Here is a 57,671-nt window from a genome sequence, read left to right on the forward strand (position 1 = left end):
TGGCGATGGCAAGATCAATTTTGCGTTTCTTAGCGGCATCAGCATCGGCACTGTTTGGTGCTGCTTCTGTTTTCTGCGAAGCGTCTTGTGGATTGGCCAACGCTTTTTCTAGCTCATCAGCTCGTTGTTGTGCTTCTTGCAACTGCTGGCGAATAGACTCGATTTCTGGTGCTTGAATTTCTTCGGCTTTCTTCAAGGCTTTTTCGACTTTCTTCACTGCGGCTTTGGCAATGGCAGCATCGATTTTTAGCTTTTTCAGTTCATCGCTAATTGCAGCTTTCGGTTCAGGTGTTGCTGCGGTTAAGCTTTGCTGAGTGCTTTCGCTTAGTTTACTCACTGTGGCTTGCGCAGCTTTTAGATCGGTTTCAAAGGCGGTGATCTTGTCTTTCAATTCCTGATCATCAGGCGTATCAGCAAGTTGCTTCTGAAGTTTCTTCAGTTTAACGCCAATCAATGCCACATCAACTTTGGCTTTTTTTAGTTCGTCGTTAGCAGGAGCCGGGCTTGGCTTAGTTGTACTTACTGTCGCTGCCACTGGAGCGGCTACTACCGTTTTAGCCAGTTGCTCTTCAAGAGTTGCCAAGGCTTTTTCTTGATCGGTGACCTGAAGTTGTAAGTTATTGATCTCTTCAATGTGTTCGTTTTCTTGCGCTTCAAGCAGTAGCTTCTGTAGCTTTTTCAGTTTCGATTTGCCAATGGCAATATCTACTTTGAGCTTTTTCGATTCGTCGCTGATAGGTGCAGCAGCAGTTGGAGCTACTTTTGCCGGCGCGGCTTTTTTCGCATCCGTGGCTTTGCTTGATGTCGCTTTTTGACGAGCAAGACGCTTCGCTTCTTTTTCAGCCGCTTCTGCGTCTTGACGCGCTTTACGTGCTTCAAAACGTTGTTTGGCTAAGTCGGATTTTACGTTGGCTTCACGAGCTTCACGGATGCTGCTCTTGCTGTGACGGTAATATTGCACCAATGGAATGCTACTTGGGCAAACGTAAGAGCAGGCGCCACATTCTATGCAGTCGAATAGATTGTGGTGTTCGGCTTTTTCGAACTCTTGGCTTTTGCTGAACCACAGTAATTGCTGCGGTAATAAGCTAGCAGGGCAGGCTTGTTCACACATACCGCAACGGATGCAGGCTTGCTCAGGTGCTGGCGCTGGGAGCTCTTTTTTGCTGGCCGCCAAAATGCAGTTACTGGTTTTGACAATCGGTACAGCGGCAGAATCTAAGGTGTAGCCCATCATTGGGCCGCCCATGATTAAACGGCTGAGTTTTTTCTGTTCAGAGTCGGCGTAATCCAATAAATGCGCAACTGGTGTGCCAAGTAGCACTTCGACATTTTGCGGATTTTTTAATGCGTCACCGGTCAATGTGGTGAAGCGTGAAATCAAAGGCTTACCCAGTGTGATAGCGTCGTGAACCGCAACGCAGGTACCGACGTTTTGACACAAAATACCGATGTCCGCTGGATATTGTCCGCTTGGGACTTCTTTGCCAGTTAATAGTTGGATTAGTTGTTTTTCGCCACCTGAAGGGTATTTAGTCGGCACAACTGCAAGTTGAATCTTGCTGTTGCGCTTGGTGAGTAGCGATTTTAATGCGGCGATGGCAGTCGGTTTATTGTCTTCAATACCAATGACAACGTTATCGGCTTCCACAAGATGTTGAAGTATCTCTATGCCTAACACCAATTCTAGCGTTTTTTCACGAATCAGCATGTCATCTGCGGTGATGTAAGGTTCGCATTCTGCCGCGTTAATAATGAAATGTGTCAGTGGGTTCTTGTGTGCGCCTTGTAACTTAACTTGAGTTGGAAAGCCTGCGCCGCCCATGCCGATGATGCCCATTTCGGAAAGATAAGCCAGCACGTCAGTTTTGCTGATGTCTTGCCAGTTGCTTAATGGCTCAAGTGTGGTCCATGTTTCATTGCCGTCTGGCGTGAGGATAATACAAAGGTCGCTTAAGCCTGATGGGTGGGCGATAAGGCGCTCTTCAATAGCTGCAATAGTGCCAGAGGTTGGTGCATGTAAAAAACTGCTTAAAAAGCCATTGTTAATGGCGATAGTTTCGCCTTTTAGCACCTTGTCGCCCACTTTTACTAGAGGACGAGAGCTCTGACCAATATGTTGTCCGAGCGGCAAAATAAGCTCGCTCGGTAGGCTTGGCCTGCCCAAAGGTAATTGCAAAGATTGGGCTTTGTTTTCCGGTGGATGAATGCCGCCGTGAAAAGAAAAAACGTTTGCTGTTTGCATGTTTACTGCTGGCATTAGTGTGCAACCTCCGCTTGGCGGTCGGTGGCAATAATGTTTAACGAGGTTGCCGCGATACCCTGCGGTTTGTCCCAAGACCAAGTTTTCGCTGTCACGCCTACTTCTACCATATCAATACAATCTACAGGACAAGGTTCGACACAAAGGTCGCAGCCTGTGCATTCATCCGCTATGACGGTGTGCATTTGTTTCGCTGCACCTAAAATTGCGTCTACAGGGCAAGCTTGAATGCATTTGGTGCAACCGATGCATTCATCTTCACGAATAACAGCCACACGCTTTGCGCTTTCTGCGCCGTGATCGCCATCCAAAGGTACAGCTTCCACATCCAGTAAGTCGGCTAAGGCTTGGATGGTTGCTTGACCGCCCGGAGGGCAATGGTTAATGGCTTCGCCGTTGGCAATGGCTTCTGCATAAGGGCGGCAACCTGGGTGACCACATTGGCCACACTGAGTTTGTGGAAGTAAGGCGTCAATTTGGTCAACAATCGGATCGCCTTCTACGTGGAAACGCACATTGGCGTAACCCAAAATTGCGCCAAAAATAAGCGATAAAAGAACTAAGATCCCGATAGCGAGTAAAACAGTAAACATCGTCAGGCTCCTAAATCTGCACGAGGGCGGTGAAGCCCATGAAAGCTAGAGCCATAAGGCCTGCGGTAATCATACCGATGGCAGAACCTTTGAAAACAGTCGGTACATCCGCAACGTTAATTCGTTCACGCATGGCAGAGAACAGAATTAATACAAAGGAGAAACCCACCGCAGCACCAAAGCCATAAAGGATAGATTCAACAAAGCCGTTTTGTTTGCTGATGTTTTGCAGCGCCACACCCAAAACCGCGCAGTTTGTCGTGATCAAGGGTAAGAAAATCCCTAATACACGATAAAGCAGAGGGCTGGTTTTATGGACAACCATTTCGGTGAATTGTACAACCACCGCAATCACCAAGATAAATGAAATGGTTTGCAGGTATTCAAGTCCAAACGGCTGAAGTATGTAGGTATAAGTGAGATAGCTACATAGGCTCGACAATGTCAAAACAAAGGTCGTGGCCATTGCCATACCAATAGAGGTTTCTAGTTTCCCAGACACGCCCATGAAAGGGCATAGGCCCAGAAACTGTACCAATACAAAGTTATTAACCAGAATGGTACTGACCAGAATCAGGAGATATTCAGTCATCTCAAATCCAAAACATGTGGTGAATATTGTGTGATTTTAGATACTTTTAGAGAAAAGCATCTGCGAGCGTAACTATACCAATCTGCTTATAACTAACAAGACTAAAGCTTTTGTATTTCTAGTCCGATTTAGTATATAGATAATAAGTTATGCTTATATAAGTTTGGTTTATGTTTCTTTATTAATGCCAATGCCCACCTTATTAAGAATGTTTCTTATTAACTAAGGTGAGCATTGGTTTGTATCGCATTTTTTAGAACTTTACTGAGAAGCCCTGATGCTTGCTTAATAGTCGCTTACATCACGCGTTGGCCAGGTTTCGCGCCTGCATGAGGTTCTAGTAGGTAAATTTCTTCACCACCAGGACCAGCCGCCAATACCATGCCTTCTGACATGCCAAACTTCATTTTGCGTGGTGCAAGGTTAGCAACCATCACCGTGTGTTTGCCTTCTAAGTCTTCTGGTTTATAAGCAGATTTGATACCAGAGAATACAGTGCGAGTTTCGCCACCGATATCCAAAGTCAGTTTTAGCAACTTATTGGCTTTTTCAACGTGCTCGGCTTTAATGATCAAGGCGATACGCAAATCTACTTTCGCGAAGTCATCAAAATTGATTTCTGCTTCGATTGGTTCTTTGCTTAGTTCGGTTTCTGCTTGGGTCGGTTGCGCAGCTTCTTTTGCTGCCGCTTCTGCCGCTGCCTCTAGCTTGCCTTCTTCGATAATGGCATCGATTTGCGTTTGCTCAATACGACCCATTAGCGGTTTGAAGGTATTCACCGTACGACCAAACAATAATTCGCTGCGATTGTCCCAGGTTAGCTCTTTGCCTAGGAAAGCTTCAGCATCGGCGACCAAGTTTGGCATAACTGGCTTCAAGTATGTCGCCAAAATAGCGAACATGTTTAAGGCAGCAGTACAAACGTCTTGCACTTTCGGTAACGTCGCTTCGTTTTTTGCTAACACCCAAGGTGCTTGCACAGCAATGTACTCGTTTGACACATCAGCAAGACGCATCACTTCACGAATCGCTTTACCGTATTCACGGCTTTCAAAGTGCTCGGCAATCACTTCGCCCGCATCGATGAAAGATTGGATCATCTCTGCTTCGCTCACATCGCTGGCTAATTGACCGTCGAATTTTTTGTTAATGAAGCTCGCTGTACGACTAGCAATGTTAACCACTTTGCCGACTACGTCAGAGTTTACGCGCTGCAAGAAATCACCTAGGTTAAGGTCGATATCATCAACACGAGAATTCAGTTTTGCAGCGTAGTAGTAACGCAAGTATTGCGGGTCCAAATGCTTCAGGTAAGTACGGGCTTTAATAAAAGTACCGCGTGACTTAGACATTTTTTCGCCATCAACGGTGACATAGCCGTGTGCATTGACCGCTGTTGGTGTGCGGTAGCCAGCACAGTCCAACATCGCAGGCCAGAACAAAGCGTGGAAATTGATGATGTCTTTACCTATGAAGTGGTAAAGCTCTGCGTCAGAATCTTTACCCCAGTAATCATCAAATTCTAATCCTTCCGTACGATCACAAAGGTTTTTAAAGCTCGCCATGTAACCAATCGGTGCGTCTAGCCAAACGTAGAAATATTTACCCGGTGCGTCTGGGATTTCAAAACCGAAGTAAGGTGCATCACGGCTAATGTCCCATTCTTTTAAGCCTGAATCCAACCATTCAGATAGCTTGTTAGCCACTTGGTCTTGCAAGGTGCCGCTGCGCGTCCATTTTGTTAGGAAGTCTTGGAAGTCTGGCAATTTAAAGAAATAGTGTTCAGAGTCTTTTTCAATCGGCGTCGCACCAGAGTAAACAGAGCGAGGATTGATCATTTCCATTGGCGTGTAAGTGGCAGAACAGACTTCACAGTTGTCGCCGTATTGATCTTCTGCTTTACACTTAGGACAAGTTCCCTTAATGAAACGATCCGCAAGGAACATCTCTTTTTCAGGGTCGTACGCTTGTACTATAGAACGAACAGCGATTTTGCCATTGTCACGAAGGGCTTTGTAGATGCTGTTTGAGAATTCGCGGTTTTCTTCAGAATGCGTTGAATGGTAATTATCGTAACCAATCAGGAAGTCATTAAAGTCTGCCATGTGCTCTTGGCGAACACCTTCGATCAACTCTTCTGATGTGATGCCATTTTGCGCAGCTTTGATCATAATCGCCGTGCCGTGAGCGTCATCCGCACACACTGCTGTACAAAGATGGCCGCGCATTTTTTGAAAACGCACCCAGATATCTGTTTGGATGTGTTCCAGCATATGCCCCAAATGGATAGAACCATTGGCATAAGGAAGGGCGCTGGTGACTAAAATTTTGCGTTGCGTTTGTGCCATTTTTGATAAGCCTGCTGGATTAAAAAAGGTCGGGTATTCTATCAATAATTAGGCGTAGATGACGAATAAATAAAGCGCCTAAAGGATAGATAGTCTAAGAAAAGCGACATTATAAGACCCAATCTTCCATGTGCAAGGGCTTGTCTTCTTCCATAGCTCTGCTTTTCTGGTTTCTGGGCTTGCTTTTCTGCAATTTGCCCCCAAACTTGGCTCAACATTAAAAGATTTACATTACGCCTTACAAGGATCCCCCTATGTTAACTGATGCCCAACTACAGGCGACTTTAGAAAACCTTATTGATGATAATAGCGGCCAACCTTATGGTGCTGTTTGGAACGTCGTAGCAGATGATAATCGCGTTCATGTCACCTTGATGCTTGGCTACCCAGCGCAAAAACAACAAGCTCAACTAGAAGACAAGATCAAAGAGCTCTTGGACGATTCTCGCAACTTGGTGCTAGACATCGACTTTCAAGTCAAAAGCCAAGCCACACAAGGCAGCATTCCTGGGATGAAAGGCGTGAAAAATATCATCGCCGTGGCGTCTGGCAAAGGTGGCGTGGGGAAATCCACCACCACGGTTAACCTTGCCCTTGCTATGGCAAAAGAGGGCGCTCGCGTTGGTATTCTGGATGCGGATATCTACGGCCCAAGCCAAGGCATGTTGCTCGGCTTCGCCGAAGGTACTCGTCCTCAAGTTCGTGAAGACAAATTCTTTGTGCCGCCAACTGCGTTTGGCGTGCAAGTCATGTCTATGGCGTTTCTGACCACTAAAGACACGCCAGTTGCATGGCGTGGCCCAATGGTAACCGGCGCCTTGATGCAGATCCTAACGCAAACCGATTGGGATGATCTCGATTATTTATTTATCGACATGCCGCCGGGCACAGGCGACATTCAACTTACCCTAGCGCAAAAAGTGCCAGTGGCAGGTTCCGTCATTGTGACAACACCGCAAGACATCGCTTTGCTGGATGCTCGTCGCGGAATCGAAATGTTCAACAAGGTAAAAATTCCCGTATTGGGCGTGGTTGAAAACATGTCGACGCATATTTGTTCCAACTGCGGTCATCACGAAGCCATCTTCGGTGATGAAGGCGGCGCGAGCTTAGCGAAAGAATATAACGTCAATGTGTTGGGCAAACTGCCATTAAGCCTAGCGATCCGCGAACAGAGCGACGCTGGCCGACCAATTGTAGTAAATGCACCAGAAAGTGATACCGCAGGCATTTATCAGTCGATTGCACGCAAGCTTGGTGCTACCCTTGCATCCCAACAAGGCTCTGAACAAGGTGAGCAATTTGCCATGCCGACCATTAGCATGAGCGACGATTAAAAAAACACCGAAATTAGAGTGATTTAATAGAAAATTGAGGAAAAGTAATGCGTTTGTGTGACCGAGATATTATTAAAGCCCTAGACGAAGGTTCTATCGTTATCGAACCTCGCCCCGACAACAGCGTTATCAGCGGTGTATCTGTTGATTTACGATTGGGCAACTCGTTTCGCGTCTTTCAAGGTCACCCAGCGCCTTACCTTGACCTAAGTAGCTCTAAAGCCGACTTAAGCAAAGTCATCGAATCCGTCATGAGCGAAGAAATTCTCGTCGAAGACGGCAAACCTTTCTTCATTCATCCGGGCGAACTTGTACTTGGCGTGACCAAAGAATCTGTCACCTTGCCTGATAACCTAGTCGGCTGGTTAGATGGTCGTTCTTCCCTCGCACGCCTTGGCTTAATGGTTCACGTAACCGCACACCGCATCGACCCAGGTTGGAGCGGCGGCATCGTTTTAGAATTCCTCAACGGCGGCAAACTGCCAATCGCCCTAAGCCCAGGCATGACCATCGGCGCCATCAACTTCGAAACCATGTCGGGGTCTGCGGATCGTCCTTATAACAAGCGTGATAACGCTAAGTATAAAGATCAAACCTCAGCGGTTGGTAGTCGGATCTCAGGTGATAAATCTTAGATCTTTTTTAAGATCGACTAGAAAGAGGCCTCGGCCTCTTTTTTTGTTTTAGTTCTGTAGGTTCCATTCAAACGCTTTGTATTCCCAACCTTTATTCCGCTTTTTAATTCAGGAAAAAGCTGAGCGGGTAACTTTTGTCCGCCGTTTAATTCAGAAAAGTACAAAAGTAACCAAAAAATCTTTTATCGGGCTATCGCCCAAACGTCTCATTCACTTTGTTTAAGATTGGTTTAGCAACACGATTTTTATCGTAAGGCATAGATTGTTTTTGATTATGTTAGAAAAGGTATATTTAACTGACCCTGAAACTCCATAGGGTCGCGCAACTTCGTCGCGTCGAACTGACTTTTTCGTAGCTAATCGTCTGCAAATTTATACCTGATACCGTAATACCTGTCGTAGGTCGGATGAGGGAGGTACGACCGTGATCCGCCGTTGAAAGTGAAGCTTTCATTGTCTGAAACCAACTTTATTTGTGGATGGAGTTTAAAACACAATTCATGGGTGGATATACAGTCTATTTTTGTGATGAACGCTTTATTGCTCGTTTAACCATTTTAAATAAACCGGTTGTGCGCGTTTTGTGCTGGAGGTAAGTAAGAAAGTCCTCTAATATCAATGAATAAGAATCTACAGTGTAGAAATAACGCGCTGTGGATAAAAGGAATAACACGCATGCTCGTTTTTCCTGTTTTAACTTTTGTTGATATCTCTATTTATGGTTTTAGAGTCAGTGACTTATAGTAATATTAAGAAGGTTTCCAATCTGTGTAAAAGCGCATGCGTATTAACAAAATGTTATGTGATAGCGTATAACTGAAAGGTAAGTGGAAATTATTAGTGAAAAATCCAGAAGTAAAATCATTATATAAATATAAACCGATGAATCAGTTTACGTTAGATATCATAGCGGGAAACAGGATTTTTTACCCTCTTCCTGAATCGTTCAATGACCCATTTGATACCCAATGTTCTTTTAAAAAGAACACTGTCATAACACCATCATCAGATGCTAAAAAAATAGCCAAAGCATTTCCTGATGATGAAGGAGTCATGGCTTATGAATTGAAAGATGTTTCATCAAATATTGAGAACTTTCATAACTGTCTGAAGAGCTTCGGTATTGTCTCATTAGCAGAAAGCGCAGCTGATATTCTTATGTGGTCTCATTATGCAGACGATCATAAAGGTATCTGCATTGAGTTAGAAAGACATGAAAACAACGCTCTAGGTAATGTGGATGTCACTAGGAAAGTTGTATACACAAAAAACTACCCATCCCTGAGCTCGAAGTCACTTCTGTCTGACGCAGACATTAGCTCATCCCTTCAAAGGGTGTTGTACACAAAGTCAGAACATTGGGCGTATGAAAATGAATGGCGTACCTTTAAGCCAAGTGGTGGCAAGGTTTACCCGTTACCAGGAAAGATTAAATCAATTACTTTTGGTGTGCGTGCATCCAATATGGACATTGAAATTGTAAGAAAACTTATAAAAGGCTCCGATATTAAGTTATATCAAGCTCAATTAAAGCAAGGTGAATTTGGTATAAAATTTTCCAAAATCACATAACAAGACGCTCAAGAATGACAAAAAACGCTTGGCGTTTTTAGCATCTTAGCTTTGCGTTAGAAGCCTCAAGGAGATAGTGTGCCAAGGAAAAATCCTTCGCCAAAACAACGAAGCCGTATTATTAGTGCCAATGCTAATAGTTGCTGTGTCTGTAAAAGAGATGGGGTTGGCCTACATCTTCATCACATAGATGGAAATAATTCGAATACTGTCGATGAAAACTTGGCTGTCCTATGTGTTGAAGACCATGATAAACACCATCGCCCTAATGAGTATCAGAAGGCTAGGCATACAGAATTATCAGCTGATGAGTTGATAAGTTATAAGGAGTCTTGGGAACGTTTTGTAAGGAATGCACAAAGTGATGACCCAACCGTAATCGCTGTGATAAACGTTTTTGGTGATGAGCAACATATCCACGCTGCAAAAATACTGTTCCAGTGGCCAGATGAAAAGATTGAATATGAAAGGGTATTTCACCTGCTAGAAGGTGACTTTGACTATTGGACCGATGAAATGATTTCAGAAGTTCAAAGTATAGGTGAAAAAGTTAAGCTCACCTTGATCAATGAACCCCTTCCTGTTGAGTATTGTCCTTGCTGTGGTTCAGGGTTTAGTAACACTGTTAAAGAAGCGGTAGTTGTTAAAGCAACCGATCCTGATTGGGACAATCATTCAATAATGTCTATATACATTAACCCTGAAAATCCAAGCTTAGCTATATCCCTCGGAACCCCTAATAAGCACCTATATTCGGCATCGCTACATCTATGTCAAAAAAGATTTCTTCATTTTTCGTCTGACTATTATGATGAGAGAGTTGACATAAAGAAAAGCTCTAGCACTAGATCACAAGCCACCAGAATTGTTGCCAAAGAAATCGAAAATTGGGAGCCTGCCCATGTGATTATCGCTACGGGAGATCACGATAACCCTGAACCAATTAGCGATCTTGTTTTGCCAAGAATTTGGGAGCAAGAAACTTCTAACAAAAAAATGCAGCGGACACAAAAGACGCGCCGCTGATTTAGGCGTTAGCTATCATAAGGAGATCGTGTGCTGATAATGACCCTCGATGAAGTTAAAACCATGCATGACCAGCGGCAGGCTATTCTCAATCCGCCAGAACCAGATAGCTTTATTTGGCGGTATTTCCCACTTGATAAATTTCTAAGTCTTCTCACTTCTAGTCAGCTCTTCTTCGCTAAAGCTAGCAGTTTTGAGGACCCATTCGAAGGCGATTATGGCGAAGCCGCCAAGCAGCACATACGCGATCGTTATGGTGATGGACAATATCTGAGGGACTTCAACACATTCGAATTTTTACGCGAGCACACATATATTTCCTGCTGGCACGAAAACCAACATGAATCCGATGCCATGTGGAAGCTGTACGGAAACGCGATAGCAGTAAAGGCGAAATTCTCAAGCATTCAAAAGCTGTTAAGCTGGTCGGAAACCGAGATTAAACACAGCGGAAGGGTAAACTATATTGACTACGCCACGGAACACGTCAGTGTCGAATCTAGTTATATTCCATATTTTTTTAAACGGTTATCTTTTGCACATGAAAAGGAAGTCAGATTTTTAATTCAAGAGCACCGCTATGACTGGAACGCGTATCCGCCTTCTCTGCCGGGAAAGTCAGCCCAACTAAACATCAATAAAAACTTCGAAGAGATTGTCCTAAGTCCAACTATGGAGCCGTACGTGTCCAGAGCAATTGAGAGAGTAGTTCGGCAAGCAGGTGTTTCAATAACAGTGCGTCAATCTATACTTCTTAATAACCCGGTCTGGTGATGGCTAACAATCAGTAGCAAGGGACAAAACTACGTTCCGTAAATTTATGGTTCGCTACGCTCACTTTACCACAAATTAGCTCCACTCCGGTTTGCCGCTGTGCAAAGCGTTACAAGTAAAGGATAGATATGAGAGGTTATCGGCGAGACGGTTTTCACGCTTTTTCTGAATATGATGGATTCAGTATGTTTGAGAATCAGCGTTCAGCAATAGATCAAGCTGTTAAGCGTCAAAACGATGATTACATCCTTAATGTAAATCGTGAAGAATATATTCAGCACTTAGTTAGTGAATTTTCTATTGAGCCGATCGAAATCCACAAGGATGGTCTGTCGGTTTCTATACACGAAGAAATGATACCTGCTGAAATGCACCCTCTCTCTTACTTTATGGATCGAGGAGGCTCATATCCTAGAGATGTACTCGTTTTCCACCTCCCGTTTACCGGAGATCAGCAATTACTTAAAGTAAGAGCAAGTACATACTCTATGTCTGCACCGCTGATCACTGTGGAGCAAGGTTGTATTTGCTTTAAGATAATTAACTTCAATCTTGAGGCTCAACAAATTAAGCAAGAGTCTGAACGAACAATACAAAGCCTTGAAATCCAAAATGGCTACCTTACTAATGACCTAGAGAAGTTCAATTCATCTATCGAGCAGCATGCATCACGAATATTTGATGCAAGGAAAGAGCAGCTACTTAATAAGAACGATCTAATTGCATCTTTAGGTGTTCCCGTAAGGGAATCTGGAAATAAATCATCTACTTTTTCAGTTCCAGCCAAAAGAACTAAAGCAATAGCTACAAAACCAAAGCCACAAGTTACCGAGAAAGGCTATACCCCTGAACCTACCCTAGATGCAACAATATACGCTCAAATACTCAAAATAATACATGATTTAGGCAAGCAATTTGAACGCTTACCATCTACTTATTCAGGAAAGGGTGAGGAGCATTTACGGGATCATATGCTTCTTATACTTGAGCCCAATTTTGAAGGGTCAGCAACAGGAGAAACTTTTAATAAGTCAGGTAAAACAGACATATTGCTTCGCCATGAAGGAAAGAACGTTTTTATCGCTGAACTCAAGTTCTGGCACGGTAAGAAAGGCTTTTTAGATACTATTAGTCAATTACTTGGTTATCTAACTTGGAGAGACTCTAAGGCAGCCGTTGTGATGTTCGTTAGAAACAAGGATTTTATGGCAGTTTTAGAAACGGCCAAAGAATGCATTTCTGAGCATAATAACTATCTCGGGTTCGTAAATGAGGAAGATGAAGGATGGTACCACTATAGGTTCCATGTCAACGACGATAAGAACAGAGAAGTAAAGCTATCGGTGATGCTGTTTCATATTCCGTAGCAGTATACTTGTAACAAGGCGCTGTTGTCGGACTGTTTTTCCGCTGACGCTCCAAAACAGCCGCAAAGCGTGGCGTTATCCCCCCTTCGACACAATCCCGATTGCGCGACTCTATGGAGTTTCAGGGTCATTAACGGAAAGACTCTCTCGAACAGCAAGATCAATCTATACCTTACGATAAAAATCGTGTTGCTAATCAGGATGTTAAGCAAAGTGAATGAGACGTTTGGGCGATAGCCCGAGAAGAGACCTTTTGGTTACTTTTGTACTTTTCTGAATTAAGCAGAGGACAAAAGTTACCCGCCCAGCAGAGTGGAATAAAGGTCAGGAATCCAAAGAGTTTGAATGGAGTATGAGTTCCGCATCGGGCTAAAGCTGCGATCTACCATACAATGAAAGCTTCGCTTTCAGCGGCACATTACGCTGCGCTTATGATGCCCTACGTTTTAGTTTTACACGAATAGCTACGAAGAAGCCCCCTTCGACGCAATCCCGATTGCGCGACCCTATGGAGTTTCCGAGTCATTAACGGAAAGATTCTCTCCAGCAGCAGAACCAATCTATGCCTTACGATAAAAGCCGTGTGGCTAGACGTGATGTTAAACAATGTGAATGAGACGTTTGGGCGATAGCCCGATAAAGAGACCTTTTGGTTACTTTTACGGATCTGGGTAAAAGTTACCCGCCCAGCGGGGCGGAATAAACTTGTAGCTCAAAGTCATAGAGAAGTAACAAATATATTTGAATATCCAAAGAACAACCCCATCCTCCGCTTTCCCCTTGGAAGACAAAAGGGGAAGGGACTAAGCTCTCGCCCAGCAGGGTTTAATGACTTAACTACAAGTGGTTTTGTGGGCGTTGTGATTGAGCGAGTACAGCCACTACCAAAATAAAACCGTCTTCTTTTGTAAAATAAGCCGTGTGTTTGCCAACAGGAAAGTAAAAACTGTTTGGAAAAATATCATCGCAACTACGGCCTACGTCTGGATTGTCGGCTAGCATTTGAAAACCAGTTAGTAACGTGTGTTTATAGTTTTGCCACTGTGTTTCAGAAAAATTGTGGATGGTATAGGTTTTGATTTTTTGTAAATGGGTCTGAGCCAATTTACTCAGTTTGTATTTTGTCTTTTGCATAATGGGTTACAAGGCGTTTAGGAAATCTTCACCATCAACCACATTGCCTTGCGCCAAGTCTTGTTTAGCTGACTCGAAACAATGTTTAAGGTAGTCCGTTTTCATTGCTTCTAGTTCTTCATAGTCTCTGATAGACATTACCACTACGGCATCTTTGCTGTTTTTGCTAATTTTAACTGGCTCACGTTGGGCGCTTAGCAGAAGTTCACCAAAATTACGCTTAGCATCATTTGCTGTTAATGTGTGCATATTCAATCTCCAAATTTGGAACTAAAGTAATATTATAGTTAGTCGCATGAAATGATCAATCTAATTAAATCGTGCGATTTGTGTGAAAAGTAGACTAGCAAAGCATTTAAGATGGATTCCTAATGCTTGGCATTTTTGTATCGATTGGAAAAAGTTACCCGCTTAGCTTTTCCCTGAATTAAAGTGCGGAATAAAGGTTGTGAATTCAAAGCGTTTGAATTGAGTTTAAATTCCGCGTCGGGCTAAAGCTGCAACCTACCCTAGAACATGAAAGCTTCGCTTTCAACGGCACATTACGCTGCGCTCATGATGCCCTACGTCCTTTGTTTTCCATCACTGCAATCTCGAAGAAGTCAGTTCGACGCGACGAAGTTGCGCGACACCATGGAGTTTCCGAGTCATTAACGGAAGGGCTCTCTCCAGCAGCATAACCAATCTATGCCTTACGATAAAAGTCGTGTTGCTAATCAGGATGTTAAGCAAAGTGAATGAGACGTTTGGGCGATAGCCCGATAAGAGACTTTTTGGTTACTTTTGTACTTTTCTGAATTAAACAGAGGACAAAAGTTACCCGCCCAGCAGGGCGGAATAAAGGTCGGGAATCCAAAGTGTTTGAATGGCACCCAATTTGCTCACTTCCCCACCAATCGTTATTATCCAGCTCATCTAAAATCACTAAGTGTCCCAATCTATGCGTTTACTAAAATCCTCTATCCATCCAAGCCTTGAGTCCCTCGATCAATCTTCTTTTTTACGTCTTGCTGCCCGTGGGATTATTCTAAAAGGCGAGGATATTTTGATGCTGTATACCCAGCGTTACGATGATTACACCTTGCCGGGTGGTGGGATTGATGAAGGCGAGAATCAGGTGGAGGGTTTGATCCGTGAGTTAACGGAGGAGACTGGGGCGCGGAATATTCGCAATGTCGAGGCGTTTGGTTTATATGAAGAGTTTCGGCCTTGGAATAGGGATGGTTTTGAGATCATGCAGATGAAGTCTTACTGTTATACCTGTGAGATTGATGAACAGTTAGGCGAGACGAGTCTGGAAGATTACGAAGTCAAAAACGGTATGAAGCCGGTGTGGATTAATGTCCACGATGCCATTAAGCATAATTTGGATACCATTAAAAACAGCGATAAAAAAGGCATGTCGATTGAGCGGGAAACTTTTTTATTATCTATGATTCGAGATGAGCTGTTGGTTGTTGCAAGCTGTTAGTCTCTGGCTAAAGTTATTAGGATTGAGCATGTTTACTAGAAAACTTTTATACTTATTGGTGTTTATTTTATTGCAGGGGTGTTCAAGCCATATGCCGAATTTAGGTGTTTCTAATGGGAAGTTAGCTGAGTGTCCTCGCTCGCCAAATTGCGTGAGCAGTCAGGCACCGGTCAGTGATAAGCATTACATTGGGCCTATTGTGTTGAAAGGTTCCAATGTGTCTGCCCATGATAAGGTGTTGGCGGTACTGGAGTCTTCGAAACGCACTAAGGTTGTGGTGAATGAAGAGAATTATATCCACGCTGAATTTACATCCTTGGTGTTTCGTTTTGTGGACGATGTGGAGTTTTTGTTTTCGCAAGAGCGAGATGGAGAAGTGAGCATCGATATTCGTTCTGCCTCTCGTGTTGGGCACTCCGACTTTGGCGTGAATCGAAAACGTATGGAAGACATTCGCGGCAAACTTAATAAGTAGTCTGGTCGGTTATTGATTTGAAGGCGCTCTGTATATTCTGTAGAGCGCCTTTTTTATCAGGTCACAGTGTTTGTGAATGTTTCACTTCGTATTCGATGTTTTGACGCAGGTCGTTTGGTAAGTGTAGGGCGTCGCCTAGACGATCTAGGTAGCGGCGTTCTTCGTCGGTATCGATATCGATTGCGAGCATAGAAACGAGGTAAATCTCTGCCGATTGTGCTTCATTTTCAGACAGGCGTGCGATTGCGATTGGGTCGCTGGTTGCTCGTAGTTGCTCTATTAGAAATTTTTGTTCTTCTGCGCTGATACCTAGGTCATTGATTTCTTGTTCGATTCGGGCGCGTTCGGTCGCATCGATATGACCATCGGCTTTGGCGGCGCTGATCATGGCTTTTATTAGAATGATGTATGTATTTTGCGTCTGTTTGCTTGGCTTCTCTTCAGCGAGGTCGAAGATGCTACCTGCGGGCGCTTCGGGTATGGTGGTGGATGAGTCGAAGCTCTGATTAGGCTCAAGGTTAGTTATTTGTGTCGTGGTTTTGTCCTCTTTGTGAGCGCGCCAGGCTTTGTAGGCCATTCCGCCCACAGCTGCCATGCCACCGTATTTGATGGCTTTACCGCCCATTTTACGGGCTTTTTTGTTCGTTAATAACATGGCGGCTAATCCGCCAGCGACTGCACCGCCCATTAGACCACCGGGCATAGAGCCAGATTTTGCTTTGGTGACGGCTTTGCCAATTCCTGAGCCTGTAGAGCCCATAATGCTGCTTAACAATGAGTTGATATTCACGATTGAGGATCTCCTATTAATTTATGAGTTACTTAATCGGACTGAGGATGTGCCATAGAGTTCACCTGTGATTGCTTTGTTCCCTTTCTTTTACTCTTTGATGACGTTATTTAAAGGGATAAAACTATGAAGTTTTGTGTAGAGTTACGCATTGTTTTGGAAGGTTTGTATAAACCTAAATTTGGGTTGGTAGTTCGCTAGATAAAGTGAGTTGAAATGATTTATGTGTTTTCTGTGTATGGCATTTTAAGTTTGATTACGTTTTGTTTTTATGGGGTTGATAAGTCTGCGGCTAAGCATGGAAAGCAGAGAATTCGGGAATCTACTCTGCATCTACTGTCTTTGTTTGGCGGTTGGTTCGGCGCTCTGTTGGGGCAGAAGGTGTTTCGTCATAAGACAAAGAAATGGCATTTTTTGCTAGTGTTTTGGTTGACGGTTGTGGTGAATGTCACGACGATGGGCTACGCAGTTTATTTTTTTCAATTCTCTTAATCTTGGTTAATCTCGTTACGTTATGTAATAACCATGGATTTTTTATTCAAACTCCGTAGATAATTAGTGCTTATATGAGAGCGCTTTGATTAGTTGTCTTCTACAATCGATGAATGACGCTGATTTTTTTATCTTTAGGTGCAATGTTTTATGAAAAACAATGAGCTAGCCATTAGCCTTGCCGATGTAATGGAGCTGATGCTCGATTCTGTTTGTGTTGTTGATCGCAATGGAAGTTTCGTTTTTGTTAGTGCGGCTTTTGAGGATATGTTTGGTTATGCACCCCATGAAGTGATTGGCAAGCCTATGGTAAATATGGTTTATCCGGATGATAGGGAGAAAACGCTAGGTATCGCTGAGTCTGTTGTTAGTGGTCAGATTCTGCCGCGCTTCGAGAACCGTTGGGTACGTAAAGATGGCAAGGTGGTAAATGTGCTGTGGTCGGCTAGGTGGTCGGAAGAGCACCAGGTACGAATCGCGGTTGCTCATGACATTACCGAGCGCAAGGAAATGGAGGCTCAGCTGCTTTACGCTGCGGGTCATGATGATTTAACGGATTTACCGAATCGTACTTTGCTGTTAGATCGTTTGCAGGCGTCGCTAACATTGGCGGAGCGTGAGCAAGTCGGTTTATCGGTTTTGTTTATTGATATTGATGGTTTTAAAGATATTAATGATGGCTATGGCCATGCAGTGGGCGATTTGTTGTTACAACAAATAGCTAAAAGGCTAGGTGCTTGTGTTCGTAAGTCAGACACTGTTGGACGTCTGGGCGGCGATGAGTTTTTAATTATTTTAAATAAAGTGAATAATACGGAAGGTGCCGCCTTGGTTGCTGAAAAAATCCGGGCTGCTTTATCTGAAGTTTTTGTTGTTGACGGCTCTACATTGTCTGTTTCTGCCAGCATTGGTATTGCCAGTTACCCTGAAAACGGTAAAGAGCCGTTGGATTTGGTGCAGTCCGCTGATCATGCTATGTACCAAGCAAAAAATAATGGTGGCGATAAGGTTATTTTGGCGGCTTCTTAGGGATTTTTAGTTTGGGTTATTGAGCCCTTCTTATCGAGAAGGTAATATTCTTGTCACGTCTCATCACTCTTCTGTCAGTCTATTTTCTGGTTTAAATTAGCAAATATACTGGAAATACACATTCTGTTTGATCCGTGGTTTACGATTTGCTTTCTTCGTGCTGGTTTCCGTTTTACTATCGGGGGATTGGGCGAGAAGCAAAGTCTAGAGTCCACATAATATCAGTGTCGATCACTGGTGTTGTTTGTAATCATTTAACTTTATAGGAAACAATAATGGCGGCTTTTGGTAGCGTGTTTATGCCTAAGATGGCGTTGGCAACATTCGAAAATAATCAATGGAGTGATGCAAGCATTGTCGCATCGGACAGCATTCAGTTGCATCCTGGTGCCCACGTATTGCATTACTCAAGTACTTGTTTTGAAGGTTTGAAGGCGTTTCGTCATGCTGATGGCAGTGTACATGTGTTTCGTATGGACCAAAATATTAAGCGTTTAGCTCAAAGTAGCCGTTTATTGTCTTTGCCTACAATTGATGAAGCGCAAGTTTCTAAAATGATTGTTGATGCTGTTGCTGAGTTTGCTACTGATGTGCCTGAGCCACCAGGGTCTATGTACATTCGCCCGACTCACATTGGTACGGAAGCGGCAGTGGGTAAAGCAGCTGCGCCAACAGCTACGTCTATGTTGTATGTTTTGTTGTCTCCTGTAGGTGATTATTTTACTGGCGGCGCTAAAGCACTTCGTCTTTTGTTGGATGAAACAGGTATGCGTTGCGCGCCTCATATGGGCATGATCAAAAGTGGTGGTAACTACGCGAGTGCTTTAGGTCCTATTTCTAGAGCGAAAGCAGAAGTGCAAGCAGACCAAATTTTGTTCTGCCCAAATGGCGACGTACAAGAAACTGGCGCGGCAAACTTCTTGTTGATCGATGGTAATGAAATCATTACTAAAGGCTTAGATTCTTCTTTCCTACATGGCGTGACTCGTTCTTCTATCCTAACGCTTGCTGCAGATTTGGGTATGACGGTAACTGAACGTGATTTGACGGTTGCGGAATTGCTAGAACGTGCCGCTAAGCCTGAAGTGGAAGCTGTTTTGTCTGGTACAGCGGCAGTATTAACGTCTGTTGGTACCTTTATCCATAATGATAAAGAGTACAAAGTAGGTACTGGTGAACCAGGTCCCATCGCGCTAAAACTTCGCCAAGCATTGAATGATATTCAGTGGGGTAAAGCGGAAGACAAGCACAATTGGCTAACCAAAGTTTGCTAAGTTAAAGCTGTTTTAAGCTGTAAAAAAACGGGCTGACATGTTGAGTGTCAGCCCGTTTTTTATGGTGTTTGAATCGGTTTAGAAATTGAGTCTTAGTGATGCAAACATGGCGTTTAGGTCGTTGCCATTGGTTTCTGCGGTGTCGTAGTTAGCTGCCACGGAAAAGTTTGGCGTGACATAGTATCTAAGGGCAGCGGCAAAGCTGGTATCGGTTTGTGAGTAAACATCGTCGTGTTTAATTTTACCTTCTAACTCGACACGGTTTGATAAAGTGGTTCGTACCCCCAAAGAGATTCTAAAACCTGTTTCGTCGTTGTTACCATAGTTCGCTTTTATATATTGCAGTATGCCAAATACATTGGACTGACCTCCAACTGGCGCATAGACACCTGCACCTATAGCCAATACATCGAGTTCGCCGTATTCTGTGCTTTCAAGTGCAACAAAAGGGCCTGCAGATGTTTCAACGGCGCCAGAAAGTGATGAATAGTCATCGGATGATGAAGATGAGTCTGGGTCAATTTTGCCAAATCCGTAATCTATATAATCAAATGGACCTGCTTGAGCACCTGCTGATAAAGCACATGCTGTGGCTGTTAAGCTAGATAGTATTATGTTTTTCATGTTCATATCCTTTGTTTTGATTTATGGGAAATCTGTCACATAAGGCGTTGGAACGATTCTTTCCCCCTTTAGTCTGCGGCGGGTATAGAGATTAGTTTAGTGGAATAGGGCGTTATTTTTGTCAATCTGACGTATTTTACGGTAACTTTACGGTATTTGACGATATTGGTTTTTAGTTATGGGTGAAGGAAGTTGTCTATGAAAGATGTTTTGAGAAAGATCTGTTCTCCAGTATTGGGAATGTTCGAATCTGGCGAGGGGGATTTTGACTATAAGTCATCCCATCGAACGATATTGATCGTGTTGGGCTTACTTTGTTTTTTGATCGGATCTGTTTCTTTGGTGATGACGCTGATGACAGGTGAGGCGGCCGGTATTATACCTATCATGGTGTTTTTTCTAATGGGCTTAGTATGCGAAATTGTAGGCTTGTTAGGTAGTGATCGTGCAGTGGCAAGAATTTGGAAACGTAGCTAATTAGATCGTTTTATAGTGTGCAGAATACGAAAACAGCGACCCTAGCCTAGGGTCGCTGTTTGTTGTCTGCTATCTGTAGTGATAGTTATTTACGATCTTTGCCGTGATGACGAGGCATGTCATCACAATCTTCCATGCGCTCTTTTTGTAGCTCGATGAATTTAGTTTTTTGTTCTGGAGTTAAGATACTGAGCATTTTGTGCTGTTTGCTTAGCATGTCAACTTGACGCTTAACTTGTTTGTCTGACATTTCTTGTGCTAGTTCAGTAGCTTTAGCTGGATCAAATTTATCAGCCATCAGTAGGCTATTTACTTTATCGAAATGAGCCATACGAGCTTTTTCGCCTTGCTCTTTTTTGTCATTGAAGCGCTCTTTCATTTCTTCTTTGTTAGCTTGACGAAGCGTTTTGAATTGCTCTTTCTGGCTGTCTGTTAGATTCAATTCTTTCATCATGCCTCGGTCTAGGCCTGGACGACATTCTTCCTGTGGGCCTTTGTGATCTTTCCCGCCAAATGCAAATGCGCTAGTGCTCAATACTAGTGGTAAAACAACAGAGGCTAGAATAAGTTTTTTTGCCATTTTCATATTTTCTTCCTTATATACTTTAGGGGATCAGATTATTGATAAGTACTGCGTTCTGAACGCATGGGAGTAGAATAGAGGCTGTAAGGTAAAGTGGCGTATTAGCTAGGTAAAGTATCGTAAAGGCTGCACCGCGCTTAGTATTTCGACGTAAAATGTTACTCAAGAGCAAAGGTTTTGTTTGCTAGTTATCAATTATATTCAAATCGTTTTAGGAACTGTTGATGCCACATATTTTAATAATCGATGATGATGTTGAATTGAGTGATTTGCTCAAAGAAGTTTTATCTTTTGAGAATTGTGCTGTTTCTGCTGCCTATGATGGTGAAGCGGGTTTGGCAGCGATGGATGATAGTGTGGATTTGATATTGCTTGATGTCATGATGCCTAAGCTAAACGGTTTTGAAACTCTGAAGCAGTTGCGTGAAAAATGGGATGTGCCTGTTTTGATGTTAACGGCGAAAGGTGAAGAGATTGATCGTGTGGTTGGTCTTGAGCTAGGTGCGGATGATTATTTGCCAAAGCCATTTAGTGAGCGCGAGTTGTTGGCAAGAATTCGTGCCATTTTACGCAGGACTCAGGCAAGCAAAGGTCAGCAACAAAATGATTTTGTGACATATCGAGACATCAAACTTTATCCAGGTCGCCTTGAAGCGTATTGCAATGGTGATTTGTTGGATTTGACCAGTACTGAGTTTGCGCTTTTGCATTATTTTTTACTTCATCCCGGCAACGTTTTAACCAAAGAAGACCTAAGTTTAGATGTGTTAGGTAAACGTTTGGCGGCTTTTGATCGAGCGATTGATATGCATGTCTCGAATTTACGTAAAAAACTGCCAGACTGGCCGAATGGCAAGCCTCGTATTAAAACCTTGCGTGGACGCGGTTATTTGCTGGTGGAGGGCGACTGATGCGTTTACCAAAGATCACTAGTTTGTACGGTCGTATTTTCGCTATTTTTTGGTTTACCATGTTTTTGGTGATTTTGGCTGTGTTGGCTTTGCCGCATTTTGATCCTCGTAAACCACGGGATATTCCTCCTCCTCATTATGATCGGATGCTGCAAATACGTGACCAAGTTGAGCGGACTTTTGCTTCTGCTCCGGATTTAGCTCAGGTTCTACATAATCTAGAAGGTTGGTCTCGCCATGGACCAGACGATAATAAACTGCGCCTTTTTATTACTGACCTTGATGGTAATGTGATTACTACTGATCGCCGCCCTGATTTTAGTTATAAGGCATTGCGCAATTTTGTGACTTCTATTGATAACCCTCAGGAACCCCAGCAAAAACTGTACGGCAAGACGATGATTTCTGGCCCTCTTCCTATTCGGTTGGCAAAGAACGATTATTTTCTTTATATCGGAACTCGCTGGAGTGAGCCTCCGCATTTTTTATTACAACTCTTTGATCATCCTTTTCGTTTGTTGTTGGCAGTAATGTTGGTTAGTACACCTTTATTATTGTGGTTGGCATGGGCGTTGAGTCAGCCTGCCCGTCGTCTTGAAAGAGCGGCGCAGCGTGTGTCACAAGGCGTGTTTGAAATTGATCCTGAGCTTGAAAAAGGTACCTCAGAGTTTCGCCAAGCGGGCGCCAGTTTTAACCAAATGGTGACGGCCGTAAACTTGATGATTACTCGGCAACAGCGTTTGTTATCGGACATCTCTCATGAGCTACGCTCACCATTGACTCGCCTAAGAATGGCGCAAGCTTTGGCAAAACGAAAGTTAGGCGATAGTACGGATTTAATGCGCATTGATACGGAAGCTCAACGTCTTGAGCAAATGATAGGCAAGTTGCTTGAATTGTCTAGCGTGCAAGTGGATAGTCATTTGAATCGAGAAATTCAACCGCTATCGAGTCTTTTTGATGCTTTGTTAGCTGACAGTCAGTTTGAAGCTGAACACATGGGTAAGACTTTGCTTTTGTCGGCTGTCCCTAATCGAATGATTAACTGTCATCCTCAATTGTTAATGAGTGCTTTAGAAAACATTGTCCGTAATGCCATTCATTATGGTAAAAACCAAATTCAGGTTTCATTGGACGTTGATTCAGATACGTTATCTATCCGAGTGGAAGACGATGGTGATGGTGTGCCTGAGGATGAGTTTGATTCTATTTTTAGGCCTTTTTATCGGGTTTCAACAGCACGTGATCGCCACAGTGGCGGCGCAGGGTTGGGTTTAGCTATCGCCGAAAATGCGGTTCGTCAACATAATGGTATGATCAGAGCTGCTCGAAGTGAACTGGGCGGGTTGCTGGTGGAAGTGACTTTGCCGCTGCAAGAAGAACCATAGTGCTTCTTTAATTTTTTTTTAGGAAAGTATTATCTTTGTTTTTACGAAAGCATTAGTAGACAAAGCGATTAATTCAGCTCATATTAGAACCTCATCGTTCTTATTATGCATTCGGTTAATCGCTTTCCCCAAAAGCTATCCCTAAAAGTACTGAGTAACGCAGAGAGTATTTCTCTCTCGCACCTTGCCTTTTTTATACTTTATTTGAATAAGAAATTTGCTAATAAGCGCCTGGTCTATTTGTTTAGACTCGTTTTTAAAAACAAGAAAAGAGAGAAGCCTTGTCGTTTTTCTCTAAAACCATAGGTAATACATGATAAATACAGCCAAAGAATTTGTACTACAGCGAATTTGCATCTTTGCAAGTCAGACATTCGACCCAAACTCCGACTCGCAAGTGGTTGGATTATTAAAAAGTAAATTCAATATCCGTTTACCGCAGAGACGTTCTATTAATGAGTCTTTATCTTCTTCCGTTAGCGATCATGAAATTATCTCTTTGATTCTAAAGTATCGTTCAATGACAGAATCTTAAGTTCAAACCGTTAAGTCTTATTTATTTTTTGACACACAAAAAGATTGCGTTACCAGATAGCTTCTCCCAAGGTATGATTTTGTCGTGCTCGTGTTCAAAAACATGAACGTCAAAATATGGCATTAACAGCGCTTGTAGTTCATTAAAGCTTAGTGCCACCATAGGGTGCTCGTCTGTCCAGAGCTGAGTGTGTTGCGCACTTGTTTTTTCAATGCTCAGCTTTAGTGTTTGCTTTTCTCCCTCACCACAGTAATACCAAGAAGAACCAAACGAAAACTCGCTGTTATCGTGCATCACACTGTGCTTGGCAGATAGGGTATTATCTATATGGTTTTTATCGACCGAATTGAAGCAAAAAACACCGCCAGTATTGAGAGCTTTGTGCACGCTTTGAATGCAACTTGTTAGGTTTTTAATATCGCCACTGTAATGGACTGAGTATAAAAAACAGGTGATCAAGTCATAAGGCTCAGCTGCATCAAATGCACACATATTACCTAATTCGAAGTAAGCGTTAGGGCATCGTTGTTGTGCTATATCCAGCATTGGTTGATTGATATCCAAGCCGCTTGATTGATAGCCTTCTTGGCTAAGATAGCTGATATGTGGACCAGTACCACAAGCCAAATCCAAATGTTGTTTCCCGCCATTGCCGAAAATCTGATGAAGTCTATGCGCGCTGTTGCTTTGGGCTTGATAATTAATATCGGCACACATTAGATCGTAATAGCCGGATAAGTCCGTATAGAGCGCGTTGTCAGACATGTTTTCTTCACTTGGAGGGGATAAAATTTGATGGCGAATAATATAGTAGATCACACTTTTTTGCGAAGCAAAAAAAACAGGAACAAAGAGCGACTTTGTTCCTGTTTTTTATTGGAGTTTCGTTATCTTAATTAGACAAAGATAAAGAATTTAGCGATAAACAAGGCAGCTAAAAGATATACCGCAATGCCTACTTGCTTGCCTTGACCTGATAATAGCTTGATCACAGCGTAGCTGATGAAGGACAAAGCAATACCATCTGCGATTGAGTAGGTTAGTGGCATGGTGAAAGCTGCTATCAGGACTGGTGCCGCTTCGGTAATATCATCCCAATCTACATGCGCTAGGCTGCTTGTCATTAATACAGCAACGTACATTAACGCGCCAGCTGTTGCATAAGCAGGGATAGATCCAGCCAATGGCGCAAAGAACAGGCTTAGTAAAAATAATAACGCAACAACTACGGCTGTTAAGCCAGTACGTCCACCAGCGGCAACGCCTGAAGCGCTTTCGATATAACTTGTTGTAGAAGATGTTCCTAGTGCAGCACCAACCACAGTAGCGCTAGAGTCTGCTAACAAGGCTTTTTTAAGACGCGGCAGTTTGCCTTCTTTATCTAATAAGCCACCACGTTGGCCAACGCCAATTAACGTGCCTGATGTATCAAATAAATCAACAAAGAAAAATGCGAAAATAACGCTTAGCATACTGATTTGGAAAGCACCTTCTATGTCCATTGCTAAGAAAGTAGGCGCAACGGAAGGAGGCATAGAAACTAATCCGCCGAATTCATTTTGACCAAATAGAATCGACAAAACCGTCACAAAAAGTATGCCGATCATTACTGCGCCTGTGATATTCAAATACGCCAAAGCACAGATAACAAAAAAGCCAAGCAAGCCATAAATCGCAGATGGCGAAGATAGGTCGCCTAAGGACACCATTGTCGCTGGATTTTTTACAATAATGCCTGAGTTTTGCAGTGCAATCATGGCTAAGAAAAGACCGATACCTGCCGCAATCCCCAGCTTCAATGAAGACGGAATGGCATTAATAACCCATTCACGAATTCGAAAAATACTGATGAAAATGAAAAGAATACCGGATAAGAAAACAGCGCCAAGTGCTTGCTCCCATGTGTAGCCCATGCCTAAGACTACACCGTAGGTAAAAAAGGCGTTTAATCCCATGCCCGGTGCTAAAGCGATTGGGTAGTTTGCATACAGACCCATAATCAAGCAACCAATTGCAGCTGCAAGACAGGTTGCTACAAATACAGCACCTTGATCCATTCCTGCTTGAGCAAGAATAGAAGGGTTAACGAAAATGATGTAAGCCATCGTCAAGAAGGTGGTAATACCTCCGATAACTTCATTACGTACTGTGGTGTTGTGCGCTTTAAGTTGAAAATAACGTTCGAGCATGAGGGGGACCTTTTGCTAGTAGACGACGGCGATTATTTTATTGAGAGATTACTTATGCAGATTTGCTCTCAATAAAATATGCCGAGACAAGTTTAGTAACTGATCATTTGGTCAGTAAATAATTTCGGCGGCAAGTATAAAAAATTCGAGATGGTTTGGGGAGATAAATTGTAAGAAATAATCGATGGAATGGGGATAAATAGTAAAAACTCACTAGTTGTGTGAGTTTTTACTGTTTATCCTGTGTTTTCTGACCGTTAAAAGACAGTTAACGGGTATTTATAATTTAGAGACTTGATAACCGCTGGCTTTAAGTTTTGCAAGTAAACTGTCTGGCCCAGCAAGGTGCATTGCTCCAACCATGATGAATTCGACTTCATCGTTCTTTAGCATATTTTCAATTTGCGGTATCCAAAGGTTGTTTCGATCGACTAAAAGCGATTGATATACTTCAGGGTAATCTTGTCTAAAATCTGTTAACTCAATATCTGCCATGGTTTCCATATCGCCTTTTCTCCAGCTTTCCCTTAGGTCATTCATGGTCTTTGGCATGTCTTTAATATCTGACAAGGTATAATTAATCACATCATTACTGTCTTGATCATTGAGATTGCTGAGCATTTCTACTTGGGCTTCAGGCTCTTCAAGCCAGCCTTTGGGCTTTTGATCTTGTTGGGCTTTTTGTGCATAAAACTGATCGACACCTTCACTGGTAAAGCCCAGATGTTTCAGCTCAATCATACTTAGGGAAATCGCGAGCGCGCTGGGCTTTAGGTTTTGAATAGCTGTAAAAGGTATTTGTCTAGCGTTTAAATAGATTTTGAGTGACTGATAGGTTTCCGCTGAGATCACTTGATCTATGGTCGTGCCATCAGAATAAGACAGCTCGGCTTGCATTTGTCGTTTGAATGCTGGGTTACTTAAGGTTTCCATGTTGGTTTCAAAAATAACTTTATCGGCAGCTTGGTAGGCTTTCTCGTAGGCTTTTGGTAAAGGGTAATCTTGTGCAGTGAGTAAGTGAATGGTACCACCAATATAGAGCGTATTGGTGCCTGACGTTACTTTCCAGACAGAAGCTGCTTGGGTTTGAAATGTAGCAGCAGCAAGTAAGGTTAAGCCGAATTTTTTGAGAAGATTCATGAGATACCTGAATGATTTTTTTGATCTATTATGACTTTCAGTTTACCTATCTCAATGATGAGCGGAAGAGGTTGATGAAAGTTGTACTGCTTTTTTCTCATTTTTTGCTACGGAATAAGTAGGTTTTATCCAACTAATACACTCATAAAGAATGGCAAGCATAATGAGTAAAAGTGGTATTATCCTCGTTCTTATTTAATTCGAGTGTGTGAGTTTTCGATGGGAAAAGAGTTTGTCTCTATAGGGTTAACGAACCCTAAAAGCACTTCAAATGTCGGTTCTGTAATGAGGGCTGCAGGGTGTTATCAAGTGGATCAAGTTTTATATTCTGGCAGTCGTTATGATCGTGCAGCTAAGATGTCAACAGACACCAAAAAAGCAACCTCATCCATTCCTTTGATCAATATAGAAAGCCTTGGTGTAGACAATTTGATTGAGGCAGTAGACACCGATACCAAGATTGTGTGCGTCGATTTGATCCAGGGTGCGACACCGTTACCAGCCTTTAATCATCCTGAAAAAGCCTTGTATATTTTTGGGCCAGAAGACGGCACGATAGGCCAAAAAATTGTCGATAGAGCCGATTTTGTTGTCTTTGTTCCTACTGTTGGTTGTATGAATCTAGCCGCATCGGTGAATGTGCTGCTTTATGATCGCTTAGCAAAGTCTGCTCGAGCCTTTGCAGGGGACGAGCTAATTCGCCAAAGTAAAGACGTCAATAATAATGTCAAAGTCCGACCTAATGCTTGCAAGTAAGGCGCCTGAGTGTAAGGGGGTGTTGCTTTCTTATCTATTACTTTGCATATAGTTAGCAGAATTTTGACTGTGATAAGTCTGTATCAATGCAAAAATGTCTCTTAAACCTAATGGCTATATTAGGAAGACGGCAGGTGTTCTGTTTTTTCTGTTTTTGAGTACCATCTTGCTGTCCATTACTTCCTTTTAGCCATCATGGAACCTGTTTGATGAGATAGAAGGAACGCATACAAATGGAGCCTATAAAACGAGTCGTGCTTGCTGCATTAGCTTGTTATGTCCCAGTTATTTATGCTGCTGATACCCCCTTTACTCCTTTAGAGCCCTTGAGCGCTGAATTGGAGTTGGGAGTTATTGCAATTACTGGTAATACAGAGAGTACAGCGGTGAAAGCAAAAGCGACTATTAAACAGGACTTTGAAGCTTGGAAAGCGAAGTATCAGATAGATACACTTTACAAAAGAGGTAAAAATGAGGGCGAAACTGACACAAGAACAACGGCACAAAAATTATTTTTATCCGCACAGAGTGACTATAAATTAAGCAGTGAAAATACTTCTGTATTTATCTATGGTTCCTATACCGACGATCGATTTAGTGGTTATGAATATCAGAATACCGTGTCTGTTGGTTACTCTGCGCGTTTGTTTGCTAGTGATAGCTCTTTTTTAGATTACAGTATTGGCCCTGGTTATTCTTTTACTAAGACGGATAAAGGCGATGAAGATGAAACGGCAATAGTGCATGTCGAATTGCAATATGAGTACAAAATTAGTCCTAATGCCACGTTTCAGCAAGCACTTAGCACCGAAGCTGCATTGCAGAGTGATAAAAATACTCGTTCGAAGTCAGAAACTTCCGTTAGTGTAAAACTGAGGGATGACCTTAGTATGAAAGCCTCTTATAGTCTTACTCATAATAGCCAAGTGTTGGATGATAAAAAGAACACAGATGGCACAACAAGTATCATTTTTGCTTATACATTTTGAGATGTTTTCGTTATGCGCTATCAGGGTATAAAAGTCACTTTGGTGACGGGTTTTTTAGGAGCGGGTAAAACAACTCTTATTCGCCACTTACTTGCGCAATCGCCTCCTAATGAGCGTTGGGCAGTATTGGTTAATGAGTTCGGTGATATTGGACTTGACGGTGCTTTTTATGCGGATTTAGGCGTGGCGATCCGTGAAGTTCCTGGTGGCTGTGTTTGCTGCACGACGTCCGCCGCCTTTCAACAAGGATTGAACCAATTAATTCGCCAATATAATCCCGATCGCATTTTTATTGAGCCATCGGGCCTTGGTCATCCAAAACAGATTATGCAAAAGCTACGCAGTGCTTCTTATCAAGATGTGTTGTTTTTGACTGGGGCATTTTGTGTATTAGATGCACGTAACCTAAAAGACGAGCGTTACACAAAGCATGATATTTTCAATGATCAAATAGAGTCTGCTGACGGCATTGTATTGAGTCATGTTGATCGTTATCAGCAGGAAGATATTGATTTATTAGAGTCTCGATTTGGCGCGCTTACTTCAAAGGCATCAACTCCCGTTCTTTACATGTCTGAGCCTATGGCCTTAAGTGCGGATTCGTTGGATATCGGCTTAATGAATTCATTAAGTATTTCTATTACTCCAGAAAGTGATTCGAATCACTCTTCCCACCACCACCACCACCACCACCACCACCATCACCATCACCATCACCATCGTTATCATGAAGGTGGTGGTGATGTAGAAATACCGATTCAAAATGAGCGCTGGAGCTATCATAAACAACAAGGTGCAATGCAGGTGGTCGGCTGGCGTTGGCCTGATTTTGATTGTTTTGATAAAGAGAACATGACGTCAATTATTCAAGATATGTCTAAGCCTAATGGTGTTTACCGTATCAAAGGAGTGTTTGTTATCAACTCAAGTGAAGCTCTTTTTGTGAATGTCGCGCGAGGCGAAGTTGTAATAACAACATCACCTTGGCAGGGAGGTAGTCGCTTAGAAATAATAGGTGGAATCGAAGGTGATTGGTTGGAAATTTGCCAAGATTATTGTGCAAAGTTGCTTTAATTAAGGTTTCACTGATTATATTTGCTAGCTTTGTATTTACTTCAATTTTGTAGATTCTCTTTGTTTAACTGACAAAATCCGATGCTTGGTCTATTTTGTCATTAACTTTGGCACCTTTTGTTATTGAGAGAAAGCCTCCGATAGAGGAACCTTTCTAGCATAAGAGGTTCCTATTGGAACGGATGGAATAAAAACAATAAGAGGTCATAGGCTATGCCTGAATATAAAGCGCCACTGCGCGACATCAAATTCGTCACTGAAGAAGTTCTCGATTTTCATGGACACTACGCTAAGTTGCCTGGTGCCGAAGAAGCGACGCCTGATATGGTGGCGGCGATTCTGGAAGAGGGCGCCAAGTTTGCTGAGCGTGTTCTTTCTCCTCTAAACCGTGTTGGTGATCAACAAGGTTGTCAATTTAAAGATGGTGTAGTCACAACACCCGAAGGCTTCAAAGAAGCTTATCAGCAATATGTTGAAGGTGGCTGGCCATCGCTGTCTCATCCTGAAGAAGTGGGTGGACAGGGCTTACCAGACTCCCTTGGCATGATGGTGACGGAAATGATCGCCACTTCAAACTGGTCTTGGGGTATGTACCCAGGCTTAAGCCACGGAGCCATGAACACCATTGAATTGCATGGCACTGATGAGCAAAAACAAACCTATCTAACAAAACTTGTGTCTGGTGAATGGACCGGTACCATGTGTCTGACTGAGCCTCACTGTGGTACTGACCTTGGCATGTTGAAAACCAAGGCCGAGCCCCAAGCTGATGGCAGTTATGCTATTACAGGCACTAAGATTTTCATCTCTGCCGGTGAGCATGATATGGCTGACAACATTGTCCATATCGTATTGGCTCGTCTACCTGATGCACCTGCTGGTACAAAAGGCATTTCATTGTTTATTGTGCCAAAGCATAACGTCGATGGCTCTGGTGAAATGGCAGATCGTAACCAAGTGTCTTGTGGTTCAATTGAACACAAAATGGGTATTCATGGTAACGCGACTTGTGTAATGAACTTTGATGGCGCGAAAGGCTTTCTTATTGGTGAAGCAAACCGCGGCTTGAATTGCATGTTTACCTTCATGAATACTGCGCGTCTTGGTACTGCTTTACAAGGCTTAGCGCATGCTGAGTGGGCGTTGCAGAACTCTGTTGCTTACGCGAAAGACCGTCTGCAAATGCGTTCTTTGTCTGGTCCAAAAGCGCCAGAAAAAGCAGCAGACCCAATTATTGTTCACCCAGATGTACGTCGTATGTTGCTAACGCAAAAAGCATTTGCAGAAGGCGGTCGTGCTTTGATTCATTATTGCTCTATGTTGGTAGACATAATGAAAAAAGGTACTGCTGACGAGAAAGCAGAAGCTGACGAACTGATGTCCTTACTTACCCCAATTGCTAAAGCATTTCTAACTGAAACTGGTTTTGAATCAGCTAACCATGGTTTGCAAGTGTTTGGTGGTCATGGCTTTATCGCTGAATGGGGCATGGAACAAAACGTACGTGATTGCCGTATCTCTATGTTGTACGAAGGTACAACAGGTATTCAGGCGTTGGATCTATTGGGTCGAAAAGTACTAATGACTCAAGGTGCTACACTACGTCGTTTTACAAAAATTATTCATAAATTTTGCAAAGAGCACAAAGGCGATAAACGCTTAAAATCTTATATCACTGCACTAGATAAACTGAACGGTGAGTGGGGCGATGTTACGATGAAAATCGGCATGAAAGCTATGCGCAACAAAGATGAAGTAGGCGCAGCGTCTGTGGATTATTTGATGTTCTCTGGTTATGTGGTGTTGGCTTATTTCTGGGCTCGCATGGCTGTGACGGCACAAACAAAACTAGACGAAGGCACTGATGAAGTCGGTTTTTATACGGCCAAACTGCAAACAGCAACTTTCTACTATGAGCGATTGTTACCACGTACTCGTGGCCATGTAGAAGCTATGTTGTCAGGTGCTGATAATTTATTGGCGATGGATGAAGATAATTTCTTATTCCTAAACGCATAAGTGACACAACGAATAAACACCTGTGTAACATTGTCACACAGGCAATAAAATTTTTGCTAGGTTAAAGAGGTTTATATTATGAGTGAAGCAAGAGCCGTTTTTGAATCCATGTTAAATCGTTTCGACGCAGATGAAGCTGATGACATGGAAGCTGTGTTTCAATTTGACTTAGATGATGCGGACAGTTATTACTTAAGTATCACGGATGGAAAATGTGATATGGGAGAAGGGGAGCATGATGACCCAACCGTGACTCTTAGTATGGATTTAAATACCTTGAAAGATGTTATGAGTGGTGAGTTAGATGGTATGGCTGCTTTTATGCAGGGAAAAATCCGTGCCGATGGAGATATTATGCTGGCGACTAAATTGACTCAAATTTTCCCTCAGTAAGGGATCTTTTAGCAATTTTATAGCTCTAAAGCTCAACTACCTTTGTGTAGTTGAGCTTTTGTACTGAGACCTTACATGATTACGGTGTTCGTCAAAACTTTGTTAAAAAGAGACTGAAAATGCTTATTTATCACTTATAAATTCTGCTTTTTTGTCTGTTTTTGCCTTTTTATGGCTTGGCTCGTGACATCATGAAAGAGCCTCATATTCTCCTAAATAAAAAAAACAAATGGAGCTTATTATGACAATGGATACTTCTTTTCTTAGCAACGCAAATACTAGGAAAGCGCCGGGCAGCTACTTACCCGCATCGCTAAACCCACATGCTTATCAGTCATTAAATGATGTCTTAGCGTTAGCAACGAAAAAATTTGCCGATCGACCTGCTTTTACCAGTGTTGGCCGTACTTTAACCTATCGTGAATTAGGTGAAAAGTCCGATGCATTTGCAGCGTACCTTCAGCATGAAACGGATTTAATGCCTGGCGATCGAATCGCTGTTCAATTGCCTAATATTATTCAATACCCTGTTGTGCTGTTTGGAGCGATGAAAGCAGGCTTAATTATTGTTAATACCAACCCACTTTACACGCCAAAAGAGCTTGAGCATCAGTTTAATGATGCTGGCGTAAAAGCTTTGGTGGTGTTTGCCAATATGGCGCACAACGTTGAAAAAATATTAGCAAAAACCTCAATAAAACACGTCATTATTACAGAAATTGCTGATTTTCATCCTCCTTTAAAGCGCTTATTAGTCAACTCTGTTGTTAAATATGTGAAGAAAATGGTACCTGAGTACCATATTTCCAGTGCTTTAACGCTTAATGATGTGTTGTCGAAAGGCAAGGGTAAACCAGTCGAGAAAGTAGAGTGCCATCCAGAGAGCATTGCGGTATTGCAATACACTGGTGGAACAACTGGTGTTGCGAAAGGGGCGATGCTGACTCATGCAAATTTGATTGCCAATATGTATCAGTTAAGTTCTAGATTGAGTTCTATCATAGCTGATACAAACGAAGTCTATATTGCTCCGCTGCCGCTTTATCATATCTATGCTTTCCTAATTCATGGTCTGACACTTTTAGAGCGTGGTGCTCATAGTGTTTTGATTCCTAACCCTCGAGATTTACCGGGCTTTGTTAAAGAGCTTAAAAAATGGCCATTTACCGGCTTTGTTGGTTTGAATACCTTGTTTGTAGGGCTATGCAATAAAGCGGAATTCAAAGCACTCGATTTTTCAACTCTTAAGCTAACCTGCTCTGGAGGCATGCCTCTAACTCATGCAGCTGCGGATGAGTGGGAGAGAATCACTGGCTGCAAAATAGTAGAAGGTTATGGTTTAACTGAAACGTCACCAGTTGTGTCTTTTAATCCTATTGGTAAGGAGCGTATTGGTACGATCGGCCTACCTGTTTCTGAGACGGATATTAAGATTCAAGGGCGTGATGGTGAAACCTTGCCACAAGGGGAATCGGGTATGTTGTGCGTACGTGGACCTCAGGTGATGAAAGGCTATTGGAACCGTGAAGAGGCGACCCGAGAAGTCATGACAGAAGATGGTTTTTTAATCACAGGCGATATTGCTATGCAGCACCCTGATGGTTACTTACAAATCGTCGATCGTGCGAAAGATATGATCATCGTATCTGGCTTCAATGTGTACCCAACTGAAGTGGAAGATTGTCTTTCTTCTCATCCGTCGATTCTGGAATCCGCCGCTATTGGTGTGCCAGACGATAAAACGGGTGAGTCCGTAAAAGCTTTTGTTGTTTTAAGGGCGAATGTTGAAACACTTGATGAAAAGGCCTTGCGCATATACTGCAAAGAAAATCTTGCTGCTTATAAGGTTCCTAAATTTGTTGAAATTCGCAAAGAGTTACCAAAGACCAACGTGGGTAAAGTTTTGCGTCGTGCCTTGCGCGAACAAGAGCAGGCTTAACGCTTACGTTTAACGCCTTTTGAAGTGATTGGGAGAGCAATAGTGGCACAGGTTAAACGTAAGCTAATGCATCGACGTTGCATAGAGTCCTATGGTTTTTTACGCGAAGACGGTCTATGGGATATTGAGGCAAGTATGCAGGATCTTAAGTCCTATAATGTAAAGCGTGAATTTGATGACAGCTTGGTGCCGGAAGGCAGTCCTTTTCATGATATTCGCGCTTGTTTGACGTTAGACGATACCTTTTTAATCAAAGAGGTGTCGGTGACTATGGATTCCTATCCTTTTCCTAACTGTGGTGGCGCAGCACCTAGTTTTTCGATTCTAAAGGGGACTCGTATTGGACCCGGTTGGAGTCGTTGGTTAAAAGAAACCTTTAGCGGAAAAGTCGGGTGTACTCATGTATTAGAGCTTTTCCCTGTCGTCGCTACAACGGCGTTTCAAACTATGTGGGGACCTCTGGGAGAAAAGTATCCAGATCAAGTTTCATCAGCTGTGACTAAGTTAATTAATAGTTGTCATGGTTGGTCTGAAGACGGTCCAATGGTTCGTAAATTGGTCGATGAACAGGTACTTAAGTTACCATCACAGGAGAGTCAGTAATGAGTGATTTTGTTACTGAAAGCATTGAGTCTGGTGTGCAGATTTTGTGCTTAGATCGAGTTGAAAAGAAAAACGCGATTACATTGGACATGTATCAGGCACTAACTAATGCACTACGTCGTGCAGAGCTTAATCCAGAAGTAAAGGTGACCTTAATACATGGCGCGGGGAATGATTTTTCTTCGGGAAATGATATTAATGAATTTGTTCAGATTGCCCAAACGCCAGAAAAAATGGAAGCCATCATGGCTTTCTTGCAAGTCTTAAGCAGCTATAAAAAACCACTGGTAGCAGGTGTTGAAGGCCGAGCTGTTGGTGTTGGCGCAACCATGTTGCTTCATTGTGATTTGGTTCTTGCCTCTCGAGGGGCGCGTTTACAGTTTCCATTTGTACAACTAGGCTTGGTGCCAGAAGCGGCGTCGAGTCATTTGCTTCCTCAGTTAGTAGGCCATCAAAAAGCCTTTGAGATACTTGTGTTAGGTGACGTTGTTGATGCGACACAAGCCTACGAGTTGGGGCTAATTAATCATTTATGTGAAGATGGCGAAGCCTATAAAATGGCATTGTTTTATGCTGAGAAAACAGCAGCGCTGCCTGTTGAAGCTGTAGCTTTAAGTAAGGATCTATTGAAATATCGAGCGCAGGATGATGTTCAAATGGCCTTGATGCGAGAAGGTCGAATTTTTAAAGATCGTCTACGTTCAACAGAGGCACATCAAGCTTTTACTGCGTTTTTGTCGCGTAATAAGTAATGTCTTTTAATGATTTCTGTAAAGCCTCACTTATCAGTGGGGCTTTTTTGTTATTAAGGCTAGACTAATTGGGTTGAAAGGTTTTGGAGCCTTTTTAACAGATAATGCGCGCTTCTGAACGAAGCTTGAATATTTTTGTCAGTTAACTGGCGCTTTTTTGTTATTGATGAAAACCATTCCCAAACTACTATAGAGGGTAAGTGAAGAGTTCTATTGATAGGGAATATTAATATGCAATCAATATAGTGAAAACTAAGGTTGAATGCTTAAAACAGAACTTAATAATAAATACGAGGGGCTTATGAAAATCTTAGTATCTGTAAAGCGAGTCATAGACTACAACGTCAAAGTTCGTGTCAAATCCGACCATACAGCGGTCGATCTTACCAATGTCAAAATGTCCATGAATCCTTTCTGTGAAATCGCCGTGGAAGAAGCTATTCGCTTAAAAGAGAAAGGTGTTGCTTCTGAGGTTGTGGTTGTATCTGTTGGTTCAAAGTCTTGCCAAGAAACCTTGCGTACAGCAATGGCGCTGGGCGCAGACCGTGCTATTCAAGTTGAAACAGAAGATGGTTTAGATTCTTTATCTGTCGCTAAACTCATCGCCAAAGTGGCCCAAGATGAAGCCGCTGATTTGGTGATCATGGGCAAACAAGCAATCGATTCTGACAATAACCAGACAGGCCAGATGGTTGCAGCGTTATTGGATTACCCTCAAGCGACTTTCGCGTCTGAGGTTGTTATTGAGAACGGTGAAGCGAAAGTTACTCGTGAAATCGATGGTGGTTTGCAAACCTTAGCGATTACGCTGCCAGCGGTTGTTACCACAGACCTTCGTCTAAACGAGCCACGCTTTGCTTCTCTGCCTAATATTATGAAAGCGAAGAAAAAACCATTGGATGTAAAAACACCTGCCGATCTCGGCGTGGAAGTTGGGTCTAAAGTCAGCATCGTATCTGTTACGCCGCCGCCACAACGCGCTGGTGGTATTAAAGTTGGCTCTGTTGCTGAGTTAGTAGACAAACTTAAAAATGAAGCGAAGGTGGTGTCATGAGCGTTTTAATCATTGCAGAACACGATAACAAATCTCTAAAGCCTGCGACCTTAAACACAGTGACCGCAGCAACACAAATTGATGCTGATGTTCATGTATTGGTTGTCGGTTTTGAATGCCAAACCGTCGTCGAGCAGGCTTCACAAGTGGCTGGCGTCACCAAGGTATTGGTCGCTGACAATGCCGCTTATGAGCATCAGTTGGCAGAAAATGTTTCTAAATTGGTGGCTGAAGTCGCTAGCGACTACGAACACATTTTAGCCCCGGCAACAACGACAGGTAAAAATACCTTGCCGCGTGTGGCTGCACTATTGAATGTGGCTCAGTTGTCCGATGTGATCAAAGTCGAAGCAGCGGACACCTTTGTACGCCCAATCTATGCAGGCAATGCTATTGCTACCGTCAAAACAACCGATTCGGTAAAAGTACTAACTATTCGTACAACTGGTTTTGATGCCGCAGCTAGCACCGGCGGAAATGCTGAGCGACAAGTGCTTTCTCAAGTTATTGCTTCAGATCGTAGTCGTTTTGTGAAAGAGCAATTAGCCGAGTCTGATCGTCCTGAATTGACCGCTGCCAGTGTGATTATTTCTGGTGGTCGAGGCATGGGCAATGGCGAGAACTTCAAATTATTGGAAGGTGTTGCAGACAAACTAGGCGCTGCTATTGGTGCTTCCCGTGCCGCTGTGGATGCTGGTTTTGTACCGAACGATTTACAAGTCGGTCAAACGGGTAAAACCGTTGCGCCGGATCTGTATATCGCGGTCGGTATTTCTGGTGCGATCCAGCATTTAGCTGGTATGAAAGACTCCAAGGTGATTGTTGCCATCAACAAAGACGAAGACGCACCTATTTTCCAAGTAGCAGATTATGGTTTGGTAGCCGATTTGTTTGATGCCGTGCCAGAGCTAGAAAAAAGCCTGTAATTTTTTAATAGAACGTCGCCTGTTTAAGCTTTTGACAAGGCTTAAACAGCTTTTAAATACCGGATAGCGGTGAAAGATAGTTTCACCGCTATCAAAATAAAAATAATTGGAGACCAGCATGATTTTCGAAGGACAAGCAGTCAAGGTTGCAGTCGATGATGCCGGCGTGGCAACCGTCACTCTGGATTTGGTCGGTGAATCGGTCAATAAATTCAATAGTCTTACCTTGAATGAATTGGCCGAAGCCGTTACTGCGCTAAAACACATTGACGATCTACAAGGTGTTATATTTGCCAGCGCAAAAGATGTTTTTGTAGTAGGAGCGGACATCACTGAATTTACTTCTTGGTTCAAACTTGAGGACGATGATTTAGCTGATAAATTGCGTCACGCACACAGTATTTTTAATGATATTTCAAACCTATGCTGCCCAACCGTAGCAGCCATCAATGGTGTTGCGCTTGGTGGCGGTATGGAATTGGCGTTGGCGTGTGATTATCGCGTCATGGCGAGTACTGCGAAAATTGGTTTGCCGGAAACGCAATTGGGTATTTACCCTGGTTGGGGCGGTACGGTTCGTTTACCTCGTCTGATCGGTGCCGATAATGCTTGTGAGTGGATTTGTGGTGGTGCCCAAAAGCGCAGCGAAGATGCCTTTAAAGATGGTGCGGTTGATGCCGTTGTGCCTGCTGCGAAAGTCAATGAATCCGCTCGTCATCTTATCCAGCAAGTGCTTGATGGTAAGTTGAATTATCATGCTCGTCGCGATGAATTACGCGCTCCAATGGAATTTACTCCAATTGAAAAAATGATGGTTTTTGAATCTGTTCGTGGTGTAGTTGGTGCGAAAGCGGGCAAACATTATCCTGCACCAATGGCAGCGATTAAAACCATTGAAAAAGGCATTAGCCAAGATATGGAAAAAGCCCTTGATACCGAAATCAAAGGCTTTATTAAACTTGCTAAAGGCCCTGTTGCTAAATCCTTGGTGAACTTGTTCTTAAGTGATCAACAGATCAAGAAAACGGCAGGCAAATACGCGAAAAATGCGACGCCTGTTAAGCAAGCAGCGGTATTGGGCGCAGGTATTATGGGCGGCGGTGTTGCCTATCAGTCTGCGTCAAAAGGTACGCCGATTATCATGAAAGATATTCGTCCTGAAGCCTTAGAGTTAGGTTTGAGCGAAGCGAATAAGCTATTCAATGGTCAAGTAGAGCGCGGACGTTTAACAACCGAAAAAGCCTTTAAAGCCATGAACGCAATTGTTCCTGCTTTGAGCTATGGCGAATTTGAACATGTTGATCTAGTAGTCGAAGCGGTTGTTGAAAACGTCAAAATCAAAAAGTCGGTTTTGGCTGAAGTAGAAACTAAGATAGCTGACGACGCTATTTTGACGTCGAACACTTCCACTATTTCCATTACTGAATTGGCAAAAGATCTTAAACGCCCAGAAAACTTCTGTGGTATGCACTTCTTTAACCCAGTGCATCGTATGCCGTTGGTAGAAGTTATCCGCGGTGAAAAAACCAGCGATGCTGCAATCGCCAAAACGGTTGCTTATGCTCAAGCCATGGGTAAAACACCTGTTGTGGTAAATGACTGCCCAGGGTTCCTTGTTAACCGTGTGTTGTTCCCTTACTTCGCTGGTTTCTCCTTGATGATGCAAGAAGGCGCGGATTTCCAAGTGGTTGATAAAACGATGGAAAAATTCGGTTGGCCAATGGGGCCAGCTTATTTACTTGATGTGGTTGGTATTGACACGGCTTATCATGCGGATCAGGTCATGGCAGAAGGCTTCCCAGATCGTATGAAGCATGAAGGCACAAACGCAGTAGATTGTTTATTCGAGTTGGAGCGTTTTGGTCAGAAAAACGGTAAGGGTTTTTATACCTACGAGCCAGATCGTAAAGGCAAACCGAAGAAAATCTTTAATGAAGAAATCGATGTTTTGCTTTCTTCCATAGTTGTATCGAAATCTGAGTTGAGCGAAGACGACATAGTGGCACGCATGATGATTCCACTTTGTATTGAAACAGTACGTTGCCTTGAAGAAAATATCGTGGCATCGGCGGCAGAAGCGGACATGGGATTGATTTACGGTATTGGTTTCCCTCCATACCTTGGCGGTGCTCTGCACTACTTAGACCAAATGGGACTGCAGGCCTTTTGTGACCTTGCAGACAAATACAGCCACTTAGGTAAGTTGTACGAGCCAACCGCAAAAATGCGAGACATGGCGAAAAACAACGACACTTATTACGGCGCATAATTTCCCATAGGCTATAGGAGAATTTCCATGAAACTGAATCCAAATGATGTCGTAATTATCGACGCCGTTCGCTCACCAATGGGTAAAACGAAAAATGGCGTATTTCGTAATGTACGAGCAGAAAACTTATCTGCAGCGCTAGTAAAAGAATTGTTCAAACGCAATCCAAATGTCGATCAAAAAGACGTTGAAGATTTAATCTGGGGTTGCGTTAACCAAACCTTAGAACAAGGCTTTAACATGGCGCGTGCTGTGTCCTTGTTAGCAGGTTTGCCTATTACGTGTGCGGCACAAACCGTGAACCGCCTTTGTGGTTCATCTATGTCAGCCATTCATACAGCGGCTCAAGCTATTATGACAGGACAAGGAGATGTGTTTGTCGTCGGTGGCGTAGAGCACATGGGGCACGTTGGCATGATGCATGGGGTAGATGTAAACCCAGCGTTATCAAAACATATGGCGAAAGCCTCCATGATGATGGGTGTGACGGCGGAAATGTTGGGTAAAATGCACGGTGTTAGTCGTGAAGCGCAAGACGCCTTTGCGGTACGTTCACATCGTCTTGCTCACGAAGCCACTTTGCAAGGTCGTTTCAATAACGAAATCGTTTCTATTGAAGGTCATGATGCTGATGGCAACAAGATCCTAGTGGAAGTAGATGAAGTCATTCGTCCAGAAACTTCTATGGAATCTTTAGCAAGTTTGGCTCCTGTATTTATGCCGAAAGTCGGTACTGTGACCGCGGGTACATCTTCTGCTTTGTCTGACGGTGCATCAGCTATGTTGATGATGTCTGCGAAAAAAGCCGAAGAGCTTGGCCTAACGCCAATTGCTAAAGTACGCAGTATGGCAGTGGCGGGTTGTGATCCAGCGATTATGGGTTATGGTCCAGTTCCAGCAACGAAAAAAGCGCTAAAACGCGCGGGTTTGACGATTGCCGATATTGATATTGTCGAGCTAAACGAAGCCTTCGCTGCCCAGTCTATTCCAGTACTTAAAGATCTTGGTTTGCTGGATCTTGTCGATGATAAAGTGAACTTGAACGGTGGCGCGATTGCCCTTGGTCATCCGCTTGGTTGCTCTGGTACTCGCATTTCAACGACCTTGCTAAACGTGATGCGTGAAAAAGACGCGACCGTTGGCCTAGCAACCATGTGTATTGGTATGGGGCAGGGTATAGCGACGGTATTCGAGCGCGTTTAAGTAATATTGAACTAAGTACATGAAGTTGTGTGCCTCCTTGCTCTAGAACAGCAAATTGTAATATCTGTCTTTAGCCCCGCCATGTGCGGGGCTTTTTTTGCTCTGGTGTTTTGTACTATCTTGGTCGATGATAAGCAACATTAACCAAGCGATATCAGATGAGTAAACGAGGATTGTTTCGTGAAAATAGCAATATTAGATGACTATCAAAATAGTGTTAAAGATCTTGCATGCTTCAATGTTTTACAAGGCCATGATGTACATGTATTTAATGAGAGTTTTACAAATGCTGAAGATTTAGTCACCAATCTAAAGGGTTTTGATGCGCTTGTTTTGATACGCGAACGTACGGTTATTTCGGAAGAATTGCTTGCTAACTTGCCTAATTTAAAACTTATTAGCCAAACAGGAAAAATTAGTAATCACATTGATGCCAAGCTTTGCCATAAATATGGTGTGGCTGTTGCGGAAGGTGTTGGTTCTCCGGTTGCACCATCAGAGTTATGTTGGGGTTTGATTATGGCGGCGAGTCGACATATTCCCGAGTATGTAACACAATTTTCACAAGGTTACTGGCAGCAGTCAGGTTCCTTAGGATTAGGTCGAGTCTTAAGCGGATCTGTTTTGGGAATTTGGGGATACGGTAAAATCGGCCAACGTATCGCACAATACGCGAAAGCTTTCGGCATGAAGGTACTGGTTTGGGGAAGTGAAAGCTCTAGAATGTTGGCGCAAGAACATGGGTTTTTAGCCGCACCATCAAAGGCAGAATTCTTTCAAACTGCAGATATTATAACTTTGCATTTGCGACTCAATGACGTAACCAAAGCTATTGTGACGCAAGCTGATTTGGCTTTGATGAAATCTGACTCTTTGTTAGTGAACACCAGTCGTGCTGAGCTAGTCGAAAATGGTGCTTTGTATCGTGAGATGTCTTCAAATCCAAGTAAACGTGCTGCCGTTGATGTATTCGAAACAGAACCTGCGAATACTAATAATGAGCCTTTGTTGTCTCTGTCAAATGTACTTTGTACACCGCATATTGGTTACGTTGAAAAAGCCAGCTATGAGCTTTATTTCAAAATTGCTTTTGAAAATGTCCTGGCTTTCGCCAATGGTAAAGCGGAAAACTTGGTTATTAACCCATAAATTAGAACAGAGTTAATGTTGCTATTAGCTCCGTTAATTCGTGTTAACATTTCTTGGGTAAAAGTCTTTTAATTAATCCGTGTAATGAATGTCATTGCATTAATGGATATATTTCAAATCACATAGGATGTTTATTATGAAAACTCTTTTGACTGCGTTGTTCATTGCTGTGCCTGCAGCTTTATCCTCCAGTTTGCTAGTTGCTGAAGAAACCACTGAAGCGTCTATTTGTGAAGCCAAAGACATGACCTCAGTGTCTTATATGGAAAACCTTCAGCCTAATAGTGACGTTGATGTAGGGGCGATTTATCAAGCCAAAACCGAGCAGCTCATTGCTTTCGCAGAAAAGTACAATCTTGAGGATTTTCAAATTATTAATCAAGATGCATCAGTAAGCGCGAACTGCTGTGGTAATTATGGCTCACAAATCAGCATGAATTACACAGTGACTTATAAGCCGAGTTATAGTGCCTTCACCGCATTTCATAAATACGGTGGTACAGGAATGGTTTCAACGTATCGTGTTGGTATGGAAAACTGTCCAATCACGAAGTAGTAATTTATTGTATTGCTCTTTAACGGCTATTGTTAAAGAGCAATATGCAACTTTAATCGCACTTTTTTCGTTATTCAGTATCTCTAGACTTTAAAGTTTCCTACTTCATTATTTAGTGTTTTATACAAATCTGTTATTTGTGTGGACTGTTTGTTTATTAGAATTGAGACATCCTTCACACCATCAGTTTGCTCTTTCAATAACATAAGGCTTTGATTTATGTCGTCAGACAAAGTCGCTTGTTCGATTGTAGCTTGGGCTGTTTTTGAAGCCATTTGTTGTACTTTTTCAAAGGAATGATTGAGCGCGTCAAAGATGTTGATGACGTTATCAAAATTTGATGCGGTATTGTCGGCATTATCGCGGCTGTTTTGAGTGGAGATAGAGGACTCTTTAACATTCAGCTTAAGTTGTTCGATGATCGTCTCTATTTCATCCGTACTCTTTTGAGTTCGAGTTGCTAAGGTTCTCACTTCATCAGCGACGACGGCAAATCCTCGCCCTTGCTCACCAGCACGGGCGGCTTCTATGGCTGCGTTTAGAGCGAGTAAATTGGTTTGCTCGGCAATATTTCTAATGACTTCAAGCACAGACGAGATATTCTCTGAGCTTTTTTCTAACTCTTCAGCTCGCTTTAATGACTCTTCGATATTGCTGATTAAGCTCGAAATAGCTTTATGTGATGTATTTACCGCTAGAATACCTTGTTCAGTTAATTGGCTCGAAGTGGTTGCTTCTGTTGCCGTATCTTTTGCTACTTCCGACATTTGTTGATTTGATACGTTCATTTCCTGTCCGGCACTAATCATTGCTGTTGAAGCATTCACTAGAGCATGAGTAATATTGTTTGTGGTTTCAGAGGCGCTTTTTAATTCAGTTGTCATGCTGCCAAGAGCTGATGATTGTTTATGTATATTGCTAATGATTGATCTTAGTTGTTCAACAAAGCCGTCAAATTCTTTAGCTAGATCGCCAAGTTCATCTTTAGCACTTGAGTTGATTCGTTGTGTTAAATCACCATCACCTTCGGCTATCTCTCGAATACGACGCCCCATGCTTTCTACATTTCGAGTAATCTTGAGAGGAATGAGATAGCCAAAAATAAGAGCAATAACAAAGGCTATTGCTGTCACTATCATGGCTATTTCTTGGTTGCGGGCAATATTCTGTTTGGTTATCTCTTCTATTTCTCTGGAATGTTTTCTAACTGTTTCACCAGCTTTGTCCAAGAGTGAACGAATAGCCGCAAATTTTTCATCAGCATTTATTATTTCTTGTGGAAGTTGATTAGACGTTTGGGCCTCAGGAGACTCAAAATGAAGTAGACTCCCTTCAAACCATTCATTGAAAAGTACATCGAATTCACTATAAGGTTTTGTTAGGTCAGTTTCATGAATAAGATAGCCTCGATATGCTCTAAACCTTTCCAATGCTTGCGCAGAATTTAGTTTGAAGTCTTCTTTATTATCAGTACGATCGCCAATGCCATTAATTATTCTTTGTTGTGCTAAACGTGCTTGGTACAAATCTCTATCCGCATTCAATACTTCTGTAATTGCTTCTACATAGTTATTAAGTTCCGCAGCGGAATTTATTTGGTTTTGTATATCGTGAGTGTGCTTTCGTAGTTTTTCCCCGGCTTGGTCAAGCATATTGCGAATGACTTGGAACTTATTATCTAAAGCGATCATTGTTTCAGAAAACTGAACGCTGCCTTTTGAGGTGTCAATGAGACTCTCACTTGATTTTAGCCATTCGTTATAAAGCGTATTAAAAGAGTCAAAAGGCGCGAGAAGATCTTTTGGTTCGTCCGCAAGGTATTGTCTATAAAGTTGAAAACGATCAAAAACTTGTTGGGCGTTTTCCCTAAAATCGGCTTCATTACCATTTTTTGGCCCTTGTCCATCGAGCATTTTCTCTTGTGCAAGTCGTGCTTGATATATGTCGCGGTCAGCATTTAACACTTCTGAAATGGCTTCGAAATAATGTTCAGCCTGTAACTTCATATTATTCTTTTGTATGTTGCTCATTAGCATCATAAAGGCAAAAAGAGAGATTAAAATAAGCGAAAGAAAGATGATTGGAAGCATCATCTTGATTCGAATTGAATGGACGCGCATATATAATCCTTTATCATTTTGTAAGTTATTTACAGTCTAGGAAAGGATGTTTGTAAGCGCAAAAAAATCATCAAATTTTGATCTAATCTTTTGTTTTATTAATGACTACTTATTTTGTACTTAATAAAAGTTGGACGTTCAAAAAAGATGAGAGAGCTAGATCGCTCACCTTTTTTGAACGGGTTATTGAATTATTGATTATTTTATCGCTTGTGTAATCCAAGGTTGAGAGATTACTTGAGATGGTTGGCGTTGCATGATGATTTCGCCATGACGAACAGACAATAACACCTCTCCTTGCTGACGCAGGACACTGTAGTCATCATGTCCTTCCAGTAAAATAAAGTTAGCCGCGTTGCCCACTTCTATCCCATATCCCTGCAAACACATAGTGCGAGCACTGTTGTCGGTGATCATATCTAGAGCGCTGGCGTAGTCTTGGTAACCCATCATTTGGCAGATGTGCATGGCGTAATCCAATGTGCGCAGTAGCTTGCCATTCCCGAGTGAGTACCAAGGGTCGAAGATTGAGTCCTGACCCAAACAGATGTTGATGTTGGCTTCTCGAAGCTCTTTGACTCTCGTCACTCCGCGACGCTTAGGGTAAGTGTCAAAACGACCTTGTAAGTGAATGCTTTCGGTTGGGCAGGATATAAAGTTAATGCCGGAGTTCTTTAATAGACGAAACAGTTTTGAGCAATAGGCGTTGTCATAAGAATGCATGGCTGTGGTGTGGCTTGCAGTTACTTTAGATCCCATGTCATGAAATAAAGCTTCACAGGCAAGAAATTCTAAGAAACGAGAATTTGGATCATCGATTTCGTCACAATGAACATCCACTAATCGGTCGTATTTTTTTGCTAGCTCTATTATTAATTTGACGGATTTTTCACCCAATTCACGTGTGTATTCAAAGTGTGGAATTCCGCCGACCACATCAGCGCCAATTTCCAAGGCTTCTTCCATCAGCTTTAAGCCATTTGGATAAGACAGCATGCCGTCTTGCGGAAAGGCAACTACTTGTAAATCGATTTTGTCTTTTAGCTCATCGCGAAGAGCACAAAGTGTGCGAACGCCGATTAAAGTCGGGTCTGTTGTATCCGCATGAGTTCGAATTGCTTGTACACCGTTTTGCACCAGTAGTTCTATTGTGGACAATGCACGACGGCGGATGTCGGCTTCATTTAACATTGGCTTGCGCTGACTCCAGCGCTCAATGCCTTCGAAAAGTGTACCGCTTTGATTCCATTCGGGTTCGCCTGCCGTTAAGGCTGCATCAAGGTGAATATGTGGCTCGACAAAAGGCGCACAAACTAATTTACCGTTGGCATCAATTGCATTGTCAGTTGCTGCTAACGTGCTTTCTTGTGCTTCAATTTTACTGAAACGTCCTTCGTCAATGTGGATGGAAAATAGTTCTGGACGTTGGCGTAAACGGGCGTTGATAACATGCATAAAAAACCTCAATCGTGGTGCAGAGCAGGCGTGCTAGCCTGTTCTTCAATGTTGTGATGGTGAAATAATACTTGTTCAATAAGTAGTGCATTTTGTAAATTGAGTCGTAAAAATGGGTCTTGTAGAGAGTAGCCTAAACGTTGTTCTATTTTATTAAGGCGATAATTTAGTGTATTTCTGTGGACACTCATTGCGTCGGCTGTTTGTTGCAAATGCCCAAAGTGGTTGAAGTAGTGATTTAGTGTGCTTTTCATTTCAAGAGTTGCATCGTCACGAGCAAAGCATAATTCGCCTAAATGTTGCTTGCAAAAATCTGCTAGTAGACCGCGATTTGGAATGGCTGCATATAAACGAGCAATGCCTAGCTGTTCGTAGAAAAAAATACGCTGGTGCTGATGTTTGATTGCGAATTGTAATGCTTGCCGAGCTTGTTCTGTTGCTTCGGCTAACTTATCTAAGCCTGTTTTACGTTCGCTCACACCAATACATAGCACGAGTTGTGGAAAGCGCTTTTGCAACAAGCTTAGTACTTGCTCCAATTCATCATAAAGCTCAGAGGTATCGTTTTCAGTGACAGGCCAAATAGCCAGTAGGTCTTTTTCATAATTTAGAACCGGCCAGTCAATTTGTCTGCGTTTTAAAATGCTGCCTAGGTGTTGTTCTAGTTCATGGTTGAAGTGGAGTAACTGATAATTCGGGTCGTCTGTTTTGGGATTAATATGACTAATTCTTAATGCCAATGTTGCAAAAGGGCAGTTGTCACTGATGCCTAAATCCCCAGCGCGTAAATGGATTAACTCTGGTGCTTGATCAAACCCATTTATTAACTTGGTCAAAAATAGCCGAACTGACTTCCCTAGTAGGTTGTCTTGAACAATAGCATTACTGATGACTTCTGTAACCAGCACCATTTTTAGACTATAAGGCTGTTCTAATATGGGAAGCTGATGCTGATTCACAAGCTCCAATACACTGTTAGGAATTTGCTGGATAAATTCTGGACCAGTCAAAATAACCAGTCCAGCGACATTGCTATTTACCGCTTCTTTTACCATCTGGCAGAGATTTCTTTCAGTGCGGCGGTGGTTAATTCCGGTCACAAAAACCAGTTCACCGCCACTTACCCAAGGTTGAATCGAATCATTTTCTGCTACATAAGGCCAACGAACAATGCGTTGGCCGCCAGTTAAACCGGCTCGAAAGATAATGCTTTCGAGGCCGGGTAAACGAGGTATGTCTACGCAACAAATACTCATTGATTTCCTAATACGGTTACTGCTTGTCTATGGGATAGAAAAGATAATATGCCATAAGTAACAATTGCCACAAAGACCCCAATAATAGGTGGCATCACCGGAGACGCATAGGCTGCAGCAGACGCAATGACATAAGAGCCAAGTCCAATCCAATTAAAAGCGGGTAGCTTAGCATTGGCTAGCAATGGGTATTGGCCTTTATGGCGCAACAAAAAGTCAGCCATGATTACACCACCAATAGGCGGAATAAATGTTCCCAACAAAACCAGAAAAGGAATGAGGAAGTTGTACATTCCAAACACCGCCATGACTGTGCCAATGGCTGCGCCAGCGACGGTCACAATTCGACGTTTATCAGTTCGAAGAAGGTTACAACCTGCGACGGCAAAGTTGTAAATAGTGTTGTCTTGAGTTGTCCAAATATTGAGAAACAACATAAGTACAGCCAGCACCATAAAACCTTGCGCTAGCATGACGTCGACAATGTCGGCTTGTTGATAAATTAACGTACCAAGCGCACCAGTTAATACCATCAAACCATTGCCTATAAAGAATGCCCCCATAGTTGCCCAAACAGCGACTTTTCCGCTATTAGCAAAGCGACTCCAATTCGTTGCCTGAGTCGCACCGCTAACGAAAGTACCAATAACTATGGTGATGGCAGCGGTGAAACTCAAACTTTGTGTTGGCTCAATGTCAAACAAGGCGGATATACCACCAACATCGACTAATCCTGTGTAAAGGCTAATTAAAATAAAAACGAGCATGGCAGGAACAGCTACTCTGGATAAAATATCCATGCCTCGAAAACCAATCATGGCGGTAATACAAAAAGCCATGCCGAAGATAATCATTAGGGGCGTTTGCCATGCTTCTGGTATGTCCGTAATTTTGACTAACACAATAGCAAGCGTTGCTGTTCCCCATGCGTACCAGCCAATTTGAGTGAAGCCAAGGATGAAGTCTGCCAACTTGCTGCCAATTTCACCAAAGCAAAACCTCCCCATTAGTACGCTGTTTAGGCCACTTTTATAGGCAATGAATGCTAAACAAGAAGCATAAAGGCCAAGAAGCAAATTACCGATTAGAATAACGAAGAGCAATTCTGAAAATGAAAACGCCGTTCCTAATGTACCCCCGGCCCACATGGTTGCGGTGAAAAAGGTGAACCCAAGCAGAATCACTGCCATGGGGAGTAGCCCTCGGCGTTTATTTTGAGGTACTTCAATTAATGGATAATCTGATTGCGTCATAGTCGTTTCCCATGATGATTAAGTCAAAGTCGCTTATTTTTGGTTTCCTTCGGTATATAAGCAACTTGCGAACCAGTTTTGGATTAATACTATTTCTCTGATGAGTTTATGGCGAGATGACTAAGAATAGTAATAAATGATTAGGCACTTTATACAATTCCTGATTTTACTGAGCCTTAAATGCATATCTTCTTCTATGTTGAGTGCACTATTTAATAGCAATGAAATAGTAGGGTGGCTGGCTTAGGCTATTATCTTCTTAGTTTTTATTTATTAGTTACTCACTCTTTTTAAGTTTATAACTATAGTTAATGAAGCGTTATTGAAAAATAAAATGTTCTAAGCAGCAAGCAGGAGAGACCGCTATGTCTAAAGAAAAAATGTCAAACGAAGGTAAGTGTCCTTTTAATCATGGTGCCGCAGGTGCAAATCAATCATCGGGCCGCGGTACGTCAAACAAAGACTGGTGGCCGAACCAGTTGAACTTAAATATTCTTCATCAGCATTCACCGAAATCTAACCCGATGGGTGAAGATTTTGATTATGCCAAAGAGTTTAATAGCTTGGATCTTGAAGCGCTTCGCCAAGATTTGTTCGCCCTGATGACAGACTCTCAAGATTGGTGGCCTGCCGATTACGGTCATTATGGTCCATTTTTCATCCGTATGGCTTGGCATAGTGCGGGTACTTATCGTACTGCAGATGGCCGTGGCGGCGCGATGTCAGGTACTCAACGTTTCGCACCATTAAACAGCTGGCCAGATAACGTTAACTTAGACAAGGCACGTCGATTGCTTTGGCCTATTAAACAAAAATACGGCAGTAAGATCTCTTGGGCAGATTTGATGATCTTAACAGGTAACTGTGCATTGGAATCCATGGGATTCAAAACTTTTGGTTTTGCTGGTGGTCGTGTTGACGTATGGCAACCAGAAGAAGACATTTATTGGGGAACTGAGAAAACTTGGCTAGATGATGCGCCACGTTACTCTGGCGACCGTGAATTGGAAGATCCGTTGGCTGCCGTACAAATGGGCCTAATTTATGTTAATCCAGAAGGGCCAGAAGGTAAGCCTGATACGCTGGCTTCAGCTCGCGATATTCGCGATACCTTTGAACGTATGGCGATGAATGACGAAGAAACCGTAGCCTTGATTGCTGGTGGTCATACTTTTGGTAAAGCCCATGGCGCTGGTGATGCCGCTCAAGTTGGCGTTGATCCAGAAGCGGCTGGTATGGCCGAACAAGGTTTTGGCTGGAGCAATAGTATGGGCACGGGCAAAGGTGTCGACACTATTTCTAGTGGTCTTGAAGGCGCTTGGACGAAAAGCCCAATAGCTTGGGACAATGGTTACTTCGAAAACTTATTTGAATACGATTGGGAATTGACTAAGAGCCCAGCAGGCGCTTGGCAATGGACTCCTAAAGATGGTGCGGCAGCTAATTCTGTTCCAGATGCTCATGACTCATCTAAACGCCATGCGCCAATTATGTTTACATCGGATTTAGCATTGCGTGATGATCCGATATACGCATCGATTTCTAAACGTTTTTATGAGAATCCAGATCAACTTGCCGATGCGTTTGCTCGTGCTTGGTACAAATTGACTCACCGTGACATGGGGCCAGTTGCTCGTTATCTTGGGCCATTGGTACCAAAAGAAGAGTTAGTATGGCAGGATCCGATTCCAGCGGTGACTTACGTAACCGTGAATGATCAAGATATTGTCGATCTTAAAGCAAAAGTTCAGGCTTCTGGTTTGACGGTTGCACAGCTTGTATCGACTGCTTGGGCTTCTGCATCTACCTACCGTGGCTCAGACATGCGTGGTGGTGCAAATGGTGCTCGTATTCGTTTAGCACCACAAAAAGATTGGGCCGTAAATCAGCCAGAGCAACTGGCTAAAGTATTGTCTGTTTTAGAAGGCATTCAAGCGGAGTTTAATGGCAAAGATGTTACTAAACAGGTTTCCCTTGCTGACTTGATCGTTTTAGCTGGTTCGGTAGGCGTTGAGCAAGCTGCAAAAGCAGCAGGTCATGATGTGACTGTGCCATTTACTCCAGGCCGTGCGGATGCGTCTCAAGAGCAAACAGATGTGGACTCTTTTGCTTTCCTTGAGCCAGCTGCGGATGGTTTCCGTAACTACTTGAAAGGCAAGTTTACTGTTTCTGCCGAAGAAATGTTGGTAGATAGAGCGCAATTGTTAACGCTTTCTGCACCAGAAATGACGGTATTGTTAGGTGGTTTGCGAGTATTGAACGCCAACTTTGATCAATCTCAGCATGGTGTTCTTACGACGCAGCCAGAAGTGTTAAGCAATGATTTCTTTGTGAATTTATTGGATATGGGAACCAAATGGTTTGCTACTTCTGAAGAAGAGGAAGAGTTCCAAGGTCGTGACCGTACAACTGGTAAGATCAAATGGACAGCAACACGTGCGGACTTAGTATTTGGTTCTAATTCTCAGCTTCGTGCTATTGCAGAAGTCTATGCATGCTCTGATTCACAAGAACGTTTTGTGAAAGACTTTATTGCTGCATGGACCAAGGTAATGGAATTGGATCGATTCGATCTAGCGTGATTTCCTAGCGTTGCCAACACCCACCCCCGCTTCCGTGAGGAACGCGGGGTTTTTTTATATGAATAATTATCGATTGTCTGCTAAAACTTTAGTTGCTACAAAAAACAACTGTTTAAAGGTGGTGATTAATAAGCGGCTGTTATAAATTCACCGGAAGTCGTTATTTTTAAATAATTTGATGCTATTAAGTTTAGTATTGAATTTGCATGGAAGCGGTAACGCTGTTTTAATTTTATTAAATAGGTAGTGAAAAAATGAAGGTCTCCCATAAGGTTGTCTTGTGTGCATCCGTCGTTGTTGTTTTAGCATTCTCATTGTATTCATGGTTGCAATACAGCAGCCTTAGAAGTGCATTGTTTGAGAAAACAACAACCAGCACTCAAGAAAGTAGTAAAGCATTAGCTTTACAGGTTAATAATTGGCTTAAAAACAAAATGGATTTGATTGAAGTCATTTCGCAAACGGTTGATGCGGATTTTAGTACAGAAACCATTCAAAAAGCCTTTGATTTACCTATTTATAAAGATGAATTTATTTTGCTATTTGGTGGCTTAGATATTAACGGTAGCCGGATCACCAATGACCCTAATTGGAATCCACCAGGTTGGGATGCACGTAAACGTCCTTGGTATGATATGGGCAAGCAGCATAAGCAAGCGGCATTAACAGAGCCGTATGTCTCTACTGAAGGCGATATTCTGATTTCTGTGATTGCAGATTTTTCTGATCATGGTCAGTTTAAAGGCAGCTTTGGTGGTGATTTAAGCCTTAAAACTGTCTCCGAGGCTGTCAATGCTTTGAATTTTAATAATACCGGTTATGCGTTCTTATTAAGTAAAAATGGAAATATAATCAGTCACCCAAATGCCGATTTAAACGGTAAATCTGTCTTTAATTTGCTTCAAGGTGGTGTGCCAGAGCTAAGTAAAGACCTGGTTGAAAAACAGTTGGCTGATGGTACTCAGGTATATGTATCTTTTAGCCCATTGCCTAATTTATACGGTTCAGATTGGTATGTTGGCGTGGTGTTGGATGAAGATAAATTGTTCGCCAGTGTCCGAGAATTTGGTTGGGTCGCTTTTTGGGGAACGTTAATTGCAGCCTTACTTGTTTCTATTGTGCTGTATTTTGTCGTGACAGGTTTGCTACAACCACTTCGTGCTTTGCATGAATCGCTAAAAGATATCAATGGCGGAGAAGGTGATTTAACCAAACGTCTTGCGATTACCAGTGACGATGAATTTGGTCATGTATCGGGTGAATTTAATAAGTTTATTGATTATTTACAGCGATTAATTGGCGAAGTGAAAAGTCAATCTCGCCATATACGTGAGAATACTGATAAGACGGCAGCATCTTCTGTAGAGTCCTCTAAGCAGTTGTATACGCAGCTTAATGAATTGGATCAGCTAGCTACTGCGATGCATGAAATGTCAGCGACTGCGCATGATGTGGCAGACAATGCTCAAACAGCAGCAAGCCGAGCGAATCAAGCTGATAATGCAGCAAAAGAAGGTGAGGCTATTGTTGATCGCACGACCACTTCGATTGCTGAATTGACTCATAAAATGGGCGATGTAGTTACTACCATTAATGATTTAGTGAAATACAGCGATAATATAGAATCGATTCTTACCGTTATCACCGACATTGCCGACCAGACTAATTTATTAGCCTTGAACGCTGCTATTGAAGCGGCAAGAGCGGGTGAGCAAGGCCGAGGTTTTGCTGTTGTTGCCGATGAAGTTCGAACATTAGCGTCAAAAACTCAAGAGTCGACGGAACAAATTAAGAAGATGATTCAGCAGTTGCAAACTGGCGTAAGAGGAGCAGAAAAAGCTATTCTTGAAAGCAGAGAGGGCGCCAACGTAACGCAACAAATTGCCGATAAAGCCAAGCAATCTTTGGAAGCGATTCGTTTAAGTATTAATGAAATTAATGATATGACAGTGCAGATTGCTGCCGCAGCAGAAGAGCAAAGTGCAACATCCAATGAAATTAACCGCAATACTACGAATATTCGTGATATTAGCCAGTCAGTTTCGGATGCGGCACAAGGTCAATCTGTGCTTTGTGAAACTATGGTTGAAATTACCGTAGAACAAGCGAGATCATTAGATAAATTTAAAGTGTAGATTTTTCTAAGCTTTATAAAAGCGAGCTAGGCTTTTGAGTCTGGTTCGCTTTTTTTTGTTCTATTGGTTAACAAAAAAGCATCAGGCAGAATCAATACAAAAAATATCACCATCACTTTTTTTTCATATAATTCGTGTATGCTGACTTTTTTAAAAAGAAGTTGCGTCTATGAAGTTTGAAGGTTTAAAAGCAATTGCGGTAGTTGATGGAGTAAAAGGTGTGCTGGCTTTGTGCTTGGCGCTGAGTGTCAATTCAATCGCTAAGCAAGATCTTCATCAGCTTGCCGCTCAGGTAATGCAAAACTGGCCAATTTCACCAAACAATTATTATGTTAATTTGCTGTTAACCTTTGTCGAGAAAGCCACTCAGCAAGATCATATATTAGTTATCTCTATTTCTCTGATGTATGCCTGCTTTCGCTTTGTTATAGCGTATGGTTTATGGCATAAACTACGCTGGACGGAATGGTTCGCTTTCATCAGTGGTTCACTTTATATTCCCTTTGAGCTCTATGCTATTTACCAAACCCCCAACTTAGTTAACTTTTCAGTACTCTTGTTTAACTTGATGGTTGTTGCTTACTTGTATTGGGTACTTAAGCGTGGTGAAAAAGCGCTATTGATGACCACCAAATAGGAGAGATTTAAGTTTTATGAATATTCGTCCCTACGAAGAAAAAGACAGAAAAGTAGTGATTGCTCTATGGAATCAATGTGGTTTGCTTGCTCCTCAGAATGATCCGCATAAGGACATCGACCGAAAACTGAAAGTGGATGCCGATTTGTTTCTCGTTGGAGTTGTCGGCAGTGATGTGGTTGCCACAGTAATGGGAGGTTATGAAGGTCATCGTGGCTGGATTAATTATTTGGCAGTTAGCCCAGATCATCAAAGAAAAGGTTACGGGCAAGCGATTATGAAAGCGGTTGAAGGATTAATTATGGCCAAAGGTTGTCCTAAAATTAATCTGCAAGTCCGTAATACGAATCAAGCTGTAATCGCATTTTACAATGCGATTGGTTATGGTCAGGATCAGGTTGTTAGTTTAGGCAAGCGCTTAGAACACGATAACTAATGTTTCCATTCTATTTGTTTGGTATCGCCCATCTTACCGTCGCTGTTTAGTCGATATGCCAAAGCGACGAGTAGGGTTTGAGCCAATGTCATAGAGGAGGTGAGGGAGCGAAATCCCAATACTTCTGCTTCTTTTATATCAAAACAAATGTCTGAAAGTGCCGCCAATGGGCTGATTTTACTATCGGTAATGGCAATGACTTGAGCACCTGCTTTAAAGGCATATTCGCTGACATTCACTGTTTCTTTGGCATAAGGACTGAATGCCGTTGCTATGATAACGTCGTTTTCACGAATATTACTGGCTTGCTCTATTAGCATACCGCCACCGCCATCAATAAGGTGAGTCGTTTTATTTAGGTGCCTCAAGCTGTATGCAAAATAGCTCGAAATAGGAAATGCACGACGTAAACCAATGAGATAAATATTTTGTGCATTTTCGAGTAGATCGACCGCTTTGTTGAGCATCTCTTGAGAAAAATGATGGTTCATGTGATTCATAGAAAACGCATTACTGCTGCTGAACTCTTCTAGAATATGCGATGCATCAATCGTGGTATTGACAGTGCTTTTGCTTAACTTTACACGTTCGCTGTAGCTGGATGTTTGTTCAACGAGCGCTTGTCGAAACAGGTTCTGCATTTCGCTAAAGCCATTGTATTCAAAAGCAGCCGCAAAACGAACCAATGTCGAAGGAGGAACATCACATTGTTCAGCAAGACTAGCTACAGTTTCTAGGGCAACAGTATTGGGATGTTCTAATATAAAACGCGCCACTTGTTGTAAGCGTTTACTTAAGTCGTCATAGTTTCGACTAATGGCTTGTTGTAGTTGGTCAAGAGTAGTTGGCGCGCCCAAAAAGTGGCTCCTAAGTTGTCATAAAACTATCGGTAGAAAGACGAATATTATAGCGATTTTTTATTATAAATACTTGCTGAGAGGTGATGCTGAGGTCGTTCATGACCTCAGCTTTTATTAATAAATTGAATTAACGGAATTCCCCCGCGTATTTTTCAACAAGTGCGATGTTGTCTTTGGTGATGAAACCAGGACCAGAGTTCACGTCGTTACTTGGAATCAAACCGTAACGAGTGTAAAGCGTCAAGAAGCTGATAGGTAAGTAACCTTGTAAGTAGGGTTGTTGGTCGATAGCAAAGTTAATTCGACCATCTTTAATGGCAGCCGAAATTTCCCCGCTTAAATCAAAAGTACCGAAGTAAATGTCTTTAAGATTGCGGTTTTTTTCCAACGCTCGCAAAGTCGGATGAGCTGAGGTTGGCCCTAAGGTTAAGATCGCTTCAGTATTTGGGTTCTTACGAAGGTAAGCAGATACTTTGGTTTCTACATCGGTCGGATCCGATCCAGAGTCAATCATCTGACTACCAAGTTCAATACCTAAACCTTTGGCAAAGCCCATGCAGCGCTCTACAGACGCTGGGTTGGTAATATAGTGGTTAACACATAAGAAGGATTTCACTCCTTGCTTCTTCGCACGCTCGCCAGCACCAAAACCTGCTGCAAATTCAGGTTGTCCAACATGCAATAACGCACCTAATGCTTTGGATTGTTCTTGTGTTCCAGAGTTCATGGTAATGAATGGAATACCTTTTTTAGAGGCTTTTTCTAATGGTCCTTCTAATGTATCAAAGTCAGCAATAGAAAGCACAATGCCATCAGGGTTAGTGGCCACTGCTTGTTCTACGATTCGTGCCATATCGGCTAAATCGCCGGTTGGTGGGTTACGGTATTCTACGGTGACATTCATATCGGAAGCGGCTTGTTTTACCGCGTTCTTAATCACGTTCCACCATGAGTCAGAATCTGGTGCGTGGGAAATGAACACATAACGTTCACCTTCAGCGTGTGCCGCGGTGGACATTGACATAACGCCTAAGGTCGCAGCACCTGCGACTAATATGGCTGTACTTTTCTTCAGAAAGTTTTTCATTACCACTATCTCCGTTTCGTTTAATTATTTTTGTTATTACTTATTTTTGGATTTAGCAAACACAACTTCTGATCTATTTTTAATCAGAATTGAAGTGATACTAGAATGAATATTTCATAATTGCAATATTTTGAAATTTTTTATTCTGGAATGGTGGTTTTCTTATATTTATTTGTTTTTAAAGACTTTATTGTTGTTTTTTGACAGTTTATCTAGGTTTTTAAGGCATATTTTTTTGTATTTAATGTAAATTTTTATTTTGCCTATTGAATAAAATGAAACAAATATTCTATTATGATTCTATTGTTGAAATGAAAAGACATTAAGCTCTATCGTGTTACTGAGTGCGCTATAAAAAGCAACTTGTGCGAGAGTCAGAGGCGTAACGAGTTGTTAGGCAAATACGACAGTTCACTAGTACACGGTTAGAAATCACAAAAAATAAATATAAAAAAGTAAGGTGTGACGCTATGACTGATCAAGCTCAATCGGTTGATTTATCTAAAATGGCAGAAGATAACTCAACAGAAGGAAAATCGGCTGGAGATGAAAGGGTTCGTAAGGTTCCTGCTTGGAAACGACTGCTACATCGGCCTGAATTTGGGGCGATTTCTGGCGCTGTGTTGGTCTTTGTTTTCTTTTTTATCACCGCTGGAGACTCCGGCATGTTTGCCTCAGATGGCATCATGAACTGGACAACCGTATCAGCACAACTAGGCTTGATTGCTATCAGTGCCTGTCTATTGATGATTGCGGGTGAGTTCGATTTGTCGATTGGTTCGATGATTGGTTTCGCTGGCATGATGATGACGATCCCCGCAGTTTATTGGGGCTGGCCTATCTGGGGGGCTATCCTCTTTGCTTTTGCTGGGGCATTGTTTATCGGTTTTTTGAATGGCTATATTGTTGTTAAAACTGGTTTGCCTTCCTTTATTGTTAGTCTTGCTTTCCTTTTCATGTTGCGTGGTTTGACCATTGCTCTGTCTATTCTATTCACTAATCGCACCATAGTTGGTGGTATCGACAAATACGCTGATGGAGATTGGCTCGCAGCCTTGTTTGGTGGAGTGATAGGCAAAAGCCTTTTTGTCTGGTTTGCCAACATTGGCTTGATTAGTTCTTATGACGATGGCACCCCAGTGGTTGAAG

General features: G+C 42.5%; 52 protein-coding genes (1 of these 52 running past the window's edge). 34 read left to right on the plus strand and 18 right to left on the minus strand.

The window, feature by feature from the left end:
- The 4 genes from rsxC to metG form a co-directional block, all read right to left on the minus strand.
- Positions 1-2,260, minus strand: a 2,260-nt coding sequence (gene rsxC, locus TY87_RS12295; protein WP_232617128.1) for an electron transport complex subunit RsxC, incomplete at its 3' end; no start/stop codon positions are given.
- Positions 2,260-2,856 (minus strand): electron transport complex subunit RsxB, encoded by a 597-nt coding sequence (gene rsxB / locus TY87_RS12300; protein ID WP_100187299.1) that lies wholly within the window; start codon positions 2,854-2,856, stop codon positions 2,260-2,262. The genes rsxB and rsxC, both read right to left, overlap by 1 nt.
- A 10-nt stretch (positions 2,857-2,866) precedes the next feature.
- A complete protein-coding gene (gene rsxA, locus TY87_RS12305; RefSeq protein ID WP_012069258.1) occupies positions 2,867-3,448 on the minus strand; it encodes an electron transport complex subunit RsxA in 582 nt (193 codons plus the stop codon).
- 296 nt (positions 3,449-3,744) lie between these two features.
- A complete protein-coding gene (gene metG / locus TY87_RS12310; RefSeq protein ID WP_100187300.1) occupies positions 3,745-5,796 on the minus strand; it encodes a methionine--tRNA ligase in 2,052 nt (683 codons plus the stop codon).
- A gap of 254 nt (positions 5,797-6,050) precedes the next feature.
- On the opposite strand from metG, the gene apbC reads away from it, so the two are divergent.
- The 6 genes from apbC to TY87_RS12340 all read left to right on the plus strand — a co-directional run bounded on the left by apbC (position 6,051) and on the right by TY87_RS12340 (position 12,507).
- Entirely contained in the window at positions 6,051-7,133 is a 1,083-nt protein-coding gene (gene apbC, locus TY87_RS12315; protein WP_100187301.1) for an iron-sulfur cluster carrier protein ApbC, read from the plus strand.
- A gap of 47 nt (positions 7,134-7,180) precedes the next feature.
- Entirely contained in the window at positions 7,181-7,768 is a 588-nt protein-coding gene (gene dcd / locus TY87_RS12320; protein ID WP_100187302.1) for a dCTP deaminase, read from the plus strand.
- A gap of 840 nt (positions 7,769-8,608) precedes the next feature.
- On the plus strand, positions 8,609-9,340 hold the full coding sequence (locus TY87_RS12325) for a DUF2971 domain-containing protein (RefSeq protein ID WP_100187303.1): 732 nt from the start codon (positions 8,609-8,611) through the stop codon (positions 9,338-9,340).
- A gap of 78 nt (positions 9,341-9,418) precedes the next feature.
- The gene (locus TY87_RS12330; RefSeq protein ID WP_100187304.1) at positions 9,419-10,366 is read left to right on the plus strand and encodes an HNH endonuclease signature motif containing protein; all 948 of its coding nucleotides are present in this window, start codon (positions 9,419-9,421) and stop codon (positions 10,364-10,366) included.
- Between the two features lie 39 nt (positions 10,367-10,405).
- Positions 10,406-11,140 (plus strand): hypothetical protein, encoded by a 735-nt coding sequence (locus tag TY87_RS12335; RefSeq protein WP_198432085.1) that lies wholly within the window; start codon positions 10,406-10,408, stop codon positions 11,138-11,140.
- A gap of 185 nt (positions 11,141-11,325) precedes the next feature.
- Positions 11,326-12,507 (plus strand): hypothetical protein, encoded by a 1,182-nt coding sequence (locus TY87_RS12340; protein ID WP_198432086.1) that lies wholly within the window; start codon positions 11,326-11,328, stop codon positions 12,505-12,507.
- 837 nt (positions 12,508-13,344) lie between these two features.
- On the opposite strand, the gene TY87_RS12345 is transcribed toward TY87_RS12340, so the two are convergent.
- On the minus strand, positions 13,345-13,641 hold the full coding sequence (locus tag TY87_RS12345) for a type II toxin-antitoxin system RelE/ParE family toxin (RefSeq protein WP_100187307.1): 297 nt from the start codon (positions 13,639-13,641) through the stop codon (positions 13,345-13,347).
- Between the two features lie 6 nt (positions 13,642-13,647).
- Positions 13,648-13,890 (minus strand): type II toxin-antitoxin system Phd/YefM family antitoxin, encoded by a 243-nt coding sequence (locus TY87_RS12350; RefSeq protein ID WP_100187308.1) that lies wholly within the window; start codon positions 13,888-13,890, stop codon positions 13,648-13,650.
- Between the two features lie 691 nt (positions 13,891-14,581).
- Between TY87_RS12350 and TY87_RS12355 the strand changes: the two genes are divergently transcribed.
- Both TY87_RS12355 and TY87_RS12360 read left to right on the plus strand, forming a co-directional pair.
- Positions 14,582-15,112, plus strand: coding sequence for an NUDIX hydrolase (locus TY87_RS12355; RefSeq protein ID WP_100187309.1), 531 nt, complete (start codon positions 14,582-14,584; stop codon positions 15,110-15,112).
- Positions 15,113-15,140: 28 nt separating this feature from the next.
- Positions 15,141-15,587: a DUF1499 domain-containing protein gene (locus TY87_RS12360; protein WP_100187310.1), complete on the plus strand. Its 447-nt coding sequence runs from the start codon at positions 15,141-15,143 to the stop codon at positions 15,585-15,587.
- A 61-nt stretch (positions 15,588-15,648) separates the two neighbouring features.
- Here TY87_RS12360 and TY87_RS12365 read toward each other — a convergent pair whose 3' ends face one another.
- Complete coding sequence (locus TY87_RS12365) at positions 15,649-16,377, minus strand: tellurite resistance TerB family protein (protein ID WP_100187311.1); 729 nt, start codon at positions 16,375-16,377, stop codon at positions 15,649-15,651.
- A 216-nt stretch (positions 16,378-16,593) separates the two neighbouring features.
- Here TY87_RS12365 and TY87_RS12370 point away from each other — a divergent pair, with 216 nt between their 5' ends.
- The 3 genes from TY87_RS12370 to TY87_RS12380 all read left to right on the plus strand — a co-directional run bounded on the left by TY87_RS12370 (position 16,594) and on the right by TY87_RS12380 (position 19,172).
- On the plus strand, positions 16,594-16,869 hold the full coding sequence (locus TY87_RS12370; protein WP_012069267.1) for a DUF1294 domain-containing protein: 276 nt from the start codon (positions 16,594-16,596) through the stop codon (positions 16,867-16,869).
- 150 nt (positions 16,870-17,019) lie between these two features.
- Complete coding sequence (locus TY87_RS22920; protein ID WP_100187312.1) at positions 17,020-17,898, plus strand: diguanylate cyclase domain-containing protein; 879 nt, start codon at positions 17,020-17,022, stop codon at positions 17,896-17,898.
- Between the two features lie 275 nt (positions 17,899-18,173).
- Positions 18,174-19,172, plus strand: a complete 999-nt coding sequence (locus tag TY87_RS12380; protein WP_072837877.1) for a branched-chain amino acid aminotransferase — start codon at positions 18,174-18,176, stop codon at positions 19,170-19,172.
- A gap of 78 nt (positions 19,173-19,250) precedes the next feature.
- On the opposite strand, the gene TY87_RS12385 is transcribed toward TY87_RS12380, so the two are convergent.
- Positions 19,251-19,796: an outer membrane beta-barrel protein gene (locus TY87_RS12385; protein WP_100187313.1), complete on the minus strand. Its 546-nt coding sequence runs from the start codon at positions 19,794-19,796 to the stop codon at positions 19,251-19,253.
- 198 nt (positions 19,797-19,994) lie between these two features.
- On the opposite strand from TY87_RS12385, the gene TY87_RS12390 reads away from it, so the two are divergent.
- A complete protein-coding gene (locus tag TY87_RS12390) occupies positions 19,995-20,273 on the plus strand; it encodes a hypothetical protein (RefSeq protein WP_072837879.1) in 279 nt (92 codons plus the stop codon).
- An 85-nt stretch (positions 20,274-20,358) separates the two neighbouring features.
- Here TY87_RS12390 and TY87_RS12395 read toward each other — a convergent pair whose 3' ends face one another.
- A complete protein-coding gene (locus tag TY87_RS12395; RefSeq protein ID WP_072837880.1) occupies positions 20,359-20,859 on the minus strand; it encodes a CpxP family protein in 501 nt (166 codons plus the stop codon).
- A gap of 221 nt (positions 20,860-21,080) precedes the next feature.
- Between TY87_RS12395 and TY87_RS12400 the strand changes: the two genes are divergently transcribed.
- The 3 genes from TY87_RS12400 (at position 21,081) to TY87_RS12410 (ending at position 23,690) form a co-directional block, all read left to right on the plus strand.
- The gene (locus TY87_RS12400) at positions 21,081-21,767 is read left to right on the plus strand and encodes a response regulator (protein ID WP_072837881.1); all 687 of its coding nucleotides are present in this window, start codon (positions 21,081-21,083) and stop codon (positions 21,765-21,767) included.
- Positions 21,767-23,155 (plus strand): envelope stress sensor histidine kinase CpxA, encoded by a 1,389-nt coding sequence (gene cpxA, locus TY87_RS12405; RefSeq protein ID WP_100187314.1) that lies wholly within the window; start codon positions 21,767-21,769, stop codon positions 23,153-23,155. The genes TY87_RS12400 and cpxA overlap by 1 nt, the downstream gene beginning before the upstream one ends.
- Before the next feature lie 313 nt (positions 23,156-23,468).
- The gene (locus TY87_RS12410) at positions 23,469-23,690 is read left to right on the plus strand and encodes a hypothetical protein (RefSeq protein ID WP_012069275.1); all 222 of its coding nucleotides are present in this window, start codon (positions 23,469-23,471) and stop codon (positions 23,688-23,690) included.
- Between the two features lie 21 nt (positions 23,691-23,711).
- On the opposite strand, the gene TY87_RS12415 is transcribed toward TY87_RS12410, so the two are convergent.
- The 3 genes from TY87_RS12415 to TY87_RS12425 all read right to left on the minus strand — a co-directional run bounded on the left by TY87_RS12415 (position 23,712) and on the right by TY87_RS12425 (position 27,019).
- Positions 23,712-24,455 carry a class I SAM-dependent DNA methyltransferase gene (locus tag TY87_RS12415; protein ID WP_072838070.1) on the minus strand — a complete coding sequence of 248 codons (744 nt, stop codon included), beginning with the start codon at positions 24,453-24,455 and terminating at the stop codon, positions 23,712-23,714.
- Positions 24,456-24,586: 131 nt separating this feature from the next.
- Positions 24,587-25,879, minus strand: coding sequence for an NCS2 family permease (locus TY87_RS12420; RefSeq protein ID WP_072837883.1), 1,293 nt, complete (start codon positions 25,877-25,879; stop codon positions 24,587-24,589).
- 279 nt (positions 25,880-26,158) lie between these two features.
- The gene (locus TY87_RS12425) at positions 26,159-27,019 is read right to left on the minus strand and encodes a TraB/GumN family protein (RefSeq protein WP_100187315.1); all 861 of its coding nucleotides are present in this window, start codon (positions 27,017-27,019) and stop codon (positions 26,159-26,161) included.
- A gap of 219 nt (positions 27,020-27,238) precedes the next feature.
- Here TY87_RS12425 and TY87_RS12430 point away from each other — a divergent pair, with 219 nt between their 5' ends.
- From TY87_RS12430 to TY87_RS12495, 14 genes are all read left to right on the plus strand, one after another.
- Positions 27,239-27,775, plus strand: a complete 537-nt coding sequence (locus TY87_RS12430) for an RNA methyltransferase (protein ID WP_100187316.1) — start codon at positions 27,239-27,241, stop codon at positions 27,773-27,775.
- 233 nt (positions 27,776-28,008) lie between these two features.
- A complete protein-coding gene (locus tag TY87_RS12435; protein WP_100187317.1) occupies positions 28,009-28,764 on the plus strand; it encodes a DUF481 domain-containing protein in 756 nt (251 codons plus the stop codon).
- 12 nt (positions 28,765-28,776) lie between these two features.
- Entirely contained in the window at positions 28,777-29,838 is a 1,062-nt protein-coding gene (locus TY87_RS12440) for a CobW family GTP-binding protein (protein ID WP_100187318.1), read from the plus strand.
- A 213-nt stretch (positions 29,839-30,051) separates the two neighbouring features.
- Positions 30,052-31,857, plus strand: a complete 1,806-nt coding sequence (locus TY87_RS12445; RefSeq protein WP_072837888.1) for an acyl-CoA dehydrogenase C-terminal domain-containing protein — start codon at positions 30,052-30,054, stop codon at positions 31,855-31,857.
- Positions 31,858-31,935: 78 nt separating this feature from the next.
- Complete coding sequence (locus TY87_RS12450; protein ID WP_072837889.1) at positions 31,936-32,250, plus strand: SCP2 sterol-binding domain-containing protein; 315 nt, start codon at positions 31,936-31,938, stop codon at positions 32,248-32,250.
- Between the two features lie 241 nt (positions 32,251-32,491).
- A complete protein-coding gene (locus TY87_RS12455) occupies positions 32,492-34,189 on the plus strand; it encodes an AMP-binding protein (protein ID WP_100187319.1) in 1,698 nt (565 codons plus the stop codon).
- 42 nt (positions 34,190-34,231) lie between these two features.
- Positions 34,232-34,792, plus strand: a complete 561-nt coding sequence (locus TY87_RS12460) for a DUF2889 domain-containing protein (RefSeq protein WP_072837891.1) — start codon at positions 34,232-34,234, stop codon at positions 34,790-34,792.
- Positions 34,792-35,544 (plus strand): enoyl-CoA hydratase-related protein, encoded by a 753-nt coding sequence (locus tag TY87_RS12465; protein WP_100187320.1) that lies wholly within the window; start codon positions 34,792-34,794, stop codon positions 35,542-35,544. The genes TY87_RS12460 and TY87_RS12465 overlap by 1 nt, the downstream gene beginning before the upstream one ends.
- Positions 35,545-35,845: 301 nt before the next feature.
- The gene (locus TY87_RS12470) at positions 35,846-36,598 is read left to right on the plus strand and encodes an electron transfer flavoprotein subunit beta/FixA family protein (protein ID WP_100187321.1); all 753 of its coding nucleotides are present in this window, start codon (positions 35,846-35,848) and stop codon (positions 36,596-36,598) included.
- Positions 36,595-37,524 (plus strand): electron transfer flavoprotein subunit alpha/FixB family protein, encoded by a 930-nt coding sequence (locus TY87_RS12475; protein WP_100187322.1) that lies wholly within the window; start codon positions 36,595-36,597, stop codon positions 37,522-37,524. Before TY87_RS12470 ends, TY87_RS12475 begins: the two co-directional genes overlap by 4 nt.
- A 118-nt stretch (positions 37,525-37,642) precedes the next feature.
- Positions 37,643-39,793 (plus strand): fatty acid oxidation complex subunit alpha FadB, encoded by a 2,151-nt coding sequence (gene fadB / locus TY87_RS12480; RefSeq protein ID WP_100187323.1) that lies wholly within the window; start codon positions 37,643-37,645, stop codon positions 39,791-39,793.
- A 27-nt stretch (positions 39,794-39,820) separates the two neighbouring features.
- A complete protein-coding gene (gene fadA / locus TY87_RS12485) occupies positions 39,821-40,996 on the plus strand; it encodes an acetyl-CoA C-acyltransferase FadA (RefSeq protein ID WP_072837896.1) in 1,176 nt (391 codons plus the stop codon).
- Positions 40,997-41,176: 180 nt separating this feature from the next.
- Positions 41,177-42,145: a D-2-hydroxyacid dehydrogenase family protein gene (locus TY87_RS12490; protein WP_100187324.1), complete on the plus strand. Its 969-nt coding sequence runs from the start codon at positions 41,177-41,179 to the stop codon at positions 42,143-42,145.
- Between the two features lie 136 nt (positions 42,146-42,281).
- A complete protein-coding gene (locus TY87_RS12495) occupies positions 42,282-42,701 on the plus strand; it encodes a hypothetical protein (RefSeq protein WP_072837898.1) in 420 nt (139 codons plus the stop codon).
- An 83-nt stretch (positions 42,702-42,784) separates the two neighbouring features.
- Here TY87_RS12495 and TY87_RS12500 read toward each other — a convergent pair whose 3' ends face one another.
- The 4 genes from TY87_RS12500 to codB form a co-directional block, all read right to left on the minus strand.
- A complete protein-coding gene (locus TY87_RS12500) occupies positions 42,785-44,707 on the minus strand; it encodes a methyl-accepting chemotaxis protein (RefSeq protein WP_232617129.1) in 1,923 nt (640 codons plus the stop codon).
- Positions 44,708-45,019: 312 nt separating this feature from the next.
- Positions 45,020-46,276 carry a cytosine deaminase gene (gene codA / locus TY87_RS12505; protein WP_100187325.1) on the minus strand — a complete coding sequence of 419 codons (1,257 nt, stop codon included), beginning with the start codon at positions 46,274-46,276 and terminating at the stop codon, positions 45,020-45,022.
- 8 nt (positions 46,277-46,284) lie between these two features.
- Positions 46,285-47,532, minus strand: a complete 1,248-nt coding sequence (locus TY87_RS12510) for a PucR family transcriptional regulator (protein ID WP_100187326.1) — start codon at positions 47,530-47,532, stop codon at positions 46,285-46,287.
- Positions 47,529-48,785, minus strand: a complete 1,257-nt coding sequence (codB, locus tag TY87_RS12515) for a cytosine permease (protein ID WP_100187327.1) — start codon at positions 48,783-48,785, stop codon at positions 47,529-47,531. Before codB ends, TY87_RS12510 begins: the two co-directional genes overlap by 4 nt.
- Positions 48,786-49,150: 365 nt before the next feature.
- On the opposite strand from codB, the gene katG reads away from it, so the two are divergent.
- The 4 genes from katG to TY87_RS12535 all read left to right on the plus strand — a co-directional run bounded on the left by katG (position 49,151) and on the right by TY87_RS12535 (position 54,575).
- On the plus strand, positions 49,151-51,367 hold the full coding sequence (gene katG / locus TY87_RS12520; protein WP_198432087.1) for a catalase/peroxidase HPI: 2,217 nt from the start codon (positions 49,151-49,153) through the stop codon (positions 51,365-51,367).
- 254 nt (positions 51,368-51,621) lie between these two features.
- A complete protein-coding gene (locus TY87_RS12525) occupies positions 51,622-53,502 on the plus strand; it encodes a methyl-accepting chemotaxis protein (RefSeq protein ID WP_100187328.1) in 1,881 nt (626 codons plus the stop codon).
- Positions 53,503-53,671: 169 nt separating this feature from the next.
- Positions 53,672-54,139 carry a DUF2127 domain-containing protein gene (locus TY87_RS12530; RefSeq protein WP_100187329.1) on the plus strand — a complete coding sequence of 156 codons (468 nt, stop codon included), beginning with the start codon at positions 53,672-53,674 and terminating at the stop codon, positions 54,137-54,139.
- A 16-nt stretch (positions 54,140-54,155) separates the two neighbouring features.
- A complete protein-coding gene (locus TY87_RS12535) occupies positions 54,156-54,575 on the plus strand; it encodes a GNAT family acetyltransferase (protein ID WP_072837904.1) in 420 nt (139 codons plus the stop codon).
- Here TY87_RS12535 and TY87_RS12540 read toward each other — a convergent pair.
- Both TY87_RS12540 and TY87_RS12545 read right to left on the minus strand, forming a co-directional pair.
- Positions 54,572-55,432 carry a MurR/RpiR family transcriptional regulator gene (locus TY87_RS12540; protein WP_100187330.1) on the minus strand — a complete coding sequence of 287 codons (861 nt, stop codon included), beginning with the start codon at positions 55,430-55,432 and terminating at the stop codon, positions 54,572-54,574. The two genes, TY87_RS12535 and TY87_RS12540, sit on opposite strands and share 4 nt — an antisense overlap.
- Before the next feature lie 130 nt (positions 55,433-55,562).
- On the minus strand, positions 55,563-56,522 hold the full coding sequence (locus tag TY87_RS12545; protein WP_198432088.1) for a sugar ABC transporter substrate-binding protein: 960 nt from the start codon (positions 56,520-56,522) through the stop codon (positions 55,563-55,565).
- Positions 56,523-56,992: 470 nt separating this feature from the next.
- On the opposite strand from TY87_RS12545, the gene TY87_RS12550 reads away from it, so the two are divergent.
- On the plus strand, positions 56,993-57,671 hold the 5' portion of the coding sequence (locus TY87_RS12550) for an ABC transporter permease (RefSeq protein ID WP_232617130.1). 479 nt of this gene lie beyond the right edge of the window; only the first 679 of its 1,158 coding nucleotides appear in the window; its start codon is at positions 56,993-56,995; the stop codon falls past the right edge of the window.

Origin of the sequence: Marinomonas sp. BSi20584, assembly GCF_002792415.1 — a bacterium.
Taxonomy (GTDB): domain Bacteria; phylum Pseudomonadota; class Gammaproteobacteria; order Pseudomonadales; family Marinomonadaceae; genus Marinomonas; species Marinomonas polaris.

Coding starts and splice junctions, on each gene's coding strand:
- rsxB (WP_100187299.1), bottom strand. CDS start 2,856: ATGTTTACTGTTTTACTCGCTATCGGGATCTTAGTTCTTTTATCGCTT.
- rsxA (WP_012069258.1), bottom strand. CDS start 3,448: ATGACTGAATATCTCCTGATTCTGGTCAGTACCATTCTGGTTAATAAC.
- metG (WP_100187300.1), bottom strand. CDS start 5,796: ATGGCACAAACGCAACGCAAAATTTTAGTCACCAGCGCCCTTCCTTAT.
- apbC (WP_100187301.1), top strand. CDS start 6,051: ATGTTAACTGATGCCCAACTACAGGCGACTTTAGAAAACCTTATTGAT.
- dcd (WP_100187302.1), top strand. CDS start 7,181: ATGCGTTTGTGTGACCGAGATATTATTAAAGCCCTAGACGAAGGTTCT.
- TY87_RS12335 (WP_198432085.1), top strand. CDS start 10,406: ATGACCCTCGATGAAGTTAAAACCATGCATGACCAGCGGCAGGCTATT.
- TY87_RS12340 (WP_198432086.1), top strand. CDS start 11,326: ATGTTTGAGAATCAGCGTTCAGCAATAGATCAAGCTGTTAAGCGTCAA.
- TY87_RS12345 (WP_100187307.1), bottom strand. CDS start 13,641: ATGCAAAAGACAAAATACAAACTGAGTAAATTGGCTCAGACCCATTTA.
- TY87_RS12350 (WP_100187308.1), bottom strand. CDS start 13,890: ATGCACACATTAACAGCAAATGATGCTAAGCGTAATTTTGGTGAACTT.
- TY87_RS12355 (WP_100187309.1), top strand. CDS start 14,582: ATGCGTTTACTAAAATCCTCTATCCATCCAAGCCTTGAGTCCCTCGAT.
- TY87_RS12360 (WP_100187310.1), top strand. CDS start 15,141: ATGTTTACTAGAAAACTTTTATACTTATTGGTGTTTATTTTATTGCAG.
- TY87_RS12370 (WP_012069267.1), top strand. CDS start 16,594: ATGATTTATGTGTTTTCTGTGTATGGCATTTTAAGTTTGATTACGTTT.
- TY87_RS22920 (WP_100187312.1), top strand. CDS start 17,020: ATGAAAAACAATGAGCTAGCCATTAGCCTTGCCGATGTAATGGAGCTG.
- TY87_RS12380 (WP_072837877.1), top strand. CDS start 18,174: ATGGCGGCTTTTGGTAGCGTGTTTATGCCTAAGATGGCGTTGGCAACA.
- TY87_RS12385 (WP_100187313.1), bottom strand. CDS start 19,796: ATGAAAAACATAATACTATCTAGCTTAACAGCCACAGCATGTGCTTTA.
- TY87_RS12390 (WP_072837879.1), top strand. CDS start 19,995: ATGAAAGATGTTTTGAGAAAGATCTGTTCTCCAGTATTGGGAATGTTC.
- TY87_RS12395 (WP_072837880.1), bottom strand. CDS start 20,859: ATGAAAATGGCAAAAAAACTTATTCTAGCCTCTGTTGTTTTACCACTA.
- TY87_RS12400 (WP_072837881.1), top strand. CDS start 21,081: ATGCCACATATTTTAATAATCGATGATGATGTTGAATTGAGTGATTTG.
- cpxA (WP_100187314.1), top strand. CDS start 21,767: ATGCGTTTACCAAAGATCACTAGTTTGTACGGTCGTATTTTCGCTATT.
- TY87_RS12410 (WP_012069275.1), top strand. CDS start 23,469: ATGATAAATACAGCCAAAGAATTTGTACTACAGCGAATTTGCATCTTT.
- TY87_RS12415 (WP_072838070.1), bottom strand. CDS start 24,455: ATGTCTGACAACGCGCTCTATACGGACTTATCCGGCTATTACGATCTA.
- TY87_RS12420 (WP_072837883.1), bottom strand. CDS start 25,879: ATGCTCGAACGTTATTTTCAACTTAAAGCGCACAACACCACAGTACGT.
- TY87_RS12425 (WP_100187315.1), bottom strand. CDS start 27,019: ATGAATCTTCTCAAAAAATTCGGCTTAACCTTACTTGCTGCTGCTACA.
- TY87_RS12430 (WP_100187316.1), top strand. CDS start 27,239: ATGGGAAAAGAGTTTGTCTCTATAGGGTTAACGAACCCTAAAAGCACT.
- TY87_RS12435 (WP_100187317.1), top strand. CDS start 28,009: ATGGAGCCTATAAAACGAGTCGTGCTTGCTGCATTAGCTTGTTATGTC.
- TY87_RS12440 (WP_100187318.1), top strand. CDS start 28,777: ATGCGCTATCAGGGTATAAAAGTCACTTTGGTGACGGGTTTTTTAGGA.
- TY87_RS12445 (WP_072837888.1), top strand. CDS start 30,052: ATGCCTGAATATAAAGCGCCACTGCGCGACATCAAATTCGTCACTGAA.
- TY87_RS12450 (WP_072837889.1), top strand. CDS start 31,936: ATGAGTGAAGCAAGAGCCGTTTTTGAATCCATGTTAAATCGTTTCGAC.
- TY87_RS12455 (WP_100187319.1), top strand. CDS start 32,492: ATGACAATGGATACTTCTTTTCTTAGCAACGCAAATACTAGGAAAGCG.
- TY87_RS12465 (WP_100187320.1), top strand. CDS start 34,792: ATGAGTGATTTTGTTACTGAAAGCATTGAGTCTGGTGTGCAGATTTTG.
- TY87_RS12470 (WP_100187321.1), top strand. CDS start 35,846: ATGAAAATCTTAGTATCTGTAAAGCGAGTCATAGACTACAACGTCAAA.
- TY87_RS12475 (WP_100187322.1), top strand. CDS start 36,595: ATGAGCGTTTTAATCATTGCAGAACACGATAACAAATCTCTAAAGCCT.
- fadB (WP_100187323.1), top strand. CDS start 37,643: ATGATTTTCGAAGGACAAGCAGTCAAGGTTGCAGTCGATGATGCCGGC.
- fadA (WP_072837896.1), top strand. CDS start 39,821: ATGAAACTGAATCCAAATGATGTCGTAATTATCGACGCCGTTCGCTCA.
- TY87_RS12495 (WP_072837898.1), top strand. CDS start 42,282: ATGAAAACTCTTTTGACTGCGTTGTTCATTGCTGTGCCTGCAGCTTTA.
- TY87_RS12500 (WP_232617129.1), bottom strand. CDS start 44,707: ATGAAGTTACAGGCTGAACATTATTTCGAAGCCATTTCAGAAGTGTTA.
- codA (WP_100187325.1), bottom strand. CDS start 46,276: ATGCATGTTATCAACGCCCGTTTACGCCAACGTCCAGAACTATTTTCC.
- TY87_RS12510 (WP_100187326.1), bottom strand. CDS start 47,532: ATGAGTATTTGTTGCGTAGACATACCTCGTTTACCCGGCCTCGAAAGC.
- codB (WP_100187327.1), bottom strand. CDS start 48,785: ATGACGCAATCAGATTATCCATTAATTGAAGTACCTCAAAATAAACGC.
- katG (WP_198432087.1), top strand. CDS start 49,151: ATGTCTAAAGAAAAAATGTCAAACGAAGGTAAGTGTCCTTTTAATCAT.
- TY87_RS12525 (WP_100187328.1), top strand. CDS start 51,622: ATGAAGGTCTCCCATAAGGTTGTCTTGTGTGCATCCGTCGTTGTTGTT.
- TY87_RS12530 (WP_100187329.1), top strand. CDS start 53,672: ATGAAGTTTGAAGGTTTAAAAGCAATTGCGGTAGTTGATGGAGTAAAA.
- TY87_RS12535 (WP_072837904.1), top strand. CDS start 54,156: ATGAATATTCGTCCCTACGAAGAAAAAGACAGAAAAGTAGTGATTGCT.
- TY87_RS12545 (WP_198432088.1), bottom strand. CDS start 56,522: ATGAAAAACTTTCTGAAGAAAAGTACAGCCATATTAGTCGCAGGTGCT.